General features: G+C 70.0%; 49 protein-coding genes, 1 tRNA gene and 2 pseudogenes (1 of these 52 only partly in view). 25 read left to right on the top strand and 27 right to left on the bottom strand.

Annotation, left to right across the window (positions count from 1 at the left end):
• From pdxA to lptF, 5 genes are all read right to left on the bottom strand, one after another.
• Positions 1-757 carry the 5' portion of a 4-hydroxythreonine-4-phosphate dehydrogenase PdxA gene (pdxA, locus tag PHN62_RS12595; protein WP_300151164.1) on the bottom strand. The gene continues 230 nt to the left of window position 1, outside the view, so only the first 757 of its 987 coding nucleotides appear in the window; it begins with the start codon at positions 755-757; its stop codon lies beyond the left edge, outside the window.
• The gene (locus tag PHN62_RS12590; RefSeq protein ID WP_300151162.1) at positions 754-1,890 is read right to left on the bottom strand and encodes a SurA N-terminal domain-containing protein; all 1,137 of its coding nucleotides are present in this window, start codon (positions 1,888-1,890) and stop codon (positions 754-756) included. The genes pdxA and PHN62_RS12590 overlap by 4 nt, the downstream gene beginning before the upstream one ends.
• A gap of 77 nt (positions 1,891-1,967) precedes the next feature.
• Positions 1,968-4,088 (bottom strand): LPS assembly protein LptD, encoded by a 2,121-nt coding sequence (locus PHN62_RS12585; RefSeq protein WP_300151160.1) that lies wholly within the window; start codon positions 4,086-4,088, stop codon positions 1,968-1,970.
• Positions 4,089-4,166: 78 nt separating this feature from the next.
• Entirely contained in the window at positions 4,167-5,279 is a 1,113-nt protein-coding gene (gene lptG, locus PHN62_RS12580) for an LPS export ABC transporter permease LptG (protein ID WP_300151158.1), read from the bottom strand.
• On the bottom strand, positions 5,276-6,403 hold the full coding sequence (gene lptF, locus PHN62_RS12575) for an LPS export ABC transporter permease LptF (protein ID WP_300151156.1): 1,128 nt from the start codon (positions 6,401-6,403) through the stop codon (positions 5,276-5,278). The genes lptG and lptF overlap by 4 nt, the downstream gene beginning before the upstream one ends.
• A gap of 227 nt (positions 6,404-6,630) precedes the next feature.
• Between lptF and PHN62_RS12570 the strand changes: the two genes are divergently transcribed.
• Together PHN62_RS12570 and PHN62_RS12565 are read left to right on the top strand one after the other, a co-directional pair.
• Complete coding sequence (locus tag PHN62_RS12570) at positions 6,631-8,115, top strand: leucyl aminopeptidase (protein ID WP_300151154.1); 1,485 nt, start codon at positions 6,631-6,633, stop codon at positions 8,113-8,115.
• Between the two features lie 158 nt (positions 8,116-8,273).
• The gene (locus tag PHN62_RS12565) at positions 8,274-8,675 is read left to right on the top strand and encodes a hypothetical protein (RefSeq protein ID WP_300151152.1); all 402 of its coding nucleotides are present in this window, start codon (positions 8,274-8,276) and stop codon (positions 8,673-8,675) included.
• Positions 8,676-8,859: 184 nt separating this feature from the next.
• Here the strand turns inward: PHN62_RS12565 and hspQ are convergent, their stop codons facing one another.
• On the bottom strand, positions 8,860-9,189 hold the full coding sequence (gene hspQ, locus PHN62_RS12560) for a heat shock protein HspQ (RefSeq protein WP_300151150.1): 330 nt from the start codon (positions 9,187-9,189) through the stop codon (positions 8,860-8,862).
• A gap of 190 nt (positions 9,190-9,379) precedes the next feature.
• On the opposite strand from hspQ, the gene PHN62_RS12555 reads away from it, so the two are divergent.
• Positions 9,380-10,141, top strand: a complete 762-nt coding sequence (locus PHN62_RS12555; protein WP_300151148.1) for a hypothetical protein — start codon at positions 9,380-9,382, stop codon at positions 10,139-10,141.
• Positions 10,142-10,324: 183 nt separating this feature from the next.
• Here PHN62_RS12555 and PHN62_RS12550 read toward each other — a convergent pair whose 3' ends face one another.
• Positions 10,325-11,719 (bottom strand): dipeptidase, encoded by a 1,395-nt coding sequence (locus PHN62_RS12550; protein ID WP_300151146.1) that lies wholly within the window; start codon positions 11,717-11,719, stop codon positions 10,325-10,327.
• 174 nt (positions 11,720-11,893) lie between these two features.
• Between PHN62_RS12550 and PHN62_RS12545 the strand changes: the two genes are divergently transcribed.
• Entirely contained in the window at positions 11,894-12,250 is a 357-nt protein-coding gene (locus PHN62_RS12545; RefSeq protein ID WP_300151144.1) for a CidA/LrgA family protein, read from the top strand.
• Entirely contained in the window at positions 12,247-12,963 is a 717-nt protein-coding gene (locus tag PHN62_RS12540) for an LrgB family protein (protein ID WP_300151142.1), read from the top strand. Before PHN62_RS12545 ends, PHN62_RS12540 begins: the two co-directional genes overlap by 4 nt.
• Positions 12,964-13,138: 175 nt before the next feature.
• Here the strand turns inward: PHN62_RS12540 and PHN62_RS12535 are convergent.
• Positions 13,139-13,213: transfer RNA gene (locus PHN62_RS12535), tRNA-Thr, on the bottom strand.
• Positions 13,214-13,356: 143 nt separating this feature from the next.
• Here PHN62_RS12535 and rnhA point away from each other — a divergent pair.
• Positions 13,357-13,848 (top strand): ribonuclease HI, encoded by a 492-nt coding sequence (gene rnhA / locus PHN62_RS12530; protein WP_300151140.1) that lies wholly within the window; start codon positions 13,357-13,359, stop codon positions 13,846-13,848.
• Here the strand turns inward: rnhA and moaA are convergent.
• The 5 genes from moaA to PHN62_RS12505 form a co-directional block, all read right to left on the bottom strand.
• Complete coding sequence (moaA, locus tag PHN62_RS12525) at positions 13,835-14,860, bottom strand: GTP 3',8-cyclase MoaA (protein WP_300151138.1); 1,026 nt, start codon at positions 14,858-14,860, stop codon at positions 13,835-13,837. The two genes, rnhA and moaA, sit on opposite strands and share 14 nt — an antisense overlap.
• A 191-nt stretch (positions 14,861-15,051) precedes the next feature.
• Entirely contained in the window at positions 15,052-15,492 is a 441-nt protein-coding gene (locus PHN62_RS12520) for a thiol-disulfide oxidoreductase DCC family protein (RefSeq protein WP_300151136.1), read from the bottom strand.
• A gap of 88 nt (positions 15,493-15,580) precedes the next feature.
• Entirely contained in the window at positions 15,581-16,015 is a 435-nt protein-coding gene (gene arfB / locus PHN62_RS12515; RefSeq protein ID WP_300151135.1) for an alternative ribosome rescue aminoacyl-tRNA hydrolase ArfB, read from the bottom strand.
• On the bottom strand, positions 16,012-17,214 hold the full coding sequence (locus tag PHN62_RS12510) for an aminoacetone oxidase family FAD-binding enzyme (protein ID WP_300151133.1): 1,203 nt from the start codon (positions 17,212-17,214) through the stop codon (positions 16,012-16,014). Before PHN62_RS12510 ends, arfB begins: the two co-directional genes overlap by 4 nt.
• Positions 17,211-18,170: an acetyl-CoA carboxylase carboxyltransferase subunit alpha gene (locus tag PHN62_RS12505; RefSeq protein WP_300151131.1), complete on the bottom strand. Its 960-nt coding sequence runs from the start codon at positions 18,168-18,170 to the stop codon at positions 17,211-17,213. Before PHN62_RS12505 ends, PHN62_RS12510 begins: the two co-directional genes overlap by 4 nt.
• Before the next feature lie 210 nt (positions 18,171-18,380).
• Between PHN62_RS12505 and PHN62_RS12500 the strand changes: the two genes are divergently transcribed.
• Positions 18,381-20,159: a HAMP domain-containing sensor histidine kinase gene (locus tag PHN62_RS12500; protein WP_300151129.1), complete on the top strand. Its 1,779-nt coding sequence runs from the start codon at positions 18,381-18,383 to the stop codon at positions 20,157-20,159.
• Positions 20,160-20,226: 67 nt separating this feature from the next.
• Here the strand turns inward: PHN62_RS12500 and PHN62_RS12495 are convergent, their stop codons facing one another.
• The 8 genes from PHN62_RS12495 to ppa all read right to left on the bottom strand — a co-directional run bounded on the left by PHN62_RS12495 (position 20,227) and on the right by ppa (position 28,922).
• Positions 20,227-22,062 (bottom strand): ABC transporter ATP-binding protein, encoded by a 1,836-nt coding sequence (locus PHN62_RS12495; protein ID WP_300151128.1) that lies wholly within the window; start codon positions 22,060-22,062, stop codon positions 20,227-20,229.
• A gap of 191 nt (positions 22,063-22,253) precedes the next feature.
• Entirely contained in the window at positions 22,254-23,330 is a 1,077-nt protein-coding gene (locus PHN62_RS12490; RefSeq protein WP_300151126.1) for a pilus assembly protein N-terminal domain-containing protein, read from the bottom strand.
• A gap of 74 nt (positions 23,331-23,404) precedes the next feature.
• A complete protein-coding gene (locus tag PHN62_RS12485; protein WP_300151124.1) occupies positions 23,405-24,184 on the bottom strand; it encodes a TatD family hydrolase in 780 nt (259 codons plus the stop codon).
• A 24-nt stretch (positions 24,185-24,208) separates the two neighbouring features.
• Positions 24,209-25,240, bottom strand: a complete 1,032-nt coding sequence (locus PHN62_RS12480; protein ID WP_300151122.1) for a DNA polymerase III subunit delta' — start codon at positions 25,238-25,240, stop codon at positions 24,209-24,211.
• Positions 25,237-25,881: a dTMP kinase gene (gene tmk, locus PHN62_RS12475; RefSeq protein ID WP_300151120.1), complete on the bottom strand. Its 645-nt coding sequence runs from the start codon at positions 25,879-25,881 to the stop codon at positions 25,237-25,239. The genes PHN62_RS12480 and tmk overlap by 4 nt, the downstream gene beginning before the upstream one ends.
• Positions 25,878-27,086 carry a D-alanyl-D-alanine carboxypeptidase family protein gene (locus tag PHN62_RS12470; RefSeq protein ID WP_300151118.1) on the bottom strand — a complete coding sequence of 403 codons (1,209 nt, stop codon included), beginning with the start codon at positions 27,084-27,086 and terminating at the stop codon, positions 25,878-25,880. The genes tmk and PHN62_RS12470 overlap by 4 nt, the downstream gene beginning before the upstream one ends.
• A 100-nt stretch (positions 27,087-27,186) precedes the next feature.
• Positions 27,187-28,092, bottom strand: a complete 906-nt coding sequence (locus PHN62_RS12465) for an SPOR domain-containing protein (RefSeq protein WP_300151116.1) — start codon at positions 28,090-28,092, stop codon at positions 27,187-27,189.
• Between the two features lie 287 nt (positions 28,093-28,379).
• Positions 28,380-28,922 carry an inorganic diphosphatase gene (gene ppa, locus PHN62_RS12460; RefSeq protein WP_300151114.1) on the bottom strand — a complete coding sequence of 181 codons (543 nt, stop codon included), beginning with the start codon at positions 28,920-28,922 and terminating at the stop codon, positions 28,380-28,382.
• 231 nt (positions 28,923-29,153) lie between these two features.
• On the opposite strand from ppa, the gene PHN62_RS12455 reads away from it, so the two are divergent.
• The 4 genes and pseudogenes from PHN62_RS12455 to PHN62_RS12440 all read left to right on the top strand — a co-directional run.
• Positions 29,154-30,038 (top strand): ATPase, encoded by an 885-nt coding sequence (locus PHN62_RS12455; protein ID WP_300151112.1) that lies wholly within the window; start codon positions 29,154-29,156, stop codon positions 30,036-30,038.
• Positions 30,039-30,222: 184 nt separating this feature from the next.
• Positions 30,223-31,242: a homoserine O-succinyltransferase gene (gene metA / locus PHN62_RS12450; protein WP_300151110.1), complete on the top strand. Its 1,020-nt coding sequence runs from the start codon at positions 30,223-30,225 to the stop codon at positions 31,240-31,242.
• The gene (gene ppk2, locus PHN62_RS12445; protein ID WP_300151108.1) at positions 31,154-32,089 is read left to right on the top strand and encodes a polyphosphate kinase 2; all 936 of its coding nucleotides are present in this window, start codon (positions 31,154-31,156) and stop codon (positions 32,087-32,089) included. The genes metA and ppk2 overlap by 89 nt, the downstream gene beginning before the upstream one ends.
• 163 nt (positions 32,090-32,252) lie before the next feature.
• A pseudogene (locus PHN62_RS12440) lies at positions 32,253-32,942 on the top strand (arginyltransferase); the annotation flags it as partial.
• Between the two features lie 137 nt (positions 32,943-33,079).
• Here PHN62_RS12440 and PHN62_RS12435 read toward each other — a convergent pair.
• Positions 33,080-34,072: a hypothetical protein gene (locus tag PHN62_RS12435; protein ID WP_300151106.1), complete on the bottom strand. Its 993-nt coding sequence runs from the start codon at positions 34,070-34,072 to the stop codon at positions 33,080-33,082.
• Positions 34,073-34,297: 225 nt separating this feature from the next.
• On the bottom strand, positions 34,298-35,251 hold the full coding sequence (locus PHN62_RS12430; protein WP_300151104.1) for a hypothetical protein: 954 nt from the start codon (positions 35,249-35,251) through the stop codon (positions 34,298-34,300).
• 249 nt (positions 35,252-35,500) lie between these two features.
• Here PHN62_RS12430 and trmFO point away from each other — a divergent pair, with 249 nt between their 5' ends.
• From trmFO to PHN62_RS12375, 11 genes are all read left to right on the top strand, one after another.
• Entirely contained in the window at positions 35,501-36,871 is a 1,371-nt protein-coding gene (gene trmFO, locus PHN62_RS12425; protein ID WP_300151102.1) for a methylenetetrahydrofolate--tRNA-(uracil(54)-C(5))-methyltransferase (FADH(2)-oxidizing) TrmFO, read from the top strand.
• A gap of 151 nt (positions 36,872-37,022) precedes the next feature.
• Positions 37,023-37,931 (top strand): peptidoglycan-associated lipoprotein Pal, encoded by a 909-nt coding sequence (gene pal / locus PHN62_RS17445; protein WP_367187033.1) that lies wholly within the window; start codon positions 37,023-37,025, stop codon positions 37,929-37,931.
• Positions 37,932-38,148: 217 nt separating this feature from the next.
• Positions 38,149-39,258, top strand: coding sequence for a tetratricopeptide repeat protein (locus PHN62_RS12415; RefSeq protein WP_300151100.1), 1,110 nt, complete (start codon positions 38,149-38,151; stop codon positions 39,256-39,258).
• Positions 39,249-40,580, top strand: coding sequence for a tRNA lysidine(34) synthetase TilS (gene tilS / locus PHN62_RS12410; RefSeq protein WP_300151098.1), 1,332 nt, complete (start codon positions 39,249-39,251; stop codon positions 40,578-40,580). Before PHN62_RS12415 ends, tilS begins: the two co-directional genes overlap by 10 nt.
• A gap of 25 nt (positions 40,581-40,605) precedes the next feature.
• Positions 40,606-40,815 (top strand): DUF2842 domain-containing protein, encoded by a 210-nt coding sequence (locus PHN62_RS12405; RefSeq protein WP_300151096.1) that lies wholly within the window; start codon positions 40,606-40,608, stop codon positions 40,813-40,815.
• Between the two features lie 16 nt (positions 40,816-40,831).
• Positions 40,832-41,488, top strand: a complete 657-nt coding sequence (locus PHN62_RS12400) for a hypothetical protein (RefSeq protein ID WP_300151094.1) — start codon at positions 40,832-40,834, stop codon at positions 41,486-41,488.
• Positions 41,489-41,730: 242 nt separating this feature from the next.
• The gene (locus PHN62_RS12395; protein WP_300151092.1) at positions 41,731-43,026 is read left to right on the top strand and encodes a PQQ-binding-like beta-propeller repeat protein; all 1,296 of its coding nucleotides are present in this window, start codon (positions 41,731-41,733) and stop codon (positions 43,024-43,026) included.
• A 46-nt stretch (positions 43,027-43,072) separates the two neighbouring features.
• On the top strand, positions 43,073-44,224 hold the full coding sequence (gene hrcA / locus PHN62_RS12390; RefSeq protein WP_300151090.1) for a heat-inducible transcriptional repressor HrcA: 1,152 nt from the start codon (positions 43,073-43,075) through the stop codon (positions 44,222-44,224).
• The gene (locus PHN62_RS12385; protein WP_300151088.1) at positions 44,214-44,993 is read left to right on the top strand and encodes a nucleotide exchange factor GrpE; all 780 of its coding nucleotides are present in this window, start codon (positions 44,214-44,216) and stop codon (positions 44,991-44,993) included. The genes hrcA and PHN62_RS12385 overlap by 11 nt, the downstream gene beginning before the upstream one ends.
• 6 nt (positions 44,994-44,999) lie before the next feature.
• Complete coding sequence (locus PHN62_RS12380) at positions 45,000-46,136, top strand: AAA family ATPase (protein WP_300151086.1); 1,137 nt, start codon at positions 45,000-45,002, stop codon at positions 46,134-46,136.
• 114 nt (positions 46,137-46,250) lie between these two features.
• Positions 46,251-48,323 (top strand): M3 family oligoendopeptidase, encoded by a 2,073-nt coding sequence (locus tag PHN62_RS12375; RefSeq protein ID WP_300151084.1) that lies wholly within the window; start codon positions 46,251-46,253, stop codon positions 48,321-48,323.
• A 109-nt stretch (positions 48,324-48,432) separates the two neighbouring features.
• On the opposite strand, the gene PHN62_RS12370 is transcribed toward PHN62_RS12375, so the two are convergent.
• The 3 genes from PHN62_RS12370 to PHN62_RS12360 are packed head-to-tail and all read right to left on the bottom strand — an operon-like array spanning position 48,433 to position 51,689.
• Positions 48,433-49,323, bottom strand: coding sequence for a transglutaminase family protein (locus PHN62_RS12370; RefSeq protein WP_300151082.1), 891 nt, complete (start codon positions 49,321-49,323; stop codon positions 48,433-48,435).
• Between the two features lie 4 nt (positions 49,324-49,327).
• Positions 49,328-50,272 (bottom strand): alpha-E domain-containing protein, encoded by a 945-nt coding sequence (locus PHN62_RS12365; protein WP_300151080.1) that lies wholly within the window; start codon positions 50,270-50,272, stop codon positions 49,328-49,330.
• 13 nt (positions 50,273-50,285) lie between these two features.
• Entirely contained in the window at positions 50,286-51,689 is a 1,404-nt protein-coding gene (locus PHN62_RS12360) for a circularly permuted type 2 ATP-grasp protein (RefSeq protein ID WP_300151078.1), read from the bottom strand.
• A gap of 337 nt (positions 51,690-52,026) precedes the next feature.
• On the opposite strand from PHN62_RS12360, the gene PHN62_RS12355 reads away from it, so the two are divergent.
• The 3 genes from PHN62_RS12355 to PHN62_RS12345 all read left to right on the top strand — a co-directional run bounded on the left by PHN62_RS12355 (position 52,027) and on the right by PHN62_RS12345 (position 55,338).
• Entirely contained in the window at positions 52,027-53,424 is a 1,398-nt protein-coding gene (locus PHN62_RS12355) for a glutamine synthetase family protein (RefSeq protein ID WP_300151076.1), read from the top strand.
• Between the two features lies 1 nt (position 53,425).
• Positions 53,426-54,067 (top strand): ribonuclease HII, encoded by a 642-nt coding sequence (locus tag PHN62_RS12350; protein ID WP_300151074.1) that lies wholly within the window; start codon positions 53,426-53,428, stop codon positions 54,065-54,067.
• A 113-nt stretch (positions 54,068-54,180) separates the two neighbouring features.
• Positions 54,181-55,338 carry a site-specific DNA-methyltransferase gene (locus PHN62_RS12345; RefSeq protein ID WP_300151072.1) on the top strand — a complete coding sequence of 386 codons (1,158 nt, stop codon included), beginning with the start codon at positions 54,181-54,183 and terminating at the stop codon, positions 55,336-55,338.
• Positions 55,339-55,458: 120 nt separating this feature from the next.
• On the opposite strand, the pseudogene PHN62_RS12340 reads toward PHN62_RS12345, so the two are convergent.
• Positions 55,459-55,666: pseudogene (locus tag PHN62_RS12340) on the bottom strand (DNA mismatch repair protein MutL); the annotation flags it as partial.

Here is a 55,666-nt window from a genome sequence, read left to right as displayed (position 1 = left end):
AGCTCTGGCGGGCGGCGGCGTGGAACATCGTGTCGGCGGGCAGGGGGCCGCGGACCTCGATCCCGAGGGCGCGCAGATCCGCGACGGCGGGGGCGACGATCTCGATCTCCTCGCGGCCCATGGCGCCGCCTTCTCCGGCGTGGGGATTGAGCCCCGCCACCGCGAGCCTCGGCGAGGCGATCCCGAAATCGCGGCGCAGACCCTCGGCCAGCACGCGGCCCGTGGTCGCGATCATCTCGCGGGTCAGGCGCCTGGGAACCTCGGAGAGCGCGATGTGGATCGTCACCGGCGCGACCTTCAGATTCGGCCCCGCCAGCAACATGACCACGGGCGGACCTCCCGCCAGATGGGCGAGGAATTCGGTATGTCCGGGGAAGCCGAAGGCGGCGCCGTCGTAAAGCGTCTTCTTGTGGATCGGATTGGTGACCAGCCCCGCGACGCGTCCGGCCATGGCCATCTCCGCCCCGCGCCGGATGGATTCGACCACCACGGCGGCGTTGGCGGGATGGGGGCGCCCCGGCTCGGCGGGCGCAGCCAGAGCCAGAGGCGACACCGGCAGAGCCTCCGGGAAGGCCGCGAGGGCTTCCTCCGGAGAGGAGACCACGCGCAGAGGGACGCCGGAGGCCGCCAGCCGCGCCGGATCATCCAGCGCGAGGAAGGCCGGACCCGTCCCGCGCAGGGCGCTCCAGGCCTTGACGGCGATCTCGCCGCCGATTCCGGCCGGATCGCCCATGGTCAGCGCGAGCGGAAGCCTCAATTGGTCTTCATCTCGATGACGGCCCGACGGCGCAGCTCCTGGAGGGCCGAGCGCGAGGTCAGGGTCGCCCTTTCGGAGACGATGCGCGAACGGATCTGATCGCGCGTGCGGCTGGGATCGGCGGCGGCGGCGGTCGCGATCTCGAGATCGGTCGGCTCGATGCGCGAGCCGTGGCGGGCGCGCAGATATTCGCGCCACACGATCTCGGAGGTCACCTGAGCCTCCACCGAGGTCCGCGCCACGCCGCGCGCCTGGAAGAAGGCCAGCATGGCGTCGAGCGCCATGCCGTTCTGCTGGGCCACCTCGCCGAGTCCGCGGCTCAGGGCCTCGGGATTGGCCTCGATTCCGGCGGCCTTGGCGGCCTGGATCTTGACCTGATCGTCCACGAGGCTTTGCAGCGCCTCGTTGAGCAGCGAGGCCGGAGAGACGCCCGAAGCCTCGTCGGCGGCGGCGAGGATGCGCGCCCGCTGCTCGACGTCGAAGCGCGTGATGACGCGGTCGTTCACCGTGGCGACGGGCGTGAAGATGTTGGCGCCGCCCGATCCCGAAGGCGCGGCGGCGGGACGGGCGCTCGAAACCGGCGGCGGCGCCGGAAAGACCTGGGGCGGCGCGCTCCGGACCGGCTGGCCCGCGAGGGGGGGCGCGCTCTGGACGGGCGCACGCATGACCGCCTGAGGCGCAGGGTCGTAGATCGGCGCGGCGGCGGGCAGGACCGGCGTCGCGAGCGCGGCGGGGCGGACCTGCGCCGCCTGAGCCGGGGCCGCGCCGGAGAAGCCCGCCTCGGTGGTCACGACGCCGCGCCAGCCTTCGGGCCGCAGCGCCGGAGGCGTCGCTCCGGTCGGGGCGTAGGGCAGCTGGGCGGCGTAGGGCGAGGGCTCGGCCCAGGTCGCGGCGGCGCCCTGAGGCGCCGGGGCCGCCTGAACCGCGACGGGTTGAGCCGCGACCGCCTGGGCCGCGACGGGCGCGACGGGCCTTGTGGCGGGGAAGTCGAAGGGCGCAAGGGCGCTCTGGGCGCGCGCGTCCGGGGCGGCGCCCGAGGCGGCCAGAAGGGCCGACCCCGTCGCCAGAGCGCCGAGCAGGCGGGACAGGGCGCGGGCGCGACGGGGAGCGCGAAGACGGAAAGGGCTGCTCATGGCGTCGAACCTCATGAGGCGCGGCCCTCTCCCGATGCGCGGGGGGGCGGCGCGAGCGAATCCGGAGTTCGGGCGGTTCAGCCGCCCGGGAATTTCAGCTGGGCCCGGAGTCCGAAGGAGAGATCGTCTTCGGCGTCGCGATCCGCAGTGTAGCGTCGCGAGACGGAGGCGTCGAACAGGAGCCACGGGTCTTCATAGCGCAATCCGCCGCCTGTGCGAATTGAATCCTCATTCTGGAGGTCGCGCACCCCGCTGGCGTAAATCGTCCAATAAGGATCCATGCGCCATTCGCCCGCCAAACCCAATTCGGAACGCCTTTCGGGAGATCCGGCGTCGGGATCCGCGTCCAGCGTGACGTAGGAGGCCTCCAGCGTGACCGGCCCGTAATCGCCCGAGGCGTAGAGCTCGCCCCGCCGGAGCGAGAAGTCATGCTCGTCGAGCCGCACGCGCCCGAGCGCCTCCAGCCCGTATTCGGGCAGCGCCAGACGCACCATGCCCACATGATCCGAAGCCCGGTCGCGCAGACCCGAGGCCGTGCTGAAGGCGGGATCGGGCTCCAGCCGGAAGACGCGTCCGTAGGCCGCTTCGAACTCCTCGCCCGTGGGAGCCGTGAAGTCGTAGCGCAGGCCGAGATTCGCCCGCGTCCCGCCTTCCCAGCGGTCCACGCCGGGAAAGCGCGAAACCGCTGAAAACAGGGTGGTTTCGTCGAATTCGAGATCGAGGCTGTCCTCGTTGGGCGTGCGCAGGCTGCCGGTCTCCGGCGAGAAGACGATCTGGGCGACCGGCTCGATCACATGCACCCCCGAGGCCCGGCGCGCCACGAAGGGCCAGCGGAAATCCAGACCGGCGGCGGCGTCGACCCGGCCCGACCAGTCGGGTTCCGCGGCGGGCTGGTCGTGCAGGCCGTAGCCCACGACGCGGGCCGTGGCGAAAGGCGTGGCCCTCAGGCCGAAATCCAGGGTGAAGGGCCGCTCCCAGGAGACGCCCGCCGCCGCGCGTCCCAGGTCGCGCCCCTCGCGGCGGGTCAGCCCGAGGAGCGAGGCCTCCGTCTCGACGAATCCCCATTGCGGATCGGCCAGCACCGTGCGTCGGGCGCGCAGTTCGGGCAGGATCAGGGGAATGGCCGCGCTGTCCTCTTCGGGCCGGAAGCTCTGGAAGTGATAGGCGTTCAGCTCGGCGTAGGCCCATTCGGTCTGGCGGTCGAGATAGAGCCGCGAGGTCAGACGGTCGGCGTCGGTGAAGTCGTAGCGGCGCAGATAGGTGTCGTCCGAGGCCAGGTTGACGTCGAAGCCCCAGGCGAGGGATTCGGTGATCCCGAAGCGGCCTTCGGAATCGACGTGGCCGCGCCAGCGTTCGCCGTTGGAGTTGGGCGCGACGTTCCCGAGGCTCCCCCCGAGGCTGTAGCCGCCGGTCGCGGTCAGGCCGCGCAATTCGCCTTCCATGATCAGTCCGTCGGAGCTGGCGAGATAGGGCGTCAGCGTCAGATCGAGATCCGGCCGGATCTCCTGGAACCAGGGCGTCCTGGCGGTGACGCCGATCTCCTTGCTCCAGCCGAGCCGGGGCGCGAGGAAGCCCGACCGCCGCTTCACGGTGGGGTCCGGATGCCGGAAGTACGGCAGCGCCGCGACGGTGCGTCCGAGAAACTGGAAGCTCGGATCTTCATAGACCACGTCGCGCGAGGCTTCGTCGAGGGCCGCGCGTCGGGCGCGGATGCTCCAGAGCGGGCCGCGCGTCCCCGGCGGACAATAGGCGCAGGGGCTGTAGACCGCCTTGGAGATCGCCATGACCTCGCCTTCGCGGCGGGCCTCGACGCCGCGCACCAGTCCGCCCCCCAGGATGCGCGCCGTGGGATTGGCCAGCAGCCCGTCCGTCAGATCCGCCGCGAGGTCCATCCGGTCGGCGAAGAGCGTCGAGCCGTCGTCGTTGAGCAGCACCACGTCGCCTTCGGCGCTGACGCGGTCGGCCCGGGCGTCGTAGGTCAGGCGCCGCGCCCGGAGCGCGCGTCCGCCGTAGACGGCTTCCACGTCGCCTTCGGCGGCGGCGGCCTCGCCCCGGGAATCATAGAGGAGGGAATCGGCGGTCACGAAGAGCCGCGCGTCCTCCTCGGCCTGAAGCCCTCCGAGATAGCGTTCGAAGACGGTCGCGGGGGCGGCCGCCTCCTGCGCGAGAGCGGGGGCGGCCAGGGCTCCCGCCGCCATCGTCAGGGCCGCCGCCGCGCAGGACGCCCGCCGTCGGAGCCTCCCCGGGGCCGGTCTCGAAGGAAGGGCTGCGCGCATCTAGCTTCCCTGCAAATAGGCGGCGAGGGCCGCAGCCGCCAGAGCGGCGCTGAGCGAGGGCGCCACGGCGGCCAGCAGGGCCGGGGCCTCTCCGGATCCGCCGAGCGCCAGGGCCACGTCGCCGAGGAAATAAAGGGCGAAACCCGTGATCGCGCAACCCGCCGCCGCCAGACCGTAGGAGGTGAGGCGGGGGGGCCTCGCGGCGAAGGCGGCCGCGATCACGGCCATGGCGGCGAACATCAGGGGGCTGGCGAGGGTGGCGTAGAAATGCGTCCTGTGGCGCCGGGCGGAGAAGCCCGCCGCCTCCAGATCGCGGATGAAGCGCGGCAGACGCCAGATGGAGGTCGCTTCCGGCGAGGAGAAGCCTTCCTGGATCCGGTCGGCGGTCAGATGGGTGGGCAGATCGAGGGCGGGCTCGTGGGTCATTTCGGCGGAGGCCAGCGGATCGCCCCGGACCTCGCCGAGAATCGAGGCCTCCGTGAGCCGCCAGAAGCCGCCGTCGAGCCGGGCCTCCTCGGCGTCGATGCGGCGCAGGAAGCGGTCCTGAGAGTCGAATTCGAAGAAGGTGGCCTCGCCGAGCCGCGCGCCGCCGGAATCGGCCCGACGGGCCTGGATCACGGTCTGTCCGCCGTCGGGGCGGGCCTCGCGCAGCCAGAGCCCTTCCTCCGAGAAGGAGAGCAGGCTCTCGCGGCCTTCGAAATAGCGGCCCTCCATGCGGTCGAAGCGGTCGAGCGCCGCCGCCGCCAGAGGATCGAACCCTCCCGCCGCCGCCGCCCCGAAGAGCCCCGCCGCCAGAGCTCCCGGCGCCGCGATGCGCCAGAAGCTCATGCCGGCCGCCATGGCCGCCGTGATCTCGCTGCGCCGCGCGAGCGCCATGTAGGCCCAGAGCGCCGCCAGCAGCATGATGAAGGGAAAGGTCTTGCGCATGACGGAAGGCGTCTGGAGCGCCGCCATGGCCGCCAGACGCGCGAATCCGGGGCCTCCCTCTCCGCCGCCGCGGCGCAGCAGCTCGATGAGGTTGACCGTGCAGATCAGCGCGAAGACGATCAGCGCGGCGGTCAGGAAGGCGAAGGCCAGACGCCGGGCCTCGTAGCGGGCGAAGACTCCGGTCATGCGCGGGCCTCCCGGAGCGGAGGCGGAGCCCCCGGCCTGCGGAAGCCGAAGCCGCTCCAGGAGAGCAGCGCCAGAGCCCCCAGGATCCCGATCAGCGGCGGCAGGTAATGCAGCCACCAGAGGCTCGGCGTGGAGATCACGGCGTTCTTGGCGGCCAGTCCGGCCAGCCTGAGCCCTCCGCCGATCAGCCCGCCCGCCGCCGCGCGCGCGCCATAGCCGCGTCGGCTGAAGGGCCCGCCCATCAGGGCCGCCGCCGCCACCAGCGGCAGAGCCAGCCCGTAGAGCGGCGAGGCGAGGCGTTCATGGGCCTCGGTCACCCAGCGCCCGAGCGCGCGCCCCTCCAGATCGGGGGGCGTGGCGAGCAGCTCCAGCGTGCCGCGTTCGTCGGGGCGGATGGAGCGGGGCTCGTCCGAAGAGGTGAATTCCGAAAGATCATAGGCCAGCTTGTCGAAGCGCAGCACCGAGAAGGCGCCGGTTCCCCGGTCCACGCGCTGGACCTCGCCGTCGAACATCACGAGTCGCGGGCCTTCCTCGGCGCGCACCACCGCGCCGCGCCGGGCGTGATAGGCCATGGGGGCCTCGGGGTCGCGGGCGTCGTTGACGAAGACGCCGAGCGTCTCGCCGCCGCGCCCGACCTCGCGCAGATAGACGGTCACGCCGGTCGCCGGATGCAGGAAGCGCCCGTCCTGGAGCAGGGCCGCCGCCAGATCCGTCTGGACCTCCGCCGTGCGGCTGCGCAGCGACTGCGCCGAAAGCGGCGAAAGCCAGAGCGAATTGGCGTAGAGCAGCGCCGTCACGCCGAGCCCGAAGAGAATCGCCGGACGCGCCGTCCTCAGGCGGCTGGCGCCTGCGGCGAAGAGCGCGGCGATTTCGGAATCGCTCATGGCGCGTTCGAGGGCGTAGAGCGTCGCGCCGAGGGCCGCCACGGGAATCACGACGGCCATGGCCTTGGGCAGCAGGAAGGCGGCCAGCTCGACCAGCACCAGAGCGCTCTGGCCGTAGTTCAGCGCCACGTCGATCACCCGCAGCGACTGGGCGAGCCAGATCACCGCCGTGAGCACGAGCAGAAAGAAGGCGAAGGGCCCCATCAGGCGCCCGAAGAGATAACGGTCGATCCAGCCCAAGCGGCGCCTCCCTGAGTGCGCGCCAGCCTAAGCCTGACCGGGGGCGGCGCGTCAAGCGCTCCGAAAGAGCGCCGCAGAGATTGCGCGCCGGGCGCGGCGAGATTGAAGAACCGGCTCGCGGAAGGATGGTCGCGCGAGTCTGGCGGAATCCGGCGCCGGGGATTAGCTATCAGAACGCGGGGCGAGGCCCATGGCCCGCCTCAGCGAGCATCAGGGAAGGAACGCTCATGTCGATCACCTTTGGAGATTCCGCAGCTTTCGGCGAAGAGGCCCGGATCTGGATCGCGCCGGTCTTCGAGGGGGAGGATCCTCCCAAGGCCTCGAAGAAGGATCCCGTGGCGACGCTGACCGCGCGGGCGCTGGCTTCGGGAAGCTTCAAGGGCAAGGCGGGCGAAAGCTTCGGAGTCGCCTTTCCGCAGGGGCTGGAGGCGGATCGTCTGGTGCTGCTGGGCGCGGGTCCGCGCGAGACATTCGACGCTCCGGCGGCGCGGGCTCTGGGCGGTCGGGCGGTCGTGGCGGCTGGGCGGTCGGGCGGCGTGGCGCGGCTGGATCTGACCGGGCTCGGGGCGGAGCGGGCCGAGCTCGCCGTCGAGGTCGCGGCGGGGATCAGCCTGAGGCTCTGGCGCTTCGTGAAATACAAGAGCAAGCCCGATCCCGCCGACAAGGGCGCGCCCGAATTCAGGCTCCGCGTCGCCGAGGCCCTGGCGCTGAAGGCGGCCTGGTCCGAGGTGGAGGCTCTGGTGGAGGGCGTCCTCTTCGCGCGCGAGCTGGTCAACGAGCCGGGCAACGTCCTGCATCCGGAAAGCTACGCCGAGCGTCTGGCCGAACTGAAGGCCGAGGGCCTCAAGGTCCGGATCCTCGACGAGCCCGCCATGGAGAAGCTCGGCATGGGGGCGCTGCTGGGCGTGGGGCGCGGCAGCGCGCGCGGCAGCCGACTCGTGACGCTGGAGTGGCGCGGCGCCCAGGACAAGAAGGCCGCGCCTCTGGCGGTGATCGGCAAGGGCGTCACCTTCGACACGGGCGGCGTCTCGATCAAATCGGCGGCGGGCATGGAGGAGATGACTTCCGACATGGGCGGCAGCGCCGTGACGGTCGGCCTGATGCTGGCTCTGGCGCGGCGCAAGGCGAAGGCCAACGTGGTGGGCGTGGTCGGGCTGGTCGAGAACATGCCCGACGGCGAGGCCATCCGCCCCGGCGACATCCTGACCTCCATGTCGGGCCAGACCATCGAGGTGATCAACACCGACGCCGAAGGCCGCCTCGTGCTGGCCGACGCCCTGTGGTATGCGCAGCAGAGCTTCAAGCCCCGGGCGCTGATCGACCTGGCCACCCTGACGGGGGCCATCGTGGTGGCGCTCGGCTCCGAGAACGCGGGGCTTTTCTCCAACGACGACGATCTGGCGAACGGGCTTCTGTCCGCCGCCAGGGCGGAGGGGGAGGGGCTCTGGCGGATGCCGCTCGGGCAGGCCTATGACGACAAGATCAAGTCGCGTCTCGCCGACATGAAGAACACCGGCGGGCGCGAGGCCGGTTCGATCACGGCGGCGCAGTTCCTTCAGCGCTTCGTGGAGGCCGGGACGCCCTGGGCGCATCTCGACATCGCGGGCGTGACGCTCTCTTCGGAGGACCGGCCGACCGCTCCGCGCGGCGCGACGGGCTGGGGCGTGGCCACGCTGAACCGCCTCGTGCGGGACGTCTACGAGGAGAAGTGAGCCGCAAGGGCGCGGGTTCGACGCAAGTCGGGCCCGCATTTGCAATCTTGTGTTGCGTTTAATAAATACGCTATCTATAATTCATGACGTGAAAGGATTAATCGACTCGTCATTGATAAAGCCGACGAGGAATTCTGAAGGGGGAAATCTTGTCCATCTTGAGCAACGGAGGAGTTCAGAGGAAGCTTCTCGCCGCATTCTTCTGCCTGAATGCCGGCGCCGCCAGCGCAGGGCCCTGCTCCTCCTACCAGTATGACAAGGCCGAAAGCTTTGCGGAAAGCTCCGGGAAGGAGATCATCCGGAAATATGGCGGAGGGAAGAACAACCGCATCGTCATGAGGGGCTGCGACTATAATTCCTATACGGACAGATTCAGGATCGACATGGAAGTCTACTGGGACGGAAGTTTCTTCGGAGACAAATATAACGTCGATGGAGAGCTGAGGGTGGATTCGGACGGAAGAAACGGCGAATTCTCCATGACGTACCAGAACTCGGCCGCCGAAGACCTGAGCTTCTTCTTCGGCGTGCTCAAGTTCGGCGTCATGCTGGCCCAGTGACGCTGCGCTCTGGCGGATACGGTCGCTTCCGCCAAAGACCCGGGAACCTCCCTCAGAGCGCGACGGCGAGCCGACACGGAAACCGCCGAGGGAACCCCGGAGTCGCGAGGATCACCTTCCGGAGGGCGTCAGGATGGGAGAGGCTGCAAGGCGCAGGCGGCTCCGTCTCGATCGGTGCGGCGTCTCAATGCGCCCGCCTCTGGGAGGGCAGATAGGAGCCGTCGCGCCAGTCGGCGAAATATTCGTCGATCTGCGGATGATCCATCGGAGCGCCCGTCTCGTCGAGCTCCAGATTCTGCTCGGAGACATAGGCCACGTAATAGCTCGTCGCGTTCTCCGCGAGCAGATGATAGAAGGGCTGCTCCTTGCTGGGCCGCGCCTCCTCAGGAATGGCCAGCCACCAGGCCTCCGATTCCGAGAACACCGCGTCCACGTCGAAGACCACGCCCCGGAAGCCGTGGAGGCGATGTCGGAGAATTTGTCCAAGCCCGTATCTGGCCTTCGCACGGATCATCTTCTGAGCCTCGTTCAACCTCGTCCTCTCGCAGCGGGAGGAGCCTCCCCCTTCCGGGCCGCCTGGACAGGAAGGTAAAGGGAAACTTAACGCCCGTCCAGCGGGATGACAGTGTAAAGCTTTGTCTTGACTGGAGAATTTTTCAGGGCTCCGGAAATTCCGCTCCAGAGCCCCCGGAGTCGCCCGTTGCGTGAAGGCGTCCCTGTTCCAGAACGGCCCCGATTCCGTTAAGCTGCGGCCCATGCGTTCGAACTGGAGCCATTTCTTCATCAATCTGGCGACCGCCCTTGTCGTGGCGGGCGGGCTCTGGGTCTATCTGCGCCCGACCGCGGCGGCGGTGCGTTTCGAGCCCCAGCCGAGCTTCGGCGAGATCTCGGACGTCTGCCGTCTGATGAAGGCCCGGCCTCACTGGTGGAACGCCCTCCTGGACGCCGAACGCCGCTGGGAGGCGCCGCCTCATCTGACCCTCGCGATCATGTGGCGCGAAAGCTCCTTCATCGCCGACGCCCGGCCCCTGAAGCAGGGCTTCTTCAGCTTCCTGCCCGCGCAGCGGCTGTCTTCGGCCTATGGCTACGCCCAGGCGCTCGACGGGACATGGGCCTGGTATCTGCGCGAGACCACCCGCAAGGGCGCCCGGCGCGAGGCCTTCGCCGACGCCGCCGACTTCATCGGCTGGTATCTCGACCGCACGCGGCGGGACCTGGCGCTGCCCTTCGAGGAGATCTTCGATCATTACGCGGCCTATCATCAGGGCCACGCGGGCTATGCGCGCGGAGGCTGGCGCGAGAATCCCGTGGTGACGACCCCGGCCCGCGACGTCGTGCGTCAGGCGCAGATCTACGAGAGGCGGATGTCCGACTGCATGACCGGATACGCCGCGCGTCAGGCTCCGGTCGAGACGCCCGCCCCGAGGCCGCGTCCGCCGGTGGGACGCGCCGCCGCCGCGCTCTGAGAGGGGCGCAAAAAAACGCCGTCCTTCCGGGGAACGAAATGGGACGGCGCATGGCAGGGGCATGGTTCAGGGCTTGGACGCCCCGGTTGAGGTTGATTTTACAGGAAACGGCTTTCTCCGGGAACCGCCCCCGACCCCTCGCGCCGAGGCGCAAAAGGACAGGAGCGGCCGCGCGGTCGGGAATCAGGCGGCGGGCTCGGCCAGACGCGCCAGCACCCGCGCCCAGGAGCGCGCGCCCTTCTCGAAGCTGCGCAATTCGTATTTCTCGTTGGGGGCGTGGATGCTGTCGTCGTTGAGGGCGAAGCCGATCAGCAGCGTGTCCACGCCGATGGTCTTGCGCAAGAGCCCCACCACCGGAATCGAGCCGCCGCTCCCGACCAGCGCCGCAGGCTTGCCCCATTCCGCGCCGAGGGCCTCGCGCGCCGCCGAGACCCAGCGGCTCTCCAGCGGCAGGCTCACGCCCGGCGAGCCGCCATGCTCGACGAATTCGGCCTTGCAGTCGGGGGGCAGGGCGGCTTGCACATGGGCCCGGAAGGCCGCGCGGATCTTCGCGGGATCCTGATCCCCCACCAGCCGGAAGGAGATCTTGGCCATGGCCTCGGCGGGCAGCACGGTCTTGAAGCCCGCCCCGGCGTAGCCGCCCGAAATCCCGTTGATCTCGCAGGTGGGGCGCGACCAGATGGACTCGAGCACGCTGCGGCCCTGTTCTCCGGCGGGCGTGGTCAGGCCGACTTCGCCGAGGAAGGCGGATTCGTCGAAGCCCAGAGCCTCCCGCGAGGCCCTGATCTCCGCCGAGGGCTCGGGCACGCCGTCGTAGAAGCCCGCGAGGGTCACGCGGCCCTTGTCGTCATGGAGTCCGGCGATGATCTTCGCCAGAGCCGTCGCCGGATTGCGCGCCGCGCCGCCATACATGCCCGAATGCAGATCCCGCGCGGCGGCCCTGATCCTCAGCTCTTCGCCGACCAGCCCGCGCAGGCTCAGCCCGATGCTGGGCGTCTCGGCGTTCCACATGTCGGTGTCGCAGACGAGCGCGACGTCGGCGCGCAGCTCCTCGGCGTGTTCGCGCAGGAAGCCCGGCAGATGCTCGCCGCCGGATTCCTCCTCGCCCTCGACGACGATGGTGACCCGCACGGGCAATCCGCCCTGCGCCTTCCAGGAGCGGCAGGCTTCGAGGAAGGTCATGACCTGGCCCTTGTCGTCCGAAGAGCCGCGGGCGTAAATGCGGCGGCCTTTGGGGCCTTCGGCGAGACGGGGCTCGAAGGGCGGGCTCTCCCAGAGCTCCAGCGGATCGACCGGCTGCACGTCGTAATGGCCGTAGAAGAGCACGTGGGGCGCGCCCGCCGGAGCGGAATCGTCATGAGCCACCACGATGGGATGTCCGGCGGTGGGGCGGGATTCGGCGGCGAATCCCATGCTCCGCAGATCCGCCACGAGCCAGTCGGCGGCGCGGACGCATTCGGCGGCGTAAGCCGGATCGGTCGAGATGGAGGGGATCTTCAGCAGCGCGATCAGACGATCCAGCGCGGCCTCGCGGCCGGAATCGAGACGGGCGAGCACGGCGTCGAGGGGGGCGGTCATGGAGCAGGAACCTCGCAGAAGGAAAAGCGGCGTTCAGGCTAGACCCTCGCCGGGCCGTTGGGGAAGGGGATTCCGAGGGGCGCCGCGCCAGGGAGCGACTCCGATCCGCAGGGACAAGGGCCGCGCGTCATGGCGATCTGGGGGCCTTCTCCCTCCTGCTGATTCGGAGCCAAGATGATTCCCGCCCTCCTGCTGCTTCTGGCCTCTCAACTGGCCGGAGAAACCCTTGCGCGGCTGACCGGCCTGCCGCTGCCCGGTCCGGTGATCGGAATGATCCTGCTGTTGTGCGCTTTCGGGCTCCGGCCGAAGCTGGCCGAGACGGCGCGTCCTCTGGCTTCGGGGATTCTGGGCAATCTCTCCCTGCTCTTCGTTCCGGCGGGGGTGGGGGTGGTCGGGCATCTGGACAAGATGGCGGCTCATGGCCTGGCGCTTCTGGCGGCGCTGACGCTCTCGACTCTGGCGGCCATCGCGGCGGGAGCTCTGACCTTCTCGCTCGTGGCGAGGCTGCTGAAGACGGAAGCCGCAGAATGAAGGACGTCGCGGAGATCTGGAGCTATCTGGCGCAGAGCCCGCTGCTCTGGCTGACGGCCACTCTGGCGGCCTATGCGCTGGGCGACGCCTGTTTCCGGGCCTCGGGACGCAAGCCCTGGGCGAATCCGGTGCTGATCGCGGTGGCGCTTCTGGGGCTGCTGCTGCAGGCCACGGGCACGCCCTACGCCGCCTATTTCGAGGGCGCGCAATTCGTGCATTTCCTGCTCGGCCCCGCGACGGTCGCGCTGGCCCTGCCGCTCCGGGACAATCTCGGCCATGTGCGCAAGGCGGCTCTGCCGGTGCTGGCGGCGCTCCTGGTGGGCTCGGGTGTGGCGGTGGGCTCGGCGCTGGGGATCGCTACGGCCTTCGGGCTGGAGGGCGAGCTTCTGGCCTCCCTCGCGCCGAAATCGGCGACGGCGCCGGTGGCCATCGGCGTCGCGGAGAGCCTGGGCGGCTCTCCCACCCTGACCGCCGTGCTGGTGCTGCTGACGGGCGTCGTGGGGGCGATCTGCGCGACGCCCCTGCTGAACGCGCTCGGCGTGCGCGACTGGCGGGCGAGGGGTCTGGCGCTGGGCGTGGCGGCGCATGGCATCGGCACGGCGCGGGCCTTTCAGGTGAATCCCACGGCCGGCGCCTTCGCGGGGCTCGGGATGGGTCTGAACGCGGTGCTGACGGCCTTTCTGGCGCCTCTGGCCCTGAGGTTCTTCCAGTAGGGCGCGGGAGCGGAGGCCTCGATTCGTCGGGGCCTCGGCCAGGCTCCGGAGGCCGGAGCCTCCCCATCGGCGGGGGGACCGGGCGCATCCGGAATCGGGGCGCGGCAGGACGGAGAATCGCGCCGACCCGACCGGGTTCCGGCGTGATTTCAAAAGCTTCCATGTTCCGGGAAAATGGTGCTGCCGGAGAGATTCGAACTCTCGACCTCTCCCTTACCAAGGGAGTGCTCTACCCCTGAGCTACGGCAGCGCTCTGGCGGATCCTCTATAGGGGGCGCCGCCTGCGGTCAAGGCTTTTCGCAAGCCCTCTTCTTCCGCGACGAGGCCCGTGGTTGGCGGGCGTCTCCGGAGATGCTACAGCCTGACCCTCCCGCCGCCAGCCCGAGCCAGCCCATGCCGACGCCTGTCCAACTCTACGTCTTCACCGACGGCGCCTGTTCGGGGAATCCGGGGCCCGGAGGATGGGGCGCGATCCTCTCGGCGCGGCGCGGCGAAGAGGTCGTCAGGGAGCGCGAGCTCTCCGGCGGCGAGGCCCTCACCACCAACAACCGCATGGAGCTGCTGGCCGCCATCTCGGCGCTGGAGGCTCTCGACCGCCCTTCGGCCCTCACCCTGATCACGGATTCGGTCTATGTCCGCGACGGCGTGACGAAATGGATCTTCTCCTGGCGGCGCAACGGCTGGCGCAAGTCCGATGGCGGGGCGGTCAAGAACGAAGATCTGTGGAGACGCCTCGACGCGGCGGCGGCCCGTCACAAGGTGGTCTGGGAATGGGTCAAGGGCCACGCCGGGCATCCCGAAAACGAACGCGCCGACGGTCTGGCCAGGGCGGGCATGGCCCCCTTCAAGCCCGCGAAGGCCGAGGCCTCCCTCAGCCGCCCGTGACGCTCATGTGGCGCGAGAGCGCGGGCGCCTGTCCGCGGCGCTCGTAGATGAAGTCATGGCCCTTGGGCTTGCGGGCGATGGCCGCGCGGATCGCCGCTTCAAGCGCCTCTCCGGAGGCTCCCGCCCGCAGAGGCGCGCGCAGATCCGCCGAATCCTCCTGGCCGAGGCACATGTAGAGCTGGCCCGTGCAGGTCAGGCGCACCCGGTTGCAGCTTTCGCAGAAATTATGCGTCAGGGGCGTGATGAAGCCGATGCGCCGTCCGGTCTCCGCGACCTCCACATAGCGCGCCGGGCCGCCCGTGCGATAGGACGTGTCCCGGAGGGTCCAGCGGGTCGCGAGTTCGCGCCGGACTTCGCTCAGCGGCCAATATTGGTCGAGGCGCTCCAGCCCGCCGAGCTCGCCCAGAGGCATCACCTCGATGAAGGCGAGGTCGTGGCCTTCGCGCCCGGCCCAGGCCACGAGGTCATGAACCTCGCCGTCGTTGATTCCCTTGAGCGCCACCACGTTGATCTTGAGATGGATCCCGACCGCCCGGGCGGCCTCCAGCCCGGCCATGACCTGTTTGAGGTCGCCGCCGCGCGTGACCCTGGCGAAGGTCGCAGGGTCGAGGCTGTCGAGCGAGACGTTGATCCGGCGCACCCCCGCCGCCGCCAGAGCCTCGGCGTGGCGCGCGAGCTGCGTGGCGTTGGTGGTGAGGGTGAGTTCTTCGAGCTCCCCCGACTTCACCCTTGCGCCCAGGCTGCGGATGAGGTCCAGCACGTCGCGGCGCACCAGAGGCTCGCCGCCGGTGATGCGCAGCTTCTTCACGCCCAGGCCGATGAAGGCCCCGCAGAGCCGCTCCAGCTCCTCCAGCGTGAGCAGCTCCTTGCGCGGCAGGAAGGTCATCTTCTCCGCCATGCAGTAGACGCACCGCAGATCGCAGCGATCCGTCACCGAAACGCGCAGGTAGCGGATGGCGCGGGCGAAGGGATCGATCAGCGGAGCGGTCCGCGTGAGGTCGGCGGCGGTCATCGTGCGGGCCTTTCCTGAGAGAGGGCCGAATGCGGAGCGCCTTCCTGCGCCCGGAATCCGTCCGCTCCTGGGGGAGACCCCTCCAGAGTCTCACCTTTCGGGCGGCGGCGCAATCGGGAGCGCCCGGAGGGCGCGCTCGGCCTTTCGGAGGAATATGGGGCGCTCGGCCGCCGGAGGCCAGTCCCGAAGCTTCACGCCCGCGCGGGCGGCTCGCCTTCGAGCCCGAGGAAGCGGGCGCGCTGCTCCGGCGCGGGCAGGAAGCAGGAGTCCAGACGCCCGAACCAGACGTAGCGCCGCGCCGCCACGCGGTCATAGAGCCGGTCCCGCAGCGGAAGGGGCAGCAGCCGCGCCAGCGAGGCCGCCTGACGCCAGGGCCCCTTGAGGCGTCGCGCCAGAGCCAGAACCGCCGCGGATTTCGTCAGGGCGCGGCCGTCCTCGATCACCAGAATCGTGCGGTCGAGATCCTCCGGGCGCAGGCCGTGGGCCTCGGCGAGACGGCGCCCCTCGGCGGACCAGGCCCCTGCGAAGCGCAAGTCCTGATCGCGCTCATGGCGCAGGAGGAAGCGCGTCGCGCCCGAACAGAGGACGCATCGCGTGTCGAAGAGGAGGACGGGCGGCGAAGAAGAAGTCATGACGCGGCTCCCGGATCAGGCGCGGCGGATCCTGCGCCGGAGCCCGGGCGAAGACCAGTCCGCCGGACGCCGCAGGGCCTCGGCGCGTTCAGTCCTCGTCGCCGGAGGAGGGCGCGCCGCGCAGACGCTTCACCGTCCCGCGCACGGCCTTGCCCGCCAGACGCCGCTTCTGCGACCCGAGGGTGGGCTTGGTCGCGCGGCGCGGCGGAGGAGGCGGCGCGGCGGCGGCGCGGATCATCTCGGCGAGTCGGTCGCGGGCGGCCTCGCGGTTGCGGGCCTGGAAGCGGTGCTCCTGAGCCTTGACGACGATGACGCCCGCCTCCGTCGCCCGCCGTCCCGCCATGCGCAGGAGCCGCGCCCGCACGGCCTCCGGCAGGGAGGGCGAGTTCGCCGCGTCGAAGCGCAGCTCCACCGCCGTCTCGACCTTGTTGACGTTCTGGCCGCCCGGACCCGCCGAGCGCACGAAGCTTTCCTGAAGCTCCTCTTCGGGGATGACGATGGAGGCGGTGACGTAAAGGGTCACATGGCCCTCCCCGCGGCGGCTCCCGAGGCCCAGGCCCACTGGAAGTTGTAGCCGCCGAGCCAGCCCGTCACGTCGAGGCATTCCCCGATGAAATGCAGCCCCGGAACCGCCCGGACCTCCATGCTCTGGGAATCGAGCGCCCGGACGTCCACGCCGCCCGCCGCCACTTCGGCGATGCGCCAGCCCTCCAGCCCGACGGGCCGCATGTCGAGGGCGTGGATCGCGGCGGCGACGCGCCGCAGCTCCGCATGGGAGGCGTCCGCCAGAGTGCCCCAGGCGCTCACCTCCTCCGCGAGGAAGCCCGCGAGGCGCTGGGGAAGCCCGGCCCCGAGCGCCGTGGCGATCTCGCGCCTGGGATTGGTCGATTTGGCCGCGATGAGTTCGGCGGCGAGATCGCGTCCGGGCGCGAAATCCACCGTCAGGGGCTGGCCCTGCCGCCAGTAGCTCGAAGCCTGCAGCAGCGCCGGGCCGCTCAGGCCGCGATGGGTGAAGAGCCCCGCCTCGCGGAAGACCGGCGAGCCGGGCGCCTGAGCCGTCACCTCCGTCGAGACGCCCGCCAGCTTGCCCGAACGCGCCTTCATCTCCTCGCTGAAGAGGAAGGGCGTCAGGGCGGGGCGGGGCCGCACCACCGGCACGCCGAATCGCGCCGCCAGCTCGTAGGCGAAGCCCGAGGCGCCGATCTTGGGGATGGAGGGCCCGCCCGTCGCGACGATCAGCCGGGGCGCGCGCCAGTTGCCGCGCGTGGTGAAGACCTGGAAGTCCTCGGCCTTGTCGATGTCCCGGACGTCCGCGCCCGTGACGAGGAGGCCGCCCGAGGCCGCCAGCTCGTCGAGCAGCATCTCGATGATGTCGTTCGCCGAATTGCGGCAGAACAATTGGCCGAGGGTCTTTTCGTACCACTCGATCTTGTGCTTCTCGACCATCGCGAGGAAATCGCGGGGCTTGTAGCGCGCCAGAGCCGAGACGCAGAACTTCGGATTCTCCGAGACGAAGTTCTTGGGCCCGGCGTTGACGTTGGTGAAGTTGCAGCGTCCGCCGCCCGAGATGCGGATCTTCTCGCCGATGGTCTCGGCGTGATCCAGCAGCACGACGCTCTTGCCGCGCTTGCCCGCCTCGATGGCCGCCATGAAGCCCGCCGCTCCCGCCCCGAGGACGACGACGTCGACCTGATCCGCCCTGCCGGGCTCCGCAGCGTTCATTCCAGTCCCCTCGCGCCCATGGCGAGGAATTTCTCGCGGCGTTGCTGGCGCAAGGCGCCCCTCTCGAAGCCGGCGAAGCGCGCCAGCCCCTCGTCGATGGCCGTCCCGACGGCGGCCACGGCGGCGGCCTTGTCGCGATGGGCGCCGCCCACGGGCTCCGGCGCCACGGCGTCGATCACCCCGAGCTTGTAGAGATCCTGCGCCGTGATCCGCAGGGCGGCGGCGGCCTCCTGAGCCTTGGCCGAATCCTTCCACAGGATCGAGGCGCAGCCCTCGGGCGAGATCACCGAATAGATGGAGTGCTCCAGCATGATGACGTGATTGGCCGCCGCGAAGGCCACCGCGCCGCCCGAGCCGCCTTCGCCGATGACCGTCGCGATCAGCGGGACGCCGATCTCGAGCCCCTTCTCCGTCGAGCGGGCGATGGCCTCGGCCTGGCCGCGCTCCTCGGCGCCCTTGCCCGGATAGGCGCCGGGCGTGTCGATGAAGGTCAGCACCGGCAGGCCGAAGCGGTCGGCCATCTCCATGAGCCGCACGGCCTTGCGGTAGCCTTCGGGGCGGGCCATGCCGAAATTGCGATGCAGGCGCGTCTGGGTGTCGGAGCCCTTCTCCTGGCCCAGCACCATGACGGGGCGTCCCCGGAAGCGCCCGAGCCCGCTGATGATCGCGGCGTCCTCTCCGAAGACGCGGTCTCCGGCGAGGGGGGTGAACTCCTCGATCAGCCCCTCGACGTAATCCAGGGCGTGGGGGCGGCCCGGATGGCGCGCCACCTGGGTTTTGCCCCAGGGGCTCAGTCTGGCGTAGATCTCGGCGAGGTGGGTTCTGGCCTTCTGTTCGAGCTGGGCCACCTCGTCGGCGATGTTCATCGCGGGATCCTGCCGCGCGAGGGCGCGCAGCTCCTCCGCCTTGCCCTCCAGTTCGGCGAGGCCTTTTTCAAAGTCGAGATAGGTCAGCATGTCCTGAACGTGTCCTCTGTCGGTCGGGGCGGAATATGGCGGCTCCGGCGGGGGAAGGGAAGGGCGCAGAAGGGGCGCAGACCCCCCGGACTCGCCTTTCCGGCGCGTTCTGGCGCCGCCCTTGCTGGTGAAGAGCGGGAATCCGGCCCGGAAAGGGCGTCCGCCCTCGGCCCGGCCGGAACGCAGAAGACCCAGATCGAGGGCCAGACCATGCCGCATCAAGCGCCGCCTTTCGCCGAGACTCTCGACCCTTCGCCCGCCCTCTGGGTCTGGGACGGAGCGCGTCGGCGCATCCTGGCGGCCAATCGCCGGGGCCTGGAGGTCTGGGGAGAGGAGGCGGTCCCCGATCTCGCCGAGCGCGACTTCGCGCCGCAAAGCGCCGCCACCCGCATGCATGAGGAGCTGGAGCGTCGCGCGCGCGTCCTGGCGGAATCGGGCGGCGAGGGGCGGGCTTCGCTCCGGGCCTCCTTTTCGCCTCAGGGGCGTCCCATCGTCCTGGATTGCGTCGGGCGGCTGGTCGAAAGCGGGACGGGGCGCCGTCTGCTGCATGTCGAGGCGCGGCCTGCGGGCGCCCTCGACGCCGGACTGGAGCGCGCCGCCGCCGGATTCGCCGAAGCGCCTCTGGCTCTGGTGCTCTTCGGCGAGAACGGCGAGGCTCTGGCGCAGAATTTCGAGGCCGAACGGCTCTTCGGCCCGCTCTCGACGCAGGAGCCTTACGGCCTCGGGCGCATCCTGCGCAGCGAGGAGGGGCCCGCCATGCTGATGCGCGGCGCCTTCCTCGACGGCGCCTACAGCGCGGCGGTCCCGGTGGCCACCCGCGAGGGCGCCCGCCGCATGAGGATCTCGGCGCGGCGCATCGAGGATCCGGCCGGATTCGCGGCGGTGCTGGCGGGATTCTCCGAGATTCCCGACCGGCGGCTGGAGGCGGTCTTCTCGGCGGTTCCGGCCCCGACCGATCTGCGCGCCGGCTTCGGCGCCTTCGCGGCGGCTCTGGACCAGACGGGCCGCGTGCAGGACATGCCCGCCGCCGCCGCCGAGATCTTCGGCCGCAAGCCCGAGGAGCTGCGCGGCCTCAGCATGGAGGGGCTCCTCGACGCCGAGGGCGGCGAGGCGCTGATCCATCACGGCTTCGGGGCGGGGGCCGCGCTCTTCGAGGGGGCGGCGCTGCATTCGGGGCGTCGTCTGCTTCTGGCGCTCGGCCCGCGCGAGCCTCTGCGCGAGACGCGGATGCTGAACATCCTGCCCTTGCCGGGTCCGGCGCGGGCGGCTTCGGTTCCGGAATCGGCTCTGGCGCGGCTCGGGGCGGTGGAGGCTCTGAGCCATGGCCTGCGCGATCCGCTCAACCTGCTGATGGGGCGTCTGGACATGCTCCGGCTCCAGGCCCGCGAGGCGGGCGCCGAGGAGGAGGCCGGATCCCTCGCCGACGCCCATGAGGGCGCGAAGGCCATGGCCCGTCTGATCGACCAGGTGCTGGACTGGCGCCGTATGGAGCAGGGCGACCTGCGGCTGGATACCCGCCCCACGGATCTGGCGGCTCTGGTGCGCCGCCTCGCGGCGGAGGCCCAGTCTCCGGCGGCGCGTCGGGGGGTGGGCCTGGTGGCGGCGGTGGACCCGGATCTGCCCTTCGTGCTGACCGATCCCAACGTTCTGGGCCGGGCGCTGGAGCTTCTGCTCGGGGAGGCGCTGCGCCTGACTCCGGCGGGCGGCTCGACGCGCATCGGCGTCTGGCGCGACATGGAGGGCGGGGCGCGTCTGGAGGTCATGGACACCGGCCCCGGCTACGCCCCCGAGGAGATCGCCGAAAGCGCGCGTCCCTTCGGCCTGCCGATTCCCGTCGCGGGCGGCGGATTCGGCGGAGAGGGCATGAATCTGGCTCTGGCGCGGCGTCTGGCCGAGGCCTGCGGCGCGCAATTCGTGCTGACCAGCGAAAAGGGCGTGGGCGCGGTGGCGAGCCTGGTCTTTCCGCCCGTCCGGCGCGCGCCCGTCTGAACATGAAGACGCCGCCTGACGGGAGTCGGGCGGCGTCCGCGGTTTTCGGAGAGGGATCGGGGCGGGGTCAGGAGAGGTCGAGGAAGCCGCCGGACTGGCGCGCCCAGAAGCTGGCGTAGAGGCCGTTCAGGGCGAGAAGCTCCTGATGGGTGCCCTGCTCGATGATGCGGCCATGCTCCAGCACGACGATGCGGTCGAGATGGGCGATGGTCGAGAGCCGATGCGCGATGGCGATGACGGTCTTGCCCGCCATGAGATCCTCCAGCTCCTCCTGGATGGCGGCCTCGACTTCGGAATCGAGGGCGCTGGTGGCCTCGTCCAGCACGAGGATCGGCGCGTTCTTGAGCAGGGCCCGCGCGAGGGTCACGCGCTGGCGCTGTCCGCCCGAGAGCTTCACGCCGCGCTCGCCCACATGGGCCTGATAGCCCTTGCGGCCCTTGGGATCCTCGAGGTTCTGGATGAAGTCGTGAGCCTGGGCGCGGCGGGCGGCCTCGATTCCGGCTTCGGCCCCGGCTTCGGGGCGTCCGTAGAGGATGTTGTCCATCACGGAGCGGTGCATCAGGGCGTTGTCCTGGGTCACCACCGAGATCGACCCGCGCAGCGATTCCTGCGTCGCCTTGCCGATGTCCTGGCCGTCGATGAGGATGCGGCCCGATTCGACGTCGTAGAACCGCAGGAGCAGATTCACGAGCGTCGATTTGCCCGCTCCCGAACGCCCCACCAGACCCACGCGCTCGCCCGGCCGGATCACGAGATCCAGATCCCGCACCCCGCCCTTCTCGGCGCCATAGGCGAAGCCGACCTGCTCGAAGCGGATCTCGCCCTTCTCGACCTGCAGGGTCTTCGCCTCGTCGGCGTCCTGAAGCACGATGGGCGCGGAGAAGCTCTGCATGCCCTCCGAGACCTGGCCGAGATTCTCGAAGATCCCCGAGACCACGAACATGATCCAGAAGCTCATCTGGGTGAGGCGCAGCGTGAGCGCCGCCGCCGTCGCCAGAGCGCCGAGCGTCGCCTGATCCTGCGTCCAGAGCCAGAGCGCCAGACCGCAGATGCTCGTCAGCGCGAGGCCGTTCAGCGCCAGAAGCATCGCCTCCATGGAGGTGATCAGCCGCATCTGGCGCCGGAAGGCTTCGAGGAAGCCCTGCATGCCCTCGCGGCCGTATTCGTCCTCGCGCCCGGCCCGGGCGAAGAGCTTGACGGTCAGGATGTTGGTGTAGGAATCCACCACCCGCCCGGTCATGATCGACTGGGCGTGCGACACCGTCTCCGAGCTCTCGCGCAGACGCGGCAGGAAATGGGCCATGATCCCGACGTAGCACGCCGCCCAGAGCAGCAGGGGCGCCGTCAGCCGCCAGTCCGATTCGGCCATGATCAGCGCGCCGCCGATGAAGTAGACGACCATCTGCCACACGGCGTCGATGCCCTGGAGCAGGCTTTCGCGCAAGGCCCTCGGCGTCTGCATCACGCGGTTCGAGAGCCGTCCGGCGAAATCGTTCTGGAAGAATCCCAGAGTCTGCCGCAGGAGCCGGCGATGCAGCCTCCAGCGGATCTGGATCGTGAACCCCGACATGAAGCTGAGGTTGTACAAGGCGTTGTGCAGGAAGCTGAACAGCGGCCGCAGCAGAAGCGCGGTCACGGCCATGCCCAGCAGAAGCGCGCCATGTTCGGAGAACATGCGCTCGGGCCCGGCCTCGCGGGCCAGGTCGACCAGCTGGCCGACCCAGCGCACCAGAAGAAGATCGATCGCCGCGACCAGAAATCCGAGAACGGCCAGCACCGCCAGCCAGGGCCAGACCGGCTTGACGAAACGCGCGTAGAATCCGCGCATCGTCGTCGGCATGGGCTCGTTCTCATAGGGATCGGGCGCGAAGGCGTCGATGAGACGCTCGAACCATGCGTACATGAGGGAGGACTCGCTTGCGGATCGGGCGTCGGGGGGCTCGCGCGGATGACGAGCGCCTGCGCCATGCGGAAGCGACGCAACATGAACAAATCATGCTCGAAAGGCAAGAGCGAAAGCGCGCCGGAACAGCCGCAGGGCCGGAAGACGCGAAGTCCTCCGGCCCTGCGGCGCCGTCCAGGCGAGGCGAAGCCTCAGTTCATGAGATAATCCGGCGGCGGCAGCGTCGGCGAGGAGGATCCGCCCGGCGAGAGCGCGCGTTCGTTCGCCCCGGCCGGCTGCGACGACATGGCTCCCGAGAGCAGCATGCTCTGGAGCATGGCCGCCATGCCCGGATCCATGAGCGGGCCTGCGGGCGCGGCCGGAGTCTCGGCCTTGGGGGCGGGGGCGGGGGCTCCGCCCATGCCGCCCGGACCCTCGAAGGCGTCGGGAGGCATGCCGCCGGTCTGGGCGCCCACCGCGGTGCGGTCGAGGCCCATCTCGGCGTTGATCACGCCCAGATGCGAGCTATGCGCGCTCGGGCTGTCGTTCTGGCTGAGGGAGCGCTCGCAATAGGGGGCGCATTGATAGTTCTCGCGGGTGGGGCCCTGACGCAGCGTGACGCGCTTGGCTTCCGGCTCGCGGACGAAGACCTCCCAGCTGGCGATCTCCTCCTCGTTCTCGTCCAGCGCGACGATGTTCGTCGAGCCGACCGAGCGCGCCGAGACGAACATGGTGCGCTTGGAGAGCACCGTCACGTCGGCCACCGCCGGATTGCCCACGAGGATCGTGGTGGCCTCGCGGTCGAGGCGCACGCGGCGCGTATGGTCGCCGAGAATCACGAGGCAGCGCTCGCCCTCCAGCAATCCGCCGCAGGCCGCCGAAGGGGCGTAGCCGAAGACGTCGTTCTGCCGGGCGTAGGCCGGAGGCTGGGGCGCGAGCGGCGCCGCCTGATAGGTCGGCGCGTAGACCGGCGCCGCCGAAGCCCCGTAGGGGTCGTAGATCGGGCCGGTCGGCAGGCCGCCGGTGATCATCGGCGACGGGTTGTAGATCGGGCCGGTCGTCAGGGGCGCGGAGGGCTGGCCGTAAAGAGCGGTCGGCGGACGGTCGCCGGGGCTGTAGACCGGAGCGCTCGCGCGGCCCGCGTCGTAGACCGGAGCGCCCGTCAGGGCGTTCTGGGCCCTGTATTTCGCGGCGCCCGGCGAATCGGCCTGAGCCGCGCCCGCCGCGCAAATCGCCAGAAGACCGACGATCGCCGCCGTTCTGCGCCCTGCGCGCTTCTCGCCATCCATTCGCATCTCGGCCTCGCGCCTTGTGGAAACTTGTCGCGAGAGATTACGAAGGGCGACTTGCCGCAAACTTAAGATCAGGGCGCGATTTTCGAGAAAAGCCGGTGAAAGTTCGCCGTGGTGGCTTCGGCGAAGGCTTCGGGGGTCATGCCGCGCCTTTCGGCGAGGACGCGGGCGGTCTCGGCGACATAGGCGGGCTCGTTGCGTCGGCCGCGATGGGGCGGCGGCGCGAGATAGGGCGCGTCGGTCTCGACGAGGATGCGCTCAAGGGGAACCTCGTCGAAGATGCTCCGCAGGGCCTCGGCGCTCTTGAAGGCCGCCACGCCCGAAAAGGAGAGACAGGCCCCGATGGCCAGAGTCCGGCGCGCCAGCTCGCGGCCCGAGGAGAAGCAATGCATCACGCAGGGAAAGGCGCCTCTGGCGTGCTCCTCCTCCAGCAGGGCGGCGACGTCCTCGTCGGCGTCGCGGGCGTGGACGATCAGCGGGAGCCCCGTCTCGCGCGCCGCCGCGACATGAGTCCGGAAGAGCCGCGCCTGAAGATCATGCGGCCAGCGGTCGTAATGATAATCGAGCCCGGTCTCGCCGATGCCCACCATGCGGGGATGCTCGGCGAAGGCGACGAGATCCGCGAGGCTCGGCTCCTGGGGCTCCTCGCCGACGTTCAGGGGATGCACCCCCACGGCGTAGAACACCGCATCCGAGGATTCCGCGATGGCCCGCACCTGAGGCTCCTCCTTCAGGCGCGTGCAGATGGTGACCATCCGCCCCACGCCCGCCGCCTGGGCGCGGCGGATGATCTCGGGAATCTCGCCCTTGAAGTCGGGGAAATCGAGATGGCAATGGCTGTCCACGAGCATGGGAGGCGTCCTCAGGGGTCGGGTTCAGCCCGGCGCATGAAGTCGGGCGGCTCTGGCGGCGGTCTCCTCAAAATCCCGCGCCGCGTCAAGCAGCATGAGGCCGCGGTCCAGATTCAGGAGCTTCGCCTCGGCGGCCCGGGCGACCTGCCGCGCCTGAGCCTCGGCCCAGAGCGCTCCGGCGGCGGGCGGCGCGATCCGGGCGGCGAGGGCCGATTCTCCGGCGGCGGCCTCCGGCCGGAGCGGCGCGCCATAGGCCGCGGCTCGCGCCAGACGCGCCAGCAGCAGGGCCCAGAGCTCTTCGGGCGCGACGGAATCCTCGGGCGCGCGGGCGGCGAGGGCCTCCAGAGCCGAGCGGTCGGCGGGACGGGGCGCGAAGCGCAGAAGCTCGACAAGACGCGCGTAGAGCTCCAGCCCGCCCGAGGCCTTGAGCGCCAGAGCCGCCCCCGCCGAGCCCTCGGCGAGCGCGGCCAGAGCCGCCGCCTCTTCGGGGGCGGGGGATTCGCCCCGCGCCGCGAGGATCCCGGCGATCCCTGCGGCGGAGAGCTCCTGAAATTCGAGGCGGCGGCAGCGCGACCGGATCGTCGGCAGCAGCTTGCCCGGCGCATGGGAGACGAGAAGGAACACCACGCGCGGCGGCGGCTCCTCCAGCAGCTTGAGCAGGGCGTTGGCGGCGGCGGGATTGAGGTCTTCGGCGGCGTCGATCAGGGCGACGCGCCAGGCGCCGTCGGGCGCGGAGAGCGCCAGATCCGCCTTCAGCGCCCGCACCAGATCCACCGGGATGACGCTCTTGCGCTTGTCGGTCTTCTCGTCGAGGGGGCGTTCGAGGAGCCGCAGGCGGGTTTCGCGCCCCTCCCGGACGCGCTCGCGGACGGCTTCCGGAGCCTCTCCGGGGCGTCCGAGCAGCCGCGCCGCCGCCAGCCGTGCGAAGAGCGCCTTGCCGACGCCCTTCGGCCCGGTCAGAAGCCAGGCGTGGGGCATGCGTCCTGCGCCCCGGGCCTTCGCGAAGGCCTCGCGCGCGGCCTCATGCCCGACCAGAGGCCCCCAATCCCCGTTCATGACGCCTCGACCAGAGGCCGCGCCGCCGCCCAGACCCTTTCGGCGACCTCCTCCGCCGCGCCGCGGGCGTCGACGAGCCTGCGCCGCTCCGGGGCGGAGAAGGCCAGAGCCAGAAACCGCCGCCGCAGCTCCTGCTGATAGGCGAGGCCGCGCGCCTCGAAGCGGTCGGCGGAGCCGCGTCGGGCGGCGCGGGTCATGGCTTCGGAGGGATCCATGTCGAGAATCAGCGTGAGATCCGGCTCCAGGCCTTCCGAATGCAGGGCGTGCAGCGCCTCGATCTTCTCGGAGGCGAGCCCCGAGGCGCCCTGATAGGCCCGCGTCGAATCCACGAAGCGGTCCGAGAGCACGATCTTCCCTTGCGCGAGGGCGGGGCGGATCTTCTCGGCCACATGAGCCCCGCGCGCCAGACTCATCAGGGCGGCCTCCTCCAGAGGCGTCCAGTCCTGCGCGCCGCCGAGGAGAAGCCCCCGCAGAGCCTCGCCCTTGGGCGTTCCGCCCGGCTCGCGCGTGCGCAGGACGGGCAGGCCCCGCGCCTCCAGCCTTTCGGCCAGAAGCGCGATCTGCGTCGATTTCCCCGCGCCGTCGCCGCCCTCGAAGGCGATGAAGAGCCCGCGTCCGCCGCGCCCGGCCGTCTGGCTCACGGAGCGGCGCCCTGCGTCTTCTCCTCGCCCGCGAGCCCCGCCGCCCGGAGCGCCCGCGCCGCCGCCGTGGAGGCGCCCGCCCTCAGCTTGACCGCGAAGCCGCCCCTGGCGACGTCCTCGCCCGCCACGAGGGGGATCTCGATGGGGTCGATTCCCGGCGCGCTGACCCTCAGGGCCCCGAGCCTCTGGCCCTGCCGGATCGGCGCGGGCGCGGGGCCCTGATAGACGATTTCGGCCTGAACCTGCTCGCGCGCGCCCACCGGCGCCGTGAGCGTCAGCGGATTCTCCACCACCAGCGAGACGCTCGGGCGTTCGCCGATCCAGACCTCGGCCTCCCCGACCTTCAGCCCCGGATGCCCGACGGTGAAGGTCTCGAATTCGCGAAAGCCCCAGTTGAGCAGGCGTTCGGCTTCCTGGGCGCGCTGGTTCTCGCTGTCGAGCCCCGAGACCACCAGCGTCAGACGCCGCCCCTCGCGCAGGGCCGAGCCGACGAGGCCGTATCCCGCCTCTTCGGTGTGGCCGGTCTTGAGCCCGTCGGCGCCCGGCGCGCTCAGCAGGGGGTTGCGGTTCGCCTGGCGGATGCCCTCCCAGGTGAATTCGCGCTCGCCGTAGAGATGATAATATTCCGGGAAATCGGTCAGGATGCGCTCGGCGATGATCGCCAGATCCCGCGCGCTCATCCGGTGGTCCGGATGGGGCCAGCCGGTGGCGTTCATGAAATGCGACTGGCGCATGCCGAGCTCTTCGGCCTTGGCGGTCATGCGGGCGGCGAAGGCCTCCTCGCTTCCGGCGATGGCCTCGGCCAGCACGATGCAGGCGTCGTTCCCCGACTGGATGATGACGCCCCGCAAAAGATCCTCGACGCGGATCTGGTCGTTCACCCGCACGAACATCTTGGAGCCGCCCATCCGCCAGGCCTTCTCGCTGACGCGCAGCCGGTCGTCGAGGTTCAGCCGCCCGGACTTCAGACTCTCGAAGACCAGATAGGCCGTCATCAGCTTGGACATCGAGGCCGGCGGAATCGAGACGTCCGCCTCCTTCGAGAAGAGCACCGCGCCGGAGGCGTGGTCGATCAGCATGGCGGCTCTGGCGGCGGTCTCGAAGGGCGCGACCTCGGCGCGGGCGCCCGGGGCGGCCACCAGGGCCCAGAGCGCCAGCGTCAGGCCGAAGCCCGCGCGCGCGGAACGGGAGGGAGCGTCGAGCATGGGGGGCGTCTCCGCAAGATGAAGAACGCCGCGCCTGGGGGGCGCGGCGCTGGATCATGTCGAAAGAGCGGAAAGCCCGCCCTGCGTCAAGCGGTCAGGCTCAGCTGCGCACGAGGCGCGCGTCGCGATGGCCGAGGCCGCGCACGCGGTTCAGCGCCGCCCAGCCCTGGCCCTGGTCGAGCACCGGCCCGACGCGGACGCGGTACCAGGTCGCGCCGCGCACCTGGGCGGGCTCGACGAAGGCCTGCTCGCCGTAGGCGCTCAGCTGACGCACGAGACGCTCGGCGTTGGCCGGGCGGGTGAAGGCGCCGACCTGGACGTAGAAGGCGCCCGAGACCGAACCCGCGCCGTAGCCCGGGGCCGCCGGAGCCGGATTGTAGATCGGCGCCGGAGCGGCGGGCTGGGTGTAGCTGTAGCTCGGCGCGGGCTGCGGCGCCGGCTGGGTGTAGCTGTAGCTCGGCGCGGGCTGGGGAGCCGGCTGGGCGTAGCTGTAGGTCGAGGTCGAGGGCTGCGTGTAGCTGTAGCTCGGCGCGGCGGGCTGGGGAGCCGGCTGCGTGTAGCTGTAGCTCGGCGCAGGCTGGGGAGCCGGCTGCGTGTAGCTGTAGCTCGGGGTCGAGGGCTGCGCGTAGCTGTAGGTCGAGGCCGACGGCTGGGCGTAGCTCGAGGACGAGCCGTAGTCGTAGCTCGGCTGGGCGTAGGCGTTCGCGCTGGCGGAGTAGTCGTAGGCGCCGCCGAGATAGGTGCTCGAGCCCGAGGGCTGGGCGTAGCTGTAGGTCGGGGTCGAGGCCGGGACGGGCTGGGCCGTCTGGGCCTGATCCAGGTAGTAGGGCTCGCTCACGCTGACCACCTGGCCGACCTGAGCGGGGGCCGGGGCGGCGGCGTAGGGCGCGCCGTAGGCCTGGCCGTAGTTCTGAGCGCCGTAGTAGCCCTGAGCGGCCGCCGGTCCGGCGACGACGAGAGCCAGAGCCGCGACGCTCGTCGCGCGGATTCGTGCCTGCCTCGACATGATGTTCTCCTCATGCGTTATTCAGAGCCGCCATCGCGCGCGTTGTTCTGCTCGACGCCCGACGCGAAGCGACGCGCCGCACGCGGAGTTTTCGACAGGATCGCTCCATGTGCGGCGCGGGGGGAGGATAACGTTGAACAAACAAACTTCCAAGGAAATTTAAACCTTAACCGCCGCAAGTTTGATTGATCTGAGACATATTTCCGGCGCAATCGCCCGGGGGAGAAGTTCGCAATGGGAACAGAACCCCCGGGATCCTTACGGGAAATGCGGCGCTTCGGCCCGACTCACGCCTTTTGAGAGACGGCCGCCACGCCGCGGGCGATGATCTCCTCGGCGGCGTCCTTGTCGCCCCAACCCGAGACCTTCACCCATTTGCCCTTCTCGAGGGCCTTGTAGCTTTCGAAGAAATGCCTGATTCGATCCAGCTCGATCCGGGGCACGTCGTCGAGATCCTCGACGTCGGCCTGGAAGGGGTCGATCTTCTCGACCGGCACCGCGAGGATCTTCTCGTCGCCGCCGCCTTCGTCCTCCATGCGCAGCACGCCGATGGGGCGGCAGCGGATCACCGAGCCCGGCGCGAGCGTCACCTGGGTGCGCACCAGCACGTCCACGGGGTCGCCGTCGTCGCCGAGGGTGTTGGGGATGAAGCCGTAATTGGCCGGATAGAACATCGCCGTGTTGACGATGCGGTCCACGAAGACCGCTCCGGAATCCTTGTCGATCTCGTATTTCACCGGGGCGCCGCCGTTCGCGCCGCCGGGGATCTCGATGACGACGTTCACGTCGGAGGGCGGATTCTTGCCCGCCGGAATCCTGGAGATGTCCATGGTTGCTCCCTGGCTTTCTGCGAGGCCGGAGCGGCGGGCGCGGAGCCGGGGGATCCGGGATCGCGACGCGTCGCCCTCGGCGATGAAGGCGGCTTTGCGTCCGCCCCGCCTCCGTCGCGCTGGATTCCTGTCTGCGACAGAATCTTGCTCAGGCGCGGCGAGGCTTGGCGGTCGGGCGACTTTTCGGCTAAGCCTTGGCGCGTTTCAAGCCCCAATCGAGCGAGATGAGCTGTGTTCTTTGCGGATGGCGCCGCCTTTCGGGCGGTTCGGCGGAAGGCCGTGACCCTGTTCGGCATGTCGGGAGTGGGCAAGACGCGCCTCTCGACGCTGCTGCGCGAATCGGGCTGGCGTCATTATTCGGCCGACCACCGGATCGGCGCCCATTATCTGCGCGAGGCGATCAACGAGGATCTCAAGCGCCAGGTCATGGGGCTGCGGCGGCTGCGGCCTCTGCTGATGACCGATTCGATCCGCGTGGCCGCCAACATCACCTTCGACGACCTTTCAGCGCTCTCGGCCTGGCTGGGCAAGCCGGGAGATCCCGAGAAGGGCGGTCTGGCCTTCGCGGAATATCTGCATCGCCAGCGTCAGCACCGCTCGGCGGAGATCGGCTCGATGATGGACGCCGAGGCGCTGATCGTCCCGGCGCGCGACGTCTACGGCTACGACCACATGGTCGTCGACGCCAGCGGCAGCCTCTGCGAGGTGGTCGAGCCCGAGGCGCCTCATGACGCCGTGCTGCAGTCGCTCGCGCGGGTGGGGGCGCTGCTCTACATCCGGGGCGACGAAAGCCATGAGGAGGAGCTCGCCCGCCGCTTCGCCAGAGCCCCCAAACCCATGTATTACGAAGAGAATTTCCTCAAGGCCAAATGGGCCGAGTTCAAGGCCGAGGCGGGTCTGGCCGAGGATTCCGAGGTGGATCCCGACGATTTCATCCGCTGGGGCTTCCGCCAGCTCCTGCGGCGGCGGATTCCGCGCTATCAGGCCATCGCCGACCGCTGGGGCTATCAGGTCGAGGCCGAGGAGGTCGCGGCGCTGCGCGACGAGCAGGATTTCTCCGAGCTGATGGCCCTCGCGATCGACCGCCGCCTTACGCGGGAGAAGGCCTCCGCCTGAGGGCTCCGGGGCGAAGGGCGCGACGCCGGAGCGGGGAGGGGGCGGGAAAGCGCCCTCTTGCCGCCGCCCGTGGTTCCGCTACATCTTTCGGGGAGGCCCGCGCCTTCGCTTCGGCGACGTCCTGCGCGGCCTTCATCCTCTTCATCGCCGTCGCGCCCCGGGAGCCGGGGCCTGGAGTTTCGTCATGCCCATCAGGATTCCCGCCCATCTCCCCGCCCGCGACGTGCTGGAGCGCGAGGGCGTGATGGTCATGACCGAGGATTCCGCAGGGCGTCAGGACATCCGGCCGCTCCAGATCGCGCTGCTGAACCTCATGCCCAACAAGATCCGCACCGAGACCCAGTTCGCGCGTCTGGTGGGCTCCAGCCCGCTCCAGATCGACATGACCCTGATGAGCGTGGACGGCTATGCGCCGCGCAACGTCTCGGCCGAGCACATGCTCAATTTCTACCAGCCCTGGTCGGAGCTGCAGGAGCGCAAGTTCGACGGCCTGATCGTCACGGGCGCGCCCGTCGAGACCATGCCCTTCGAGGAAGTCTCCTACTGGCCCGAACTGGAGCGGATCTTCGAATGGTCGCGCAAGAACGTGCATTCGCTGTTCAGCATCTGCTGGGGGGCTCAGGCGGCGCTGCGCCATTTCCACGGGACGCCCAAGCACGAGCTGCCGCAAAAGGCCTTCGGCGTCTACGACCACCGCAATCTCGCGCCTTCCTCGCATTATCTGCGGGGCTTCTCGGACGATTTCTCCATCCCCGTCTCGCGCTGGACGGAGGTCCGCAAGGAGGATCTGCCCCTCGGGGAGGATCTGCGCGTGCTGATGGATTCGGACGAGGCCGGGCTCTGCATGCTGGAGGAGCCGCGTCTCCGGCGGCTCTACATGTTCAACCACATCGAATATGATTCGAACTCTCTGGCGGAGGAATATCGTCGCGACGTCGAGCGCGGCGAGCGGATCGCCGTGCCCGCCAACTACTTCCCGGGCGACGATCCCTCCCGCGAACCGAAGAACCGCTGGCGCAGCCATGCGCATCTGCTCTTCGGCAACTGGATCAACGAAGTCTATCAGACCACCTGGTTCGATCTGTCGAAGATCGGCCGGAATCCGGAGGATTACCATGGGCGGGAAAAAGGACAGGAAAGCGGAGAAGGCTCCGGAGCAGACGGCGCCGCCGCCTTCGGCCGCCCCGACCGCAAAGCCGTTTGACGGCGCCATAACCCGCCATTTCGAGGAGGAGGCGCCCGAAGAGATCCGCAACCTCGTCCGGAGCGCCGCGAAGGGCCAGATCCTCGATCCGGCCTATCCCTGGCGCGAGGAGATGAAGAAGAAGGACTACGAAGCCGAACTGGAGCCCCTCCAGATCGAGCTCGTGAAGATGCAGGCCTGGGCGCGCAGCTCGGGCGCGCGGATCTGCGTGATCTTCGAGGGCCGCGACAGCGCGGGCAAGGGCGGATCCATCGGCGCGGTGGCGCAGAACCTCAATCCGCGCGGGGCTCCGGTGGTCGCGCTCTCCAGGCCCACCGAGCGCGAGGCGGGGCAATGGTATTTCCAGCGCTACGTCGAGCATCTGCCGGGCCGGGGCGAGATCGCGCTCTTCGACCGCTCCTGGTATAACCGCGGGGTGGTCGAGCCGGTCATGGGCTTCTGCACGCCCGAACAGACGGAGGCCTTCCTGAGGGCCGTCCCCGGCTTCGAGCGCATGCTGACCGAAGACGGGATGATCCTCTTCAAGTTCTGGCTGACCATGAGCCGCGCCGCCCAGCTCCAGCGCTTCCTGGAGCGCGAGAGCGATCCGCTCAAGCAGTGGAAGCTGTCGCCGGTGGATGTGGGCGGCCTCTCGAAATGGGACGACACCACCCGCGCCGCCGAGGAGATGCTCCGCCGGACCCATCGTCCGCCGCTGGCGCCCTGGTGGGTCGTGAACGCCGAGGACCAGCGCCGGGCGCGGCTCCAGATCATCCGGACGCTGCTCTCGGGGCTGCCCTACGGGAACAAGGACGCCGCGGTCGTCGGCGAGGCCGATCCGCGCCTCATCGCCCATCCGGCGCCCTGAATCCCGGCGAGGAGGGGGCGCCCGTCCGCGCCCTCTCCGGATCTCGGGCGGGCGCGTCGAGGCTCTTGGCGAGGGAGGGGAGTCTGTCATATCCTCTTCATGAAAAGCCTGGAGCCCGGACGGGCTTGCTGCCTCGCCCGTTCCGGGCGGCGGAGGGACGAAGATGACGCAGCATTTCGGCCTGCCTCGGCCCCGGTTCTATGTGACCGAGCCCCAGCCCTGCCCCTATCTGGCGGGTCGGCTGGAGCGGAAGGTGTTCACGCCGCTGCATGGCGAGTCCGCGCCCATCCTGAACGACGAATTGTCGCTCAACGGATTCCGGCGCAGCCAGAAGGTCGCCTACAAGCCGCAATGCGCCGGATGCGACGCCTGCGTTTCGGTGCGGGTGCCGGTGGCGCGCTTCGAGCCCACCCGGACCCAGCGCAAGATTCTCAACCGCAATTCGAAATTCCTGCGCGAGAGCCGTCCGCCGCGCGCCACCGAGGAGCAGTTCGAGCTTTTCCGGCGCTATCTCCAGGCCCGCCACGGCGACGGCGCCATGGCCGACATGGACGACTACGAATTCGCCGCCATGATCGAGGACACCACCGTGCGCACCCGCGTGGTGGAGTATCGCGATCCCGAGGACGGATCCCTTCTGGCCGCCTGTCTGACCGACGGCCTGGCGGACGGGCTCTCGATGGTCTACAGCTTCTATGATCCCGACCGCCCCGAGGCCAGCCTCGGCGCCTATGCGGTGCTCGACCACATCCGGCTCGCCGGAGAGGAGGGTCTGGAGCATGTCTATCTCGGCTACTGGATCGAGGGCAGCCGGAAGATGGCCTACAAGACCGCCTATCAGCCGCTGGAGCTGCTGACGCCCTTCGGCTGGCGGCCCTGGAGCCCGCCCGCGACGCCCTGATCCTTCCGCCCTTTCAGCCTCCGGAACGTCGAGAGGGCCGCCCCTGGGGGCGGCCCTCCGGTTTTCGGGTCATGAGGGAGGCGCAAGCCTCAGGCGGCGCGCTTCCGGCGTCCGCGCAGGGCCAGAGCTCCCGCCGCCACCGCGAGGAAGGCCAGTCCGCCGGGGACCGGAACCTGTCCGCCCGAGGAGGAGGACGAGGAATTGCCGCTCGAAGAGGACGAGGAATTGCCGCCCGAAGAGGAGTTCCCGCTCGAGGAGGACGAGGAATTGCCGCCCGAAGAGGACGACGACGAGGACGAGGAGGAGGACGACGACGAGGAGCCGTTCGGGAAGGGCAGATAGACCGTTCCGTTGATGACGTCGTTGCCGCAGGTCTGGGTCCACTGGGTCTGGAAGCGTTCGCCGAGCACGCCGCCGTCGTCGAAGGAGAAGGTCAGCGAGTCGCCGAGCACCGAGGTCCAGGCGCCCGAGCCCAGCACCTCGACGCCGTGATAATTGGCGACCTCGTCGTAGACGCCCGTCCGGACGCTGCCCGTGCCCAGATTGGCGTCGGTGATCTTCAGGAAGCGCACCGTGCCCGAAGTCCCGCCCGGATTGGCTTCGATGTCGAGGGCGTAGCTCCATCCGGTCATCTTTTCGGTCTGGCCGACGCTCTGGGGCGCGCCGAAGAGCAGGTCGCCGTAGCCGATGGAGCTGTTGGCGCGGCCCGCGAAGGCCGTCGAGACGCTGATGCTCAGCATGCCGTTCTCGGCGCGGGTGGCGGTCAGCGAATCGATCTCGTAATTCGCGCCGCCGTAGATGTCGGCGTTGCGCTGACGCGGAGCGGCGGGGCCCCAGTAGGTGTCCTGGAGGGTGAAGCTGCTCACCACGTCCAGATTGGTCGTCGAGCCGCCCGAGGAGGAGCCCGTCGAGCCGCCCGAAGAGGAGCTCGTCGAGCCGCCCGAAGAGGAGCCCGAGCCGCCCGCCGGATGGCCGAACATCCCGCCGAACATCCCTCCCAGATCGAGAAGGGTGGCCTGAGCGGGAACCGCTCCCAGAAACACGGCGAAAGCAGCCGCACCAAGCGCGCGCCAGGTCTTCATCTCGTCATCTCCCGCGACGGGCGCCGTTCGGGGCGCTGCGAATTCTCCGGATGGGGCCGGAGCGGAGCGCGTCTTTCGCCTCCGGCCCGGGCCTGTCCGCAAGGAGTATCGGCGGGATCCCCTAATGGAGGGGTAAGAAGGAGCGTTAACGATCCGCAAAAGCCGCAAGGCCGCCTCTTGCGAGGCGGCCCGGCGGGAGATCGGGGAGAAGGAAGGCCGCGCCGGTCAGGCGAGGAAGGTCTGGCGGCGGAAGATCAGCGCGCCGAGGGCCGCGAAGATGAAGCCGAGCCCGCCGGGAACCGGAACCTGACCGCCCGAGCTGCTGCTCGAGGAGCTCGAGGAGCTGCTGGAGGACGACGACGACGACGAGGAGGAAGAGGACGACGACGACGAGGAGCTGGAGGACGAGGAGGACGACGAGGAGCTGGTCGGGAAGGGCAGCTGCACCGTGCCGTTGATCACGTCGTTGCCGCAGGTCTGGGTCCACTGGGTCTGGAAGGCGTCTCCGAGGATGCCGCCGTCGTTGAAGGAGAAGGTCAGCGAGTCGCCGAGCACCGAAGACCAGGTGCCGGTGCCGAGGACCTCGACGTTGCGGTAATTGTCGATCTGGTCATAGACCGTGCTGCGGTTGCTGCCCACGCCGAGGTTGGCGTCGGTGATCTTCAGGAAGCGCACCGTGCCCGAGGTTCCGCTCGGATTGGGCTCGATGTCGAGGGCGTAGCTCCATCCGGTCATCTTCTCGTTCTGGCCGACGGTCTGGGGCGCGCCGAAGAGCAGGTCGCCGTAGCCGATGGAGCTGTTGGCGCGGCCGGCGAAGGCGGTCTTGATGCTGATGCTCAGCATGCCGTCCGAGGCGCGGGTGGCCTTCAGCGAGTCGATGCTGTAGGTCGAGCCGCCGTAGACGTCGGCGTTGCGCTGATAGGGCGCGGCGGGGCCCCAGTAGGTGTCCTGGAGGGTGAAGCTGCTGACGATCGAGGCGCCGCCCGAGGAGCTCGAGGAGGAATGGCCGCCCGAGGAGCTCGAGGAGCTGGACGAGGAGCTCGAGGAGGAGGAGCTCGACGAGGAGGAGCCGAGCAGGCCGCCGAAGAGGCTGTCGAAGTCCAGCACGGTGGCGCTGGAGGCGCCGGTCGAGGCGAAGGTCATGAAAGCAGCCGCAGCAAGGGCGCGCCAGGTGTTCATCTTGTCATCTCCCGCAACTTGCGCCGACTGCGGCGCCGCGATCTTGTCTGGCGGGGTCTGGAGCAATAAGCGCGCCAGTCGCGCCCGCCGTCCTCGCCTTCTGGGCGGAAAGGAAAGCAGGTTCGGCGCCAACCCGCGCTCCGGAGGCCCGGCGCGGCCTCGCGGGAATGTCGGGAAGGCCGCGCGCCTCCCCTTGACCGCCCGCCGAGCGCGGTCTAACCCCTTGGACGACCAAGGAGGATCAAGACGATGAAGCCTGTTCGCGTGATCGGGGCCGGCATGGCCGGATCGGAGGCCGCCTGGACTCTCGCCGAAGCGGGCGTTCCCGTGACGATCCATGAGATGCGTCCCGAAACGGGCACGGCCGCCCACGAAACGGACGGTTTCGCCGAGCTGGTCTGCTCCAACTCCTTCCGCTCCGACGATCACGAGCACAACGCCGTGGGCCTGCTCCATGAGGAGATGCGTCGGGCGGGCTCTCTGATCCTGCGCATGGCCGACGCCCACGCCCTGCCCGCAGGCGGAGCCCTGGCCCTTGACCGCACGGCCTTTTCCCGGGCCGTGACCGAAGCCCTGACCTCTCATCCTCTGGTCACGGTGGAGCGCGGCGAGCTCAAGGGCCTGCCGCCCGAGGACTGGGACAGCGTGATCGTCGCCACCGGACCCCTGACGGCGCCCGGCCTCGCGGGGGCTCTGGGCGCGCTGACGGGCGAGGCGAATCTCGCCTTCTTCGACGCCATCGCGCCCATCGTTCATTTCGATACGGTCGACCTGTCCCGGGCCTGGTTTCAGTCCCGATATGACAAGGGCGACACCGAAGACGAACGGAAGGCCTATCTGAACTGTCCGATGAACCGCGCGCAATACGACGCCTTCATCGCCGCGCTGATCGCCGCGCCCAAGACCGAATTCCACGAATGGGAGAAGGACACGCCCTATTTCGAGGGCTGCCTCCCCATCGAGACCATGGCCGAACGCGGCCCCGAGACCCTGCGTCATGGCCCCATGAAGCCGGTGGGGCTGACGAATCCTCATGATCCGCAGGTGAAGCCCTGGGCGGTGCTCCAGCTGCGCCGCGAAAACGCGCTGGGCACGCTTTATAATCTTGTCGGCTTCCAGACCAAGATGCGCCATGGAGCCCAGCTGGAGGTCTTCCGGCTGATCCCCGGGCTGGAGCAGGCCGAATTCGCGCGGCTCGGGGGGGTGCATCGCAACACCTTCCTCAACTCGCCGAAGCTGCTCGACGCGGAGATGCGTCTGAAGGCCCGCCCGAGCCTCCGATTCGCCGGACAGATCACCGGCGTCGAGGGCTATGTGGAATCGGCGGCCATGGGGCTTCTGGCGGGCGCCTTCGCGGCGGCGGGGCGTCTGGGGCGGCCCCTCGCGCCGCCGCCGGTCGAGACCGCCCACGGCGCCTTGCTGCACCATATCTGCGGAGGGGCCTCCGCCGAGCTCTTTCAGCCGATGAACGTGAATTTCGGCCTGTTTCCTCCCTTGGAAGCGGCTCCGCGCGGCAAGCGCGAGCGCGCGAAGGTCTACACGGACCGGGCCAAGGCGGCCTTCGAGTCCTGGCGTCTGGCGGCGGGTCTGGGGGAGCCGTCCCGCGTGGAGGCCCTCTGAGGGCGGAATCCTCTGAAACCGTTGCCCGGAAGACGCCTTCGAGGATCAGAAGCGCGAGACCCCGCACGTGAAGGGGTTGATGCCCGTGCGGGCGACGGCTAAGTTTCCGGTAACCTGTTTCAGGAAACCACGTCCCTCTGAGGAGCGATTCATGCGCGGCTTTTTCTCCCGCAGCGTTATCCTGTCCTGCGCCGTTCTGGCCCTGACCGCCGGCTGCGCGACGAAAAGGCCGCAGACCGGAACCTCCACGAGCGCCACCGAGCTGGGCGCCTTCGGACCCGGCGGCTTCCCCGGCGATTCTTCGGGCCTCGGCGGCTCCGGCTCCGGCCTGATCGACGGCGCGGCGCCCGGCGGCCTCGTGATCGGGCCTGACGGCCAGATCGTCGGCGGCGGCGGCCTCGGCGGACAGAGCGTCGTCGGCCCCGACGGACGCGTCTATGATCTGGGCGGCGGCTCCTCCAGCCCGAACCTCCTCGGCCCGAGCGTGGTCGGCGGCGGCGCGGGCGGTCTGGGCGGCGGGCTCGGCGGCGGCGCGATCTACAATCCCGACGGCTCCCTGGCGGGCGGTTCGGGCGGCTTCGGCGGCGGCGCGGGCGGCGGGCTCTACAATCCCGACGGCTCCCTGGCGGGCGGAGCGGGCGGCCTCGGCGCGGGCGGAAGCTCGGCGGGCGGCTACAGCTTCCCCGGCGACGACGGCTCGGCGCAGTATTTCGCCGTGAACGTCGGCGACCGCGTGCTCTTCGGCTACGACAGCTCCGACCTCGACGGCCCGGCCCGCGAGATCCTCCAGCGTCAGGCGGCCTGGCTGAACCTCCATCCGAACGCCTCCATCGTGGTCGAGGGCCATTGCGACGAGCGCGGCACCCGCGAATACAACCTCGCCCTGGGCGCGCGGCGCGCCAATTCGGCCCGCGCCTATCTGACCTCTCTGGGCGTGGCCTCCAGCCGCGTCGAGACCATCTCCTACGGCAAGGAGCGCCCCGTCCAGGATTGCAGCAGCGAATCCTGCTGGGGTCAGAATCGCCGCGCCGTCACGGTGGTGCGGTCGGCCGGCTTCTGAGCCGAATCTGTGGCTCTGGGGCGACAGCCCGCGCGTTTTCGCTCTCCGCAGACGCGCGACATGCTTTCGCCCCATTCAGCACAATGATTCCTAAGAGGCTGACGGGATAGAACGGGCGTCGCGCGCAGCGGAGCCGGCTCGGGGCCCTCCCTCCAGGGAGGAGGCCCCGACGCTTCGCCCTCGGCGTGACGAAGCTTGCGTACTGGAGACTGACACGATGATCCCCGGCCTTGCGTCCCGGCGCCGCCCCGGCCTCATCCTCATGATCGGCGTCTTGTCCGCCGCCCTGTTCTCTCCGTCGGCGTCTCGGGCCCAGCAGGTCTGGACGGGCGCTCCGCCCGTCGCCAATCCGATCCCGGCCGCCGCCGACCTCAACCTGAGGCTGGAGGCCATGGACCGGGAGCTGCGCCGTCTCGGCGGCGAGATCTCGCGGCCGGAGCTGGACAACGCCGTGACCCGCCTCGCCCGCGATCTCGAAGCCCTGCGCGCCGACCAGCGCCGCTTCCAGGCCGACGTGGACCGCCGACTCAGGGATCTGGAGGCGCGTTCCGGCGCGCCTCGTCCGGGGCTTTCCGGCGCGACGCTCTCCGGCCCGATGATCCAGCCCGATCCCGTGCGCATAGATCCGCCCGGCGCCTCGGGCTTCGTCGTGGAGACGCGTCCGCCCGCGCCGCCGCAGGTCGGCCTTGCGATGGCCCCTGTGGGGCTGGGCGCGCCGGTCCTGCGCGACGAGCCGCCTTCCATGCCGATCATGGGCCTCGAAGGGATCGAGGTCTCGGCGCCGGGCCTGCGGATGCCCGCCGCCGCCCCGCCGAGCCTGCGCGTGCCGACCATGGTCGTCGACGCCGCGCCCGATCTCGGGGACATGGACATCGGCGTTTCTGCGCCGCGCCCGAGCCTCCAGCCTGCGCCGCTGCGGGCCGCCGCCGTTCCGGCGGGCGCCTCGCCGCAGAGCGATTACGACGCCGCCCTGCGCCTTCTGGAGACGGGCGGCGCGGATCAGGCGCTCGACCTCTTCGGCCGCATCGTCGGGGCCGCGCCCAACGACCCGGTGGCGGGCTCGGCGCAATACTGGATCGGCGACATCCATTTCCGCAAGGCCGAGTACGACCTCGCGGCCCGCGCCTTCCTCGACTCCTTCCGCCGCTGGCCCGAAGGCCCCAAGGGCCCCGAGAGCCTGCTCCGGCTGGGCATGACCCTCGCGGCCACCGGCAAGCACGCCGAAGCCTGCGCGGCCTTCGCCCAGGTCTCGGCGCGCTATCCCGGCGCCGCGCCGGACGTGCTCGGCCGCGCCCGGATCGAGACGCAACGCAATCAGTGCTCCTGAGGCCCGAGGGGCCGCAGGAGGAAGGGGAGGGCGCAGGGGATCCGCTCGCGGAGCGCCTGCGCCTTCGGCTCGAATCGCTGGAGCCGGGGCCGCGTCCGCTGGTTCTGGCGGTCTCCGGAGGCTCCGACAGCGCGGCGCTGCTGCGTCTGGCGGCGGCTTCTCCGCAGATCCGTCGTCGGGTGGCGCTGGTCGCCACGGTGGACCACGGCCTGCGTCCCGAAAGCGCCGCCGAGGCCGCGCAGGTGGCGCTCTGGGCCGCCGGACTCGATCTTCCGCATGAAACCCTGATCTGGACCGGAGACAAGCCTCGGGGCGATCTCTCCGCCCGCGCCCGCGCCGCGCGTCATGATCTTCTGCGCGCCGCCGCCGGAGCGCGGGGGGCGGCTCTGGTGCTCGCCCACACCGCCGAGGATCAGGCCGAGACCTTCCTGATGAATCTCGCGCGCGGCTCCGGAGTTCAGGGCCTGGCGGCGATGCGTCCGCGGAGCCTGCGGGAGGGGGTTCCGCTGCTGCGGCCTCTGCTGGAGGTCGGGCGCGAGGAGCTGCGCGCCTGGCTGAGGGCGCGGGGCGCGCCCTGGATCGACGATCCCTCCAACAGCGATCTGCGGCGTCTGCGGCCGCGTCTGCGTCAGGCGGCGGCGCTTCTGGAGGGCTTCGGCCTCAGCCGGGCCCGGCTTCTGGAGACCGTGGCCCATCTCGCCCGCGCCCGCGAGGCTCTGGAGGCGGCGGAGGCGGCCCTCTCGGCGGAGGCCCTGACCGAGGGGCCCCTCGGCGAATTGCGCCTGAGCCGCGCGGCTCTGGCGGGGGCGCCGCGCGAGGTGGCCTTGCGGTTCTTCGCGGAGAGCCTGCGCCGGGCGGGCGGCGCCGAGCATCCGCCGCGCTTCGCTTCTCTCGAAAGGGCGTTCGACCTCTGGCTTTCAGGAGGGCTCGGGGGCGGGATCTCTCTGGGCGGGGCGCTGCTGCGGCCTCTGCCCGAGGGCGGGCTCCGCCTCTTGCCCGAACCCGCCGGGACTCCGCCGCCCGCGCTCCTCGCGCCGGGAGAAAGCCGCCTCTGGGCGGGGCGCTGGCGGGTGGATCTCGCGCCCGAGGCGCCGCAGGGGCTCGAACTGGCCGCGCTCGGCGCTCAGGGCGAGGCGTCGCTGAAGGCTGCCGCCCGCAAGGGCTGGAGCCCGCCGGAGCTCTGGCGACTCGCCCGGCCCGAGGCGCGTCGGGCCTCTCCGGCGCTGCGTCTGGAGGGGGCGCTCTGGGCCGTCCCCGCCGCCGGATGGGGAACGCATGAGGCCAGGGCCCGCCTCCGGGGTCGCCGAGACGCTGGACGATGAACGCCGCGCCTGATATGCGGCGCTCATGACGAGACGTTGGCGCATCTTCGCCGGATCCATCCTGATGATGGTCTATATCGCGGCTTACTCCCTGATCGCGGCCCTTGTGGTCGGCGCATGGGATCGTCCGTCCCTCTGGGCGGAGCTGGCGCTTTACGTCTGTCTCGGACTCGTCTGGATCCTGCCGCTCAAGCCCCTCTTCAAGTGGATGGGGCGAGGCGCGCCGGATCTCTGAAGCAGGATAGGGCGCAATGGCCACGGACGGCGATAGTTTCATCCATGAGGTGAGCGAAGAGCTCCGGCGCGACCGCATGTATCGGGTCTGGCGCCGGTTCGGGCCCTGGCTGATCCTGGCCCTGACGCTCTTCGTGCTCTGGTTCGCCTGGACCGAATGGAGCAAGCACCGCGACCGCCTCGCCGCCGAGGCGCGCGGCGATTCCTACGCCGCCGCCGTGGCCCTGCCGCCGGGTCCCGAGCGCGTCGCGGCTCTGGAGGCCCTGAGCCGTCAGGGCGGCGGAGCCGCGCCCATCGTGCTGATGCGGGCGGGCGGGATCCTGCTGGAGGAGAAGGATCCGGCGGGCGCCGCCGCGAGCTTCTCCGCCGCCGCGCAATCCGCGCAGCTGCCCGAGGGCTGGCGCGAGCTGGCGCGTCTGCGCGCGCTGATGGCCGAAGCCGACACGAAGCCCCCGGCGGAGCTGCTCGCCGCGCTGGAGCCCCTGACCGCCCAGACGAATCCCTGGCGTCATTTCGCCGGCGAGCTCAAGGCCATGGTCCAGATGCGCGCCGAAGACTTCTCCGGCGCCTCCGCGACCCTGGAGGCTCTGGCCTCGGCGGAGAACCTGCCCGGCGGCATGTCCGCGCGGGTGGAGGCCATGCGCCGCGCGCTCGGCGTGGTCGAGGCGCCCTGAGGGCCTCCTGCGAAGGCCTCCTGCGGCCCGCGCCTCTCCGGCCCGGAATCCTGTCCGGGCGAAGGGGGAGGGCGCGCCGCGCATCCCTGATGAAAAGGCTCCTGGCCTCCGTCGCGCGAGTCTCGCCTTCCGGATGGTTTTCGGAGTAAGGTGACGGAACGCGCGCGCGCCCTCGGGGCCCGAGGCGCGGTTTCGCGAGCTCCGGAGCCCTGAGGCTCCCCTGATTTTCGAGGAGTAGGCCCATGAGCGCCTCCGCTTTGCGCGTCACGCTTCAGGCCGCCGCCCTGGCGGCCCTGCTCGCTGGGTGTTCCGGCGGCGGCGGCGGATGGTTCGGCGGAAGCAAGGAGACGCTTCTCGAGGGTCAACGCATCTCCATCCGGACTCCGGCGGCGCCGCCCTCGATCGTGGGGCGGGCGCCTGCGCCTCCGGCTGCGGCCGCCAACGCCGACTGGGGCCAGTTCAACGGCGGATCGGCCCGCGCGGGCGGACATCTGGCTCTGGCCGCCGATCCGGCGCCCGCCTGGCGGCGCTCCATCGGTTCGGGCGGCAGGCTGGCGGCGCCGCCGGTGGTCGCGGAGGGCAAGCTCTACGCCCTTGATTCCGACCTCAATCTGACCGCCCTCGACGCGGGCTCCGGCGCGGAGCTCTGGAGCGTCGGGCTGCGCCGCGAGGGCGACCGGGGTTCGGGCGGTCTGGGCGGCGGTCTGGCGGCGGAGGGCGGCCGGATCTACGCCGCCACCGGCTACGGCGAGGTTCTGGCGCTCGACGCGGCGGGCGGGCTGATCTGGCGCGTCTCGACGGGGGCGCCGGTGCGTTCGGCGCCGGCGGTTTCGGGCGGACGCGTCTACGTGCTGACCCGCGCCGACGAATTCCTGGCGCTGAACGCCGCGGACGGCGCGGTGGTCTGGCGTCGTCAGGGCGCTTCGGGCGGCGCGAGCGTTCTGGGAGGCGGTTCTCCTGCGGTGGCGGGTCCGGTGGCTCTGGCGCCCTTCAGCTCCGGCCTGCTCTCGGCCTTCATGGCGGCGGACGGGCGTCCGGGCTGGGAGGTCTCGACCCTCTCCTCGGGCGCGACGCGCGGCGCGGGCGTGGGGGTGGCGCTGCCTCAGGTGGCGGGGGATCCCGTCGTGGTGGACGAGATCGTCTACGCCGGTTCGCGGGCGGGCGGCCTTGTGGCGGCGAATCTCCGCACGGGCGAGGCCCTCTGGCGGCGCGACTTCGCGGTGGAGCGTCCGGCCTGGCCTGCGGGGAGCGCGCTCTACGTCACCAGCGTCGACGGCCGCGTGCGGGCTCTGGACCGGGCCACGGGCGCGACGCTCTGGGAGATCGACCTCGGCCCGGGCGGCTGGACCGGCCCGGTGCTGGCGGGCGGACGCCTGAGGGTCGCCTCGGCGAGCGGGCGGCTCTTCGCGCTGGATCCGCAGACCGGCGAGGCGCTCGGCGAGGTCAAGCTGGGCCGCGGCGCCGACGCGGGGCCTGTCGTGGCGGGCGGAACGCTCTATATCCTCACCAACGACGGAATGGTTTCGGCCTGGCGCTGAGCGGTCTGCGCCGCGTCGGAGCCGCCATGGCGAAGGGACGCGTCCCATGTCCGACTCCAGAAGTCCTTCCGGCTCCTCCGGGCTGCGCCCGACGGGGCCGAGCCTCGGCGAGATGACCGACCGCGCGCGGGAGATCTTCCGGCGCGTGGTCGAGGCCTATCTGGACACCGGCGAGCCCGTGGGCTCGCGGACGCTCTCGCGGGCCCTCGACGAGCGGCTGTCTCCGGCCACCATCCGCAACGTGATGCAGGATCTGGAGCTGATGGGCCTGCTGGCCTCGCCCCATGCGAGCGCGGGGCGCGCCCCCACTCAGGCGGGCCTGCGGCTCTTCGTGGACGCGCTTCTGGACCTCGGCGAACCCGCGCAGGAGGATCAGGCCCGCATCGAGGCGGCGCTCGGCCCGACGGCGGGCGACCTCAACAGCGCCTTCGACGCGGCGGGCTCGGCGCTGTCGGGGCTTTCGCGCGGGGCGGGGCTGGTGATCGCCCCCACCCGCGAGGCCCCGATCAAGCACATCGAGGTGGTGGGGCTCGGGCCCGAACGCGGGCTTCTGGTGCTGGTCGGAGCGGACGGGACGGTCGAGAACCGCCTCTTCACGCCGCCGCCCGGCCTGACGCCCTCGGCCATGGCGGAGGCCGGCAACTTCCTCAACGCCTTCCTGCGCGGCGGCACCCTGGACGAATCGCGCGGCCTGCTGCTCTCGCGGATCGAGGAGAACCGCGCCGCCCTCGACGCCGCCGCCGCCCGGCTCATCGAGACGGGGCTGGCGGAATGGGCGGGCGCGGGCAGGGGCGCGCGGCTGATCGTCCGGGGGCGCTCGAATCTTCTGGAGGACGGCGCCTCGGCCGCCGATCTGGAGGCCGCGCGCAGGCTCTTCGACCTGCTGGAGCGTCAGGAGAACGCCGCCGAACTTCTTGATCTGGCTCGGGATGCGCAGGGAGTCCGCGTGTTTTTGGGATCAGAGACGAAATTATTCTCGCTTTCGGCTTCGGCGCTGGTCATATCTCCCTATATGAACGCGGAAAGGCGGGTCATCGGAGCGATCGGCGTGATCGGTCCGATGCGCCTCAATTACGCGCGCGTGGTGCCCATCGTGGAATATACGGCGCGGCTCATCGGACGCACCCTCGGGGGAGCCTCCGAAGAGCGCCGGGCTTTGGGCGCCGCCTCCAGGGAAGGAGAGTCTCATGGCGGATGAACAACCGACGCAGAAGGCGGAGGATCCTGCGGCCGAAGCCGGGGAGGTCCGCGCCGAAGGGGCGGAGGCGCATGAGGCCGCCGAGGGCGAAGCCCCGAGCCGCGAAGCCGAGCTGGAAGCCGAACTGGCCGCCGTGAAGGACCGCCTGCTGCGCGCCCTCGCCGAGGCCGAGAACGACCGTCGCCGCGCCGCCCGCGACCGCGAGGACGCCGCCAAATACGGCGGAACCCGCCTCGCGCGCGACATCCTCTCCGTCTACGACAACCTCGAACGCGCCGTGACCGGCGCCGACGAGGCGACCCGCTCCGCCGCGAGGGACTTCTTCGAGGGCGTCGAGCTGACCCGCGCCGAACTGCTCTCCGCCTTCGCCAAGCACCAGATCGAGCCCATCGACACCTCCATGGGCGTGCGCTTCGACCCGAACCTGCATCAGGCGATGTTCGAGGCCGCGATTCCGGGCGCGCCGCCGGGCGGGATCGTGCAGACCATGCAGACCGGCTTCACCATCGCGGGGCGTCTGCTGCGTCCGGCCTTCGTGGGCGTGGCCAGGGCGGCCCCCGCCGAGGCCGCCGCTCCGGCGCCCGCCGCCGGGGAGGCCGGAGATCCGGCCGAAGCCGCCGACCCCGAACCCGCCTCCGAAGAGCCGAAGGCCGAAGCCGCCGAGCCCGCCGGAAAGCCCGCCGAAGCGGGAGGGGGATCGGCTGCGCCGCGTCCGGCTTCGGCGCCGCCTCCGCCGCGGCCCGGCGCCGCGCGCACGCGTCGCGACTGACCCGGCGTGATCCGCGAAATCCGCATCGAGGGCTACCGCTCGCTGCGGTCCGCCGTCATGGCGATGGGCCGCCTGAGCGTGGTCACGGGCGAGAACGGGGTGGGCAAGACCAACCTCTATCGCGGGCTGGAGCTGCTCCGCGCGGCGGCGGTGGGCGATCTGGCCCGCCGCCTCGCGCAGGAGGGCGGCATGGCCTCGGCGCTCTGGGCGGGCGCGCCGCCCCTCGACCCGGACGACCCCGAGGCGCCCAGGGCGCGCCGCGACGCCCGGCTGAAGCTCGGGGTGCGGCTGGACAGCCTGGAATACGAGATCATGCTCGGGCTTCCCGGCCCCACCGACCCGGCTCTGGCGCTGGATCCGGTGGTGAAGGAGGAGCGCGTCTCCATCCATGTGGAGGGCCGCCGCGCCGTCATGCTGGAGCGCAAGGGCCCGCATATCGCCGCCCGCGAACAGGACGGCGCATGGCGCAGCTACAAGGGCGCGCTGCTCATGGCCGAAACGGCCCTGGCCACCTTGCGCGATCCGCATCAGTTTCCCGAGCTGCACATCCTCCAGAAGCGCCTGACGGACTGGCGCTTCTATCACGGCTTCCGCTCGGATGCGGATTCGCCCCTGCGCCAGCCTCAGCCGGCGGTCTGCGCGCCCACGCTGGATTCCGACGGCGTGAATCTGGCGGCGGCTCTGGCGACGGCCATCCACCTCAAGGAAGGGCCTCAGGGAATCGAGCGCTCCGAGGTGGGCCGCGCCGTCGAGGAGGCCTTTCCCGGCTCGCGGCTGGAGTTCGTCGAGGCGGCGGGGCGCTATCTGGTGGCGATGCGCATGCCGGGCTTTCCGCGCGCCTTCTCGGCGCCGGAGCTCTCGGACGGAGTCCTGCGCTATCTGGCTCTGGTGGGGGCGCTCTGCGCCTATCGCCGTCCGGAGTTCATCGCGCTCAACGAGCCGGAGGCGAGCCTCCATCCCGGCCTGATCGAGCCTCTGGGACGGCTGATCCTGCGGGCCTCGGCGGAGACGCAGATTCTCGTCGTCAGCCATTCCGACGCCCTCGCCCGGATTCTGGAGCGCGAAGGCGGAGCGCGGGTCGCGCGTCTGGAGAAGCTGCGCGGCGAAACCCTGATGCCTTCCGGCCCGGAGTCCGAGGGCTGACCCCGCGTCCGGACCCTGACGATCCTGCGGCGGCGGTCTTTTTTCGGAAAGGCTCCGCCCCTATATCGGAAGCCCGAGACCACTCCGGACCCCCTCTTCCCGAAAGGCATGTCCATGCTTGATCCCGTCCATGATTCCGCCGAAGCCGTCGCGGGCCGCCGCGATCTCGGCCGCCTGCCGGAGTGGGATCTGACCGATCTCTACGCTGCGCCCGACTGCGCGGAGATCATCCGGGATTTCGAGCGCGTCCAGGCGGAGAACGTCGCCTTCGCGGCCGATTATCAGGGCAAGGTGGCGGGGCTCTCCGGCGACGATCTCGCGCAGGCGATCCGGCGCTACGAGGCCACCGGCGAGACCATGGGCCGGATCGGCTCCTTCGCGGGGCTGCGCTATTACGCGGATACGGCGGATACGGCCAAGGCGAAGTTCCTGGCGGATTCCCAGGCGCGTCTGGCGGACGCCTCCTCTCTGGCGGTCTTCTTCACGCTGGAGATGAACCGCATCCCGGACGCCGATCTCGAAGCCCTCTACGCCCGGAGCGCCGCGCTGCGCCATTACCGCCCCTGGATCGAGGAGGTGCGGGCCTTCCGGCCCTATCAGCTCTCCGACGATCTGGAGAAGTTCCTCCATGACCAGAGCGTCGCGGGGGATTCCGCCTGGAGCCGCCTCTTCGACGAGACCATGGCCGATCTGCGCTACGAGGTGGACGGCGAGAGCCTGCCCCTCGAACAGACCCTGACGCTGATGTCCCGCGCCGACCGCGCGAAGCGTCAGGCGGCGGCGGAGGCTCTGGGGAAGGTCTTCACGAAGAACCTGCGGCTCTTCGCGCTGATCACCAACACCCTGGCCAAGTCCAAGGAGGTGGTGGACCGCTGGCGCAAGGCGCCTTCGCCCCAGACCATGCGCCATCTCTCCAACAGCGTCGAGCCCGAGGTGGTCCAGGCGCTGCGCGATTCCGTGGCGGCGGCCTATCCGCGGGTGTCGCACCGCTATTACGCGCTGAAGGCCCGGTGGCTCGGCCTCGACAAGCTGGAGTTCTGGGATCGCAACGCCCCGCTCCCCGACCGCCCCGAGCGCGTGATCGGCTGGGACGAAGCCCGCGAGACCGTGCTCGGCGCCTATGGGGCCTTCTCGCCGAAGATGCGCGAGCTGGCCGCCCGCTTCTTCGACAGGCCGTGGATCGACGCTCCGGCGCGTCCGGGGAAGTCGCCCGGCGCCTTCGCGCATTCGACGGTGCCTTCGGTGCATCCCTATGTGCTGGTGAACTACCTCGGCCAGACCCGCGACGTCATGACCCTCGCCCATGAGCTGGGCCATGGGGTGCATCAGATCCTGGCGGGCTGTCAGGGGAGCCTGATGGCCAGCACGCCCCTGACCCTCGCCGAGACGGCCAGCGTCTTCGGCGAGATGCTGACCTTCCGCGCCCTGCTCGACGCCGAGACCGATCCGAAGACCCGCAAGGCCCTGCTCGCGGGCAAGGTGGAGGACATGATCAACACGGTGGTCCGCCAGATCGCCTTCTACGAATTCGAATCGCGCGTCCACGCCGCCCGCCGTGAAGGCGAACTGACGCCCGACGACCTCAACGCCATCTGGCTGGCCGTGCAGGCGGAGAGCCTCGGCCCGGCCTTCGACTTCGCGCCGGGCTATGAAAGCTTCTGGGTCTACATCGGGCATTTCATCCACTCGCCCTTCTACGTCTACGCCTACGCCTTCGGCGACGGCCTCGTGAACGCGCTCTACGGCGTCTACGAGGAGCGCAAGGCTCAGGGCCGCGCCGAGGAGTTCGTGAAGGATTATTTCGACCTGCTCTCGGCGGGAGGCTCGAAGCGCCACAAGGAGCTTCTCGCGCCCTTCGGCCTCGACGCGACGGATCCGCAGTTCTGGAGCAAGGGCCTCGACGTCATCAGCCGCATGATCGACGAACTCGAAGCCATGAGCGACGAACCCCTGAAGAAGAAGCCCGCCGCGAAGAAGAAGGCGACGGCCGAAGCCGTCGAGCCCGCGCCGAAGAAGAAGCCCGCCGCGAAGAAGGCGAAGGCCGAAGCCGTCGAGCCTGCGCCGAAGAAGAAGGCCGCCGTGAAGAAGCCCAAGGCGGAAGCCGTCGAGCCCGCGCCGAAGAAGAAGGCGAAGGCGGAAGCCGAGGCCCCCGCGCCGAAGAAGAAGCCCGCCGCGAAGAAGGCGTGACGCCCGGCCTGATCGGCAGAGGCGCTCAAGACGAAGCCCGCCGCGACTCCTCGCGACGGGCTTTTTCAGGTCGGCCTCCTCTGCGGGGGAGGGGAGGGCGCCGCAGGCTTCAGCCCTGTTTCTGGCTCTGTCCGCCGATTCCCTGGAACTGGCCTTGTCCGCGCAGGGGAGCGGAAGGCCCGGATCCCTCCTCGCGCCGCACCTGAAGGCGCGTGGTCACGACCGGCGCGCCCTCGCCGCCCTTGTAGGCGTAGCGGAAGGGATCGGCGTCGGCGGCGTCCAGCCCCGAACAGAGCCGCACATAGGCGTCGGTCGGCGAAAGATCGTTGGCGGCGTCGAAGCCGATCCAGCCGATGCCCTCGACGAAGACCTCCGCCCAGGAATGGAGCGCCGCGGTTTCGGCCTCCTCCTCCTCGCGCCGGTAGCCCAGCACATGGCGCGCAGGCAGCCCCCGCGCCCGCGCCGCCGAGATCAGCACATGGGCGAAGTCGCGCAGGGTTCCGCGTCCGGCGCCGAGGGCCTCGGCGGCGGTGAGCTCCGGCTCTTCGGGGAGGCCCTCCTCGTGGATCAGGCGCTCGCGCAGGGCCGCCTTGAGCCGATGCGCGACGTCCAGCGCCGAACTGGCGGGCTCGGCGGCGGCCTCGGCCAGAGCCCGGATCGCGGCGTCGGGGCGCGTGGCCTTCGTCTCGCGCAGGAAGACGGAGGGGCGGGCCCGCTCGCGCCAGCCCTTGACCACGCCCGCCAGATCCCGCGTCTCGACGATTCCGCGCGCCTGGATCTTCACGGCCTCGACCGGCCCGGCGAGGGTCAGGCTGCGGATCCGGTCGCCGGAGCCGTTGGCGAAGGGCTCGGCGAGCTTGGCCTCCTCTCCGCCGTCGATGGTCCATTCGACGATTCTCTGGCCGTCGAAATCGCCCGGCTGGAGCCGCAGGCTGAAGACCGCCGAGCGGATCGGCTGGGCCGTGCGCAGTTCGACGTCATGCGTGATGGTCAGCCGCATGGCTTCACCCTCCATACCAGTAGGCTTCGGCGATGGCCGCCGAGACGTCGTTCGTGCGCGAGATGAAGTCGGTCAGGAATTCGTGGAGGCCTTCCTGGAAGATGTCCTCCATGGTCCAGCTGTTGAGCCGCGCGAAGGCGACCGAAGCCAGCTCATGGCAGGGGAAGCGCCGTCCGTGCTTGCGCTCCAGCCGGTCGAGGTGCTGGAGGATCATCTCGTAGCAATGCGCCAGAGAGCGCGGCGAAAGCTTGTTGAGGATCAGGAAGTCCGCGATGTAGGCGGGCCGGTATTCGCCGCGATAGACCCAGTGATAGGACCGCAGCGAAGAGGTCGCCCGCAGCACGGTGGTCCACTGATAGTGGTCCACCCCGCCGCCCACCTGCTCCGTGGCCGGCAGCAGGAGGTAGTATTTCACGTCGAGGATGCGGGCGGTGTTGTTGGCGCGCTCGATGAAGAAGCCGAGGCGCATGAAGTCGTAGCCTTCGTCGCGCAGGCTGGAGGAATCGATGGCTCCCCGGAACAGCGCGCCCCGGCTTTTCATCCAGCTTGCGAAGTCGAGCAGGCGCTCTCCCTGGACCTCGGCGGCGCTGAAGCGGCGCAGCCGGATCCAGGCGTCGTTGATGGCCTCCCAGGCCTCGGTGGTCAGGGCGGTGCGCATGGCGCGGGCGTTGTGGCGCGCCGCGCCGAAGCTGGCGAGGACGCTGGACGGGTTGTCGCGGTCGAAGAGGATGTGCTCGACCGCGCTTTCGCGGGTGATCTCGGCGTGGCGGGCGGCGTGGCTGTCGGCGGCGGAGGCGGCCGAGAGCACCGACTCCCATTCGCTGCGATGTCCGCTCGAGGTGGGCAGGGCCGACATGCGCGCCCCCATCTCGACGAGACGGGCCATGTTCTCGGCCCGCTCGACGTAGCGCGTCATCCAGTAGAGGTTTTCAGCGGTGCGGCTGAGCATCGGCGTCGCTCCCTTATTCGGCCAGAACCCAGGTGTCCTTCACGCCGCCGCCCTGGCTGGAGTTCACCACCAGCGAGCCTTGGCGCATGGCCACGCGCGTCAATCCTCCGGGAACCAGCCGGACCTCGTCGCCGACCAGCGCATAGGGCCTCAGATCGACGTGACGCGGCGCCACGCCCTCCTCCACGAGGGTGGGGGTGGTCGAGAGCGCGAGGGTGGGTTGGGCGATGAAGTCGGCCGGATCGGCCTTGAGGCGCTCGGCGTAGGCCTCGCGTTCGGCCTGGGTGGCCTTGGGTCCGACGAGCATCCCGTAGCCGCCCGAGCCGTGGACCTCCTTGACCACCAGTTCGTGCAGGTTCTCCAGAACGTATTTCAGGTCGGAGGGATCGGCGCATTTGAAGGTCGGCACGTTGTTGAGCGCCGGAGTCTCGCCGAGATAGAAGCGGATCATGTCGGGGACATAGGTGTAGACGGCCTTGTCGTCGGCCACCCCCGAGCCCGGCGCCGAAGCCAGCGACACCCCGCCCGAGCGGTAGACGTCCATCAGCCCCGGCACGCCCAGCATGGAGTCGCGGCGGAAGCAGAGCGGATCCAGGAAGTCGTCGTCGATGCGCCGGTAGATCACGTCGACGCGCTTGGGGCCGCCGGTGCTGCGCATCCAGACATAGCCGCCTTCGACGTAGAGGTCCTGGCCCTCGACCAGCTCGACGCCCATCTGGTCGGCGAGGAAGCTGTGTTCGTAATAGGCGCTGTTGTAGGCGCCCGGCGTCAGGACGACGATGGTGGGATCCGACTGCGACTTGACCGGACGCACTCCCGCCAGAGTGCGCCGCAGCTGGGTCGGATAATCGTCCACCGGCAGCACGCGCCCCCTGGCGAAGAGCGAGGGGAACATGCGCATCATGATCTCGCGGTTCTCCAGCATGTAGGAGACGCCGGAGGGCGTGCGGCAATTGTCTTCGAGCACGTAGAAGTCGCCCGGCCCGACCCGCACGATGTCGATGCCCACGATGTGGCTGTAGACGCCGCGCGGAGGATCAACGCCGATCATGGCGGGCTCGAAGGCCGCGTTGCGATAGACCAGATCGGCGGGCACCACGCCCGCGCGGATGATCTCGCCGCGATGATAGACGTCATGCAGGAACATGTTCAGCGCCCGGGCGCGCTGGATCACGCCGCGCTCCAGCTTGCGCCATTCCTCGGCGTTGAAGACGCGCGGCACGATGTCGAAGGGGATCAGCCTTTCGGGGTCGCCGCCCTCGCCGTAGACGGCGAAGGTGATGCCGATCTTGCGGAAGAGCGTCTCGGCTTCGAGGCTCTTGCGGCGGAGGGTTTCGAGGTCGGTGGCGTTCAGCCATTCGCGGATGTCCCGATACGGGTCGTCCGGTCGCCCTGCGGGTCCCATTTCGTCATACATGAGCGTCCCCCTTTCATGGTCCTCCGCCGCCAAGGTTACGCGATGCGGCGACCGCCACAAGACGGAAATGTGAAGCCGTCTCCTTCCTGAAGCTGCGCGTCTTTGACGCAATGCGGCGGGATTGATGGCCGTATGCCTGAAATTTAAGCGATTCGCCCCTTTCCCGCCCTTTCGGAGGGGGCGCCCGCCCGCAGGCCTTCCCGAGGCGCCTTCCTCTGGGCGAAGCGGATTTCGGCGTCTATAGTCAGGCTTCGCGGCTCAGGGGACGCGGCCCGAGGGCCTGCGTCCGCTTCGCGCCTCCCGCGCCCTGGGCGTCGCGACGAACGCAGATGACCACATGGCGGACAGAAGAAACAATCGCGGACTGAGCCTGACCGTTTCGCCCGAAAATCGCCCCTACGACGTGGAGGAGGCGCGGCTCTGGCTGCGGGATCATCGCATCGAGGAAGTGGAGTGCGTCGCGCCGGATTTCGGCGGCGTGCCGCGCGGCAAGGCCATGCCCTGCTCGAAATTCGCCGAGATGAAGGCGATCTACATGCCGGTCTCGATCTTCTTCCAGACGATCACCGGGATGTATGTGGAGTTCGAGGACCAGGGCGTCTGGGCCGAGCACGACCTGCGGCTGATCCCCGACCTCTCGACCATGCGCGCGGTGCCCTGGGCGCTGGAGCCCTCGGTCCAGGTGATTCACGACCTCGTGGACAAGAAGGGCGTCGCGGTGCCCTTCGCCCCCCGCGAGGTGCTGCGGCGGGTGCTGCGGCTCTACGCCGAACGGGGCTGGAAGCCGGTCGTGGCGCCCGAGCTGGAGTTCTACCTCACCAAGCGCAACACCGATCCCGATTACCCCCTCGAGCCGCCCATCGGGCGCACGGGGCGTCAGGGGATGGGCAACCAGGCCTATTCGATCTCGGCGGTGGACGAATACGACTCGGTGATCGAGCATATCTACGACTACGCCGAGGCTCAGGGCCTCGAGATCGACACCGTGATCCAGGAGGCCGGCGCCGGTCAGATCGAGATGAACCTGATCCATGGCGATCCGATGGACCTCGCCGATCAGGTCTTCATGTTCAAGCGGACCATCCGCGAGGCGGCCCTGCGCCATGACTGCTACGCCACCTTCATGGCCAAGCCCATGGAGGGCCAGCCCGGCTCGGCGATGCACATCCATCAGAGCGTGGTGGACGCCGAAGGCCGCAACATCTTCACCGACGAAAAGGGCGATCCGACGCCGGAGTTCTATCAGTTCATCGGCGGACAACAGAAATTCCTCGCGGCGACGGGCTGCGTCTTCGCGCCTTACGTCAATTCCTATCGCCGCCTGACGCCCGACATGGCGGCTCCGGTGAATCTCGAATGGGGCGAGGACAACCGCACGGCGGGTCTGCGCGTGCCGATCTCGGGGCCGGAGGCGCGGCGCGTCGAGACCCGCGTGGTGGGCGCCGACGCCAATCCCTATCTGGCTCTGGCGGTCTGTCTGGCCTGCGGCTATCTGGGCATCCGCGACAAGGTCGAGGCCCGCCCCATGCTGGAGGGCAACGCCTATTCCGGTCAGCACGAGCTTCCGCACGGGCTTCTGGAGGCGGTCAGCCTCTTCGAGGAGACTCCGGAGCTGCGCGAGGTGCTCGGGCCGGAGTTCTGCGACCTCTACGCCCGGGTCAAGCGCGCGGAGTACAACGAGTACATGCGCGTCATCTCGCCCTGGGAGCGCGAATATCTGCTGCTGACGGTCTGACATGTCCCAAAGCCTTCCGAACCTGCGCGAAGCCTTTTGGGCGCGGAGCGGCGGCCTCGTCTGCGGCGTGGACGAGGCCGGACGCGGCCCCTGGGCGGGACCGCTCATGGCGGGAGCGGTCGCGCTCTCGCCGGACCCGGCCTTGCGGCCCCGGGGCCTGCGCGATTCCAAGAAGCTGAGCGAAGCCCGTCGCGAGGCCCTCGCCGAGGAGATCCGCGCGAAGGCGCTGTTCTGGGCCGTCGCCGAGGCCAGCGCCGCCGAGGTGGACGCCCTGAACCCGCTTCAGGCGAGCATGCTGGCCATGCGCCGGGCGGTGGAGGCTCTGGGCGCGGCCATGGGGCGGGATCAGCCTCTGGCCTGCATCCTGATCGACGGAAACCGCCTGCCTCAAGGCCTGCCCGCGCCCGCCGAAGCCATCGTGGGCGGCGATGATCTGGAGGAGGCCATAGCGGCGGCCTCCATCCTCGCCAAGACCACGCGGGACCAGGTCATGCGGGATCTGGCGAGGCTGCATCCCGAATATGGCTGGGAGCGCAACAAGGGCTATGGCGCGCCGATTCACCGCGCGGCTTTGACGAAATACGGCCCGACCGCGCATCATCGCCGCAGTTACAAACCTGTCGCACAGATGATTCCCGTTTGACTCGAATCGGCTTTCGAGTCCGCGCGATCCAGGCGCCGATTCGATTTTCGCTTGACCTCGATGATTCGTTGAATCAAGATTCGCGTAAATCCCTGAGGGAGCAGCGAATCACAATGACGGCCCCAAGCAAGATCCGGCGCGGCGCGACCCGGGCGTCCCGCGCGGCGGCCGCGGCCGCGCCTTTGCCTCTCGACCAGATCATCTCCGGCGACTGCATCGCGGCCATGAACGCCCTTCCGGAGCGTTCGGTGGATCTGATCTTCGCCGATCCGCCGTATAATCTTCAACTGCGCGGCGAGCTGCGCCGCCCCGACGACAGCCGCGTGGACGCCGTCACCGACGACTGGGACCGCTTCGACAGCTTCGGCGCCTATGACCGCTTCACCCGCGACTGGCTCGCGGCGGCGCGACGGCTGCTCAAGGACGACGGCGCGCTCTGGGTGATCGGCAGCTATCACAACATCTTCCGGGTGGGCGCGATCCTCCAGGACCTCGGCTATTGGGTGATGAACGACATCATCTGGCGCAAGTCCAACCCCATGCCGAACTTCAAGGGCCGTCGCTTCACCAACGCCCACGAGACCTTGCTCTGGTGCGTCAAGTCCGAGAACCAGAAGAGCTATCAGTTCAATTACGAGGCCATGAAGTCCCTCAACGAGGATCTTCAGATGCGCTCCGACTGGCTGATCCCGATCTGCGCGGGCGAGGAGCGCCTCAAGAACGAGGAGGGCGACAAGGCTCACCCCACCCAGAAGCCCGAGGCTCTGTTGCGCCGCGTGCTGCTCGCCACCACCGAGCCCGGCGACGTGGTGCTGGATCCCTTCTTCGGCAGCGGCACCACGGGCGCGGCGGCGCGTCGTCTGGGGCGGCGCTTCATCGGGCTGGAGCGCGAGCCGGACTACATCCGCCTCGCCCGCGCGCGCATCGACGCCATCCAGCCTTATGATCCGGGCGTGGTGCGCGGAGCGCCCTCGAAGCGCAAGGAGCCGCGCGTGCCTTTCGGCGCCCTGATCGAGCGCCGCATGCTGGAGCCCGGCGCGGATCTCGTCTCGCCGGACGGCCGCGTCTACGCCAAGGTCCATGCGGACGGCAGTCTGCGGGTGGCGGATCTGGCGGGCCGCGAGCTGGTGGGCTCGATTCACCGCGTGGCCGCCGAGGCCCTCGGGACGACGAGCTGCAACGGCTGGACCTACTGGCGCACCCGCCGCGACGGGCGGCTCGTGCCCATCGACCTGCTGCGGCAGGAGATCCGCGCCCAATACGCCGAGTGAAGGCTGATTCTTGATCTGGTCGCGCAATTTATCCGAAAACTCTGCCGAGCTTTCGGATTGCGCTGGTTTTTGGGGGGCGCGCAATTTATCCGAAAACTCTGCCGAGTTTTCGGATTGCGCTCACCGTCGCCCGAACATCTTCTCCAGATCCGCCTGACCCAGCCTGACGGCCGTCGGGCGGCCGTGGTTGCAGACATTGGAGCCCGGCGTGGCCTCCATCTCGCGCAGGAGCGCGTTCATCTCGGCGAGGGTCAGCGCCCGCCCGGCCCGCACCGAGCCATGGCAGGCCATCCGCGACAAGGCCGCGTCGATCCGCGCCTCCAGCGGC

Source organism: Neomegalonema sp. (assembly GCF_028688855.1).
Classification (GTDB): Bacteria; Pseudomonadota; Alphaproteobacteria; order Rhodobacterales; family Rhodobacteraceae; genus Neomegalonema.
The sequence above is the reverse complement of the archived record's forward strand: the minus strand, read 5'-3'. Positions and strand labels throughout refer to the sequence as shown.

Excerpts from the sequence above, each read along its gene's own strand:
- hspQ (WP_300151150.1), bottom strand. The coding sequence starts at position 9,189 with ATGATCCGTGCGAAGGCCAGATACGGGCTTGGACAAATTCTCCGACAT.
- pal (WP_367187033.1), top strand. The coding sequence starts at position 37,023 with ATGCGCGGCTTTTTCTCCCGCAGCGTTATCCTGTCCTGCGCCGTTCTG.
- PHN62_RS12500 (WP_300151129.1), top strand. The coding sequence starts at position 18,381 with ATGCCGCATCAAGCGCCGCCTTTCGCCGAGACTCTCGACCCTTCGCCC.
- PHN62_RS12415 (WP_300151100.1), top strand. The coding sequence starts at position 38,149 with ATGATCCCCGGCCTTGCGTCCCGGCGCCGCCCCGGCCTCATCCTCATG.
- PHN62_RS12435 (WP_300151106.1), bottom strand. The coding sequence starts at position 34,072 with ATGAAGACCTGGCGCGCGCTTGGTGCGGCTGCTTTCGCCGTGTTTCTG.
- PHN62_RS12520 (WP_300151136.1), bottom strand. The coding sequence starts at position 15,492 with ATGACTTCTTCTTCGCCGCCCGTCCTCCTCTTCGACACGCGATGCGTC.
- PHN62_RS12370 (WP_300151082.1), bottom strand. The coding sequence starts at position 49,323 with ATGCGGCTGACCATCACGCATGACGTCGAACTGCGCACGGCCCAGCCG.
- PHN62_RS12540 (WP_300151142.1), top strand. The coding sequence starts at position 12,247 with ATGAAGGACGTCGCGGAGATCTGGAGCTATCTGGCGCAGAGCCCGCTG.
- PHN62_RS12495 (WP_300151128.1), bottom strand. The coding sequence starts at position 22,062 with ATGTACGCATGGTTCGAGCGTCTCATCGACGCCTTCGCGCCCGATCCC.
- hrcA (WP_300151090.1), top strand. The coding sequence starts at position 43,073 with ATGTCCGACTCCAGAAGTCCTTCCGGCTCCTCCGGGCTGCGCCCGACG.
- PHN62_RS12355 (WP_300151076.1), top strand. The coding sequence starts at position 52,027 with ATGGCGGACAGAAGAAACAATCGCGGACTGAGCCTGACCGTTTCGCCC.
- moaA (WP_300151138.1), bottom strand. The coding sequence starts at position 14,860 with ATGACCGCCGCCGACCTCACGCGGACCGCTCCGCTGATCGATCCCTTC.
- PHN62_RS12405 (WP_300151096.1), top strand. The coding sequence starts at position 40,606 with ATGACGAGACGTTGGCGCATCTTCGCCGGATCCATCCTGATGATGGTC.
- PHN62_RS12345 (WP_300151072.1), top strand. The coding sequence starts at position 54,181 with ATGACGGCCCCAAGCAAGATCCGGCGCGGCGCGACCCGGGCGTCCCGC.
- PHN62_RS12590 (WP_300151162.1), bottom strand. The coding sequence starts at position 1,890 with ATGAGCAGCCCTTTCCGTCTTCGCGCTCCCCGTCGCGCCCGCGCCCTG.
- PHN62_RS12485 (WP_300151124.1), bottom strand. The coding sequence starts at position 24,184 with ATGCTCGTGGACAGCCATTGCCATCTCGATTTCCCCGACTTCAAGGGC.
- PHN62_RS12465 (WP_300151116.1), bottom strand. The coding sequence starts at position 28,092 with ATGTCGAGGCAGGCACGAATCCGCGCGACGAGCGTCGCGGCTCTGGCT.
- PHN62_RS12490 (WP_300151126.1), bottom strand. The coding sequence starts at position 23,330 with ATGGATGGCGAGAAGCGCGCAGGGCGCAGAACGGCGGCGATCGTCGGT.
- PHN62_RS12375 (WP_300151084.1), top strand. The coding sequence starts at position 46,251 with ATGCTTGATCCCGTCCATGATTCCGCCGAAGCCGTCGCGGGCCGCCGC.
- PHN62_RS12570 (WP_300151154.1), top strand. The coding sequence starts at position 6,631 with ATGTCGATCACCTTTGGAGATTCCGCAGCTTTCGGCGAAGAGGCCCGG.
- PHN62_RS12400 (WP_300151094.1), top strand. The coding sequence starts at position 40,832 with ATGGCCACGGACGGCGATAGTTTCATCCATGAGGTGAGCGAAGAGCTC.
- PHN62_RS12550 (WP_300151146.1), bottom strand. The coding sequence starts at position 11,719 with ATGACCGCCCCCCTCGACGCCGTGCTCGCCCGTCTCGATTCCGGCCGC.
- PHN62_RS12585 (WP_300151160.1), bottom strand. The coding sequence starts at position 4,088 with ATGGCGGCGGGAGCCCTGGCCGCCCCCGCTCTCGCGCAGGAGGCGGCC.
- PHN62_RS12350 (WP_300151074.1), top strand. The coding sequence starts at position 53,426 with ATGTCCCAAAGCCTTCCGAACCTGCGCGAAGCCTTTTGGGCGCGGAGC.
- PHN62_RS12545 (WP_300151144.1), top strand. The coding sequence starts at position 11,894 with ATGATTCCCGCCCTCCTGCTGCTTCTGGCCTCTCAACTGGCCGGAGAA.
- PHN62_RS12395 (WP_300151092.1), top strand. The coding sequence starts at position 41,731 with ATGAGCGCCTCCGCTTTGCGCGTCACGCTTCAGGCCGCCGCCCTGGCG.
- PHN62_RS12480 (WP_300151122.1), bottom strand. The coding sequence starts at position 25,240 with ATGAACGGGGATTGGGGGCCTCTGGTCGGGCATGAGGCCGCGCGCGAG.
- lptG (WP_300151158.1), bottom strand. The coding sequence starts at position 5,279 with ATGACCGGAGTCTTCGCCCGCTACGAGGCCCGGCGTCTGGCCTTCGCC.
- trmFO (WP_300151102.1), top strand. The coding sequence starts at position 35,501 with ATGAAGCCTGTTCGCGTGATCGGGGCCGGCATGGCCGGATCGGAGGCC.
- PHN62_RS12385 (WP_300151088.1), top strand. The coding sequence starts at position 44,214 with ATGGCGGATGAACAACCGACGCAGAAGGCGGAGGATCCTGCGGCCGAA.
- PHN62_RS12430 (WP_300151104.1), bottom strand. The coding sequence starts at position 35,251 with ATGAACACCTGGCGCGCCCTTGCTGCGGCTGCTTTCATGACCTTCGCC.
- ppk2 (WP_300151108.1), top strand. The coding sequence starts at position 31,154 with ATGGGCGGGAAAAAGGACAGGAAAGCGGAGAAGGCTCCGGAGCAGACG.
- PHN62_RS12365 (WP_300151080.1), bottom strand. The coding sequence starts at position 50,272 with ATGCTCAGCCGCACCGCTGAAAACCTCTACTGGATGACGCGCTACGTC.
- PHN62_RS12470 (WP_300151118.1), bottom strand. The coding sequence starts at position 27,086 with ATGCTCGACGCTCCCTCCCGTTCCGCGCGCGCGGGCTTCGGCCTGACG.
- rnhA (WP_300151140.1), top strand. The coding sequence starts at position 13,357 with ATGCCGACGCCTGTCCAACTCTACGTCTTCACCGACGGCGCCTGTTCG.
- PHN62_RS12510 (WP_300151133.1), bottom strand. The coding sequence starts at position 17,214 with ATGAACGCTGCGGAGCCCGGCAGGGCGGATCAGGTCGACGTCGTCGTC.
- PHN62_RS12505 (WP_300151131.1), bottom strand. The coding sequence starts at position 18,170 with ATGCTGACCTATCTCGACTTTGAAAAAGGCCTCGCCGAACTGGAGGGC.
- ppa (WP_300151114.1), bottom strand. The coding sequence starts at position 28,922 with ATGGACATCTCCAGGATTCCGGCGGGCAAGAATCCGCCCTCCGACGTG.
- PHN62_RS12360 (WP_300151078.1), bottom strand. The coding sequence starts at position 51,689 with ATGTATGACGAAATGGGACCCGCAGGGCGACCGGACGACCCGTATCGG.
- metA (WP_300151110.1), top strand. The coding sequence starts at position 30,223 with ATGCCCATCAGGATTCCCGCCCATCTCCCCGCCCGCGACGTGCTGGAG.